Origin of the sequence: Streptomyces chiangmaiensis, assembly GCF_036281785.1 — a bacterium.
GTDB lineage: Bacteria > Actinomycetota > Actinomycetes > Streptomycetales > Streptomycetaceae > Streptomyces > Streptomyces chiangmaiensis.
The window spans coordinates 1-48,444 of sequence record NZ_JAYWVC010000038.1; the positions used below are offsets into that span (position 1 = coordinate 1).

Consider the following 48,444-nt stretch of genomic DNA (forward strand, 5'->3'; position numbering starts at 1 on the left):
CAGCGCTTTCCCGGCTGCGGGTTGTGTGTGCTTGTTCGCGCGGTTCCCGGCCGGCGCTATTCCCGGCCGGCCGACGCGAACGTCATGTCCGGGTAGCGGTCGCCCGCGACCTTCGCGGCGATCGGTTCCAGGAGGGCCAGTTCGTCGGCGGTCAGGACGATACGTGTCGCGCCCACGTTCTCCTCGACGCGCGAGCGCTTGGTCGTGCCCGGGATCGGGACCACCGGCAGCCCGTGCACCGTCGCCTGCTGCTGAACCCAGGCCAGGGCGATCTGCGCGGGCGAGGCGCCGTGGGCCTCGGCGACGGCCCGGATCGGCTCCAGCAGCGCCACGTTGGCGGCCGCGTTCTCACCAGTGAAGCGGGGCATCGTACGGCGGAAGTCCTGGTCCGTGAGGTCGGTGTCGGCGTTGGAGAAGGAGCCGGTGAGAAAACCGCGTCCCAGCGGCGAGTACGGCACCAGGGTCACGCCGAGGGCCTTGGCGGCGGGCACCACGTGCGCCTCGATGTCCCGGCTGAACAGCGACCACTCCGACTGCACCGCGGAGATCGGGTGGACGGCGTGGGCCGCGCGCAGCTCACCGGCCGTGACCTCGCTCAGTCCGAGGTGTTCGACCTTCCCCTCGCGCACCAGCTCCGCCATGGTGCCGACGGTCTCCTCGATCGGCACGCCCATATCGCGGCGGTGCATGTAGTAGAGGTCGATCACCTCCACATCCAGGCGCTTGAGGCTCGCCTCGACGCACTGGCGGATGTACGGCGGGTCGTTGCGGATGATCCGTTTGTACGGCTCCTCCGGCGAGCTCGAGATCCCGAACTTCGTGGCGATGACCACGTCCTCCCGGTGCCGCTTGAAGAACGGCGACAGGAACTTCTCGTTCTCCCCCGCGCCGTAGGCGTCCGCCGTGTCGTAGAGCGTGACGCCGAGTTCCAGAGCCCGCTCCAGGGCGGCGCGCGACTCCCCGGCGTCCGAGGGGCCGTACGCCCAGCTCATGCCCATGCAGCCGAGGCCCTGCACCCCCACCTGCGGGCCGTCGGCGGCGAGCTGCGCCTTCGCGATCCTGCTGTCCGTCATCGGGGCCTCTCCGACGCCAGGGCGCGCCCGGCGTCCGCATAGAAATCGATCTTGCGATTGAGCACCGCGAGCGTGTCCTGCAGCTCCGCGATCCGGGCGAGGACGTCCCGGCGGGTCGCCTCCAGGAGTTCGTAGCGCTCGCCGTATGTGTGATCTCCGGCACGCACCAGCTCCGCGTAGCGGACCATGTCGGCCACGGGCATGCCGGTGAGCCGGAGCTTACCGACGAGATCGAGCCAGTCCAGGTCGGCGTTGCAGTAGCGGCGCTGACCGGTGTGCGAGCGGTCCACGTGGGGCATGAGGCCGATCCGCTCGTACCAGCGCAGGGTGTGTGCCGTCAGCCCGGTGAAGGCGACGACCTCGCTGATGGTGTAACTGTCCTGCCCGGCGGGACGGGGATACCGCTCGGGCGGTACGGAGCAGATGTCGGTCCCGTTTTCGGCCGCCTCGGTCAAGGTCTCCATCACCGTCATGAACCCCACGCTAAAACCTTCGAGTGCACTCCAAGCAAGCGGACAGGGGGAAAATGCCGAGCCCCGTCCGGCGGGAGCAACTAGCGTGCGCCGCATGAGTCTCGTACGCCGGGCCGTACCCGAGGACGCCGAAGAACTGCTGCGACTGCGCCAGGTGATGATCGATTCGGTCTTCTCCACCGATTCCTCCACACAGTGGCACTCGGAGTCCCTGCCCGTCGTACGCCGCCGGCTCGCCGACCCCGAGGGCGGTTTCGTCGCGTTCGTGATCGACCATCCCCAGCGGCCCGGAGCGCTGGCCGCGCTGGTGGCCGGGACCGTCGAGTACCGGATCGGCCGGCTGGGCAATCCGCACGGGCGGGTCGGGCACGTCTTCAGTGTCGCCACCGATCCCGACGCGCGCCGCCGCGGCTACGCCCGCGCCTGCATGGAGACGCTGCTGGACTGGTTCCGCGGGCAGGACGTGAGCCAGGTCGATCTGAACGCGTCCGCCGAGGCCGAGCCCCTCTACGACTCGCTGGGCTTCGTCCGCAAGCCGGACCCCTCGATGCGGCTGCACCTGGGAAGCGCATAGTGTCGGACGCATGTCCCTGCAGAGTCTGGCGCTGATCGAGAACTGGCCCGTCCCCACCGCCGCCGCGGCGGTCGTCCGCGCGGACGGCACCGTGCTCGGCACGCACGGCCCGGTCGACCACCGCTTCCCGCTGGCCTCGGTCACCAAGCCGCTCGCCGCGTACGCGGTGCTCGTTGCGTACGAGGAGGGGGCGATCGAGCTGGACGAGCCCGCGGGGCCGCCCGGCTCCACGGTCCGGCACCTCCTCGCCCACACCTCCGGGCTGGCGTTCGACGAACACCGCGTGACGTCCGCTCCCGGGGAGCGGCGGCTGTACTCGAACGCGGGGTTCGAGGTGCTGGGCGATCATGTGGCGAAGGCGACGGACATCCGGTTCTTCGAGTACGCGCGCCAGGCCGTCCTCGACCCGCTCGGCATGACCTCGACGAGCCTCGAAGGCTCCCCGGCCAAGGACGGCGTCTCGACGGTCGCCGACCTCGTGCGGTTCGCGGCCGAGGTGCAGGCCCCGCGTCTGCTGGACGCGCGGACGATGGCGGAGGCGATGACGGTGCAATACCCGGGCACGAAGGGCGTGTTGCCCGGGTACGGACATCAGAACCCCAACGACTGGGGACTCGGCTTCGAGATCCGGGATTCCAAGTCGCCGCACTGGACGGGCGGTTCGTCGTCGCCGAGGACCTTCGGGCACTTCGGGCAGTCGGGCACGTTCCTGTGGATCGACCCGGACGCGGGGGTGGGGTGCGTGGCGTTGACGGACCGCGCCTTCGGACCATGGGCGGTCGAGGCGTGGACGCCGTTCACGGACGCGGTGCTGGCGGAACTGCGGGGCTGAGGCGCCCGGCTACCCGGTCAACTCCCAGACCAGCAGCTCCGCCTCGGTCAGCCCCACGGCCTCCACGTCCTTCGCGTCCGTGATCCGCGCCGCGTCGCCCGGCCCCAGCTCCGCGCCGTCCAGCCGCACTTCGCCGCGCACCACGTGGACGTAGGTGTACGCCGCGTCCGGTACCGCGGTGCGCTCCCCCTCCGCGAGGCGCCGCACATGGAGCATCGCTCCCGCCTGCGGGACCGCGTACGGTGTGGAGTCCGCGATGCCGTGGACCACCTCGTAGGCCGGATCGCCGCCCGGCTCCAGGGGCGCCAGCCACATCTGGACGAAGACCAGCGGGACGTCGGCGTCGTTGCGCTCCACGTGGCGGACGCCGCCCGCCGCGCTCAGACGCTGGACGTCTCCCGGCCTGATGAGCGACGAACGGCCCGTCGAGTCGCGGTGGGTCAGCCTGCCCTCCACCACCCATGTGACGATCTCGGTGTGGCTGTGCGGGTGCTCGTCGAAGCCCGCCCCAGGTGCGAGCCGCTCCTCGTTGCAGGCGATCACCGCGCCGAAGCGGAGGTTGTCCGGATCGTAGTGGGGGCCGAAGCTGAAGGCGTGCAGGGACTCGATCCCGGCGACCGGGTCCCCTCCCCGGTAGCGCTCGCCGGCGCGCCGTACGTCCATCACAGCAACCACCGTAGCCCCGCTTGTCCCACCCCCCGGGACCCCCGGCACACGCCTCCGGCCCGATAAGGCAGTCTTGTCCCCGTGCCCGAATCCGAAGCCAGCCACGCAGACCATGCAGTGCACTCCGTCCATCCCCACGCCGCGACCCTGAAGCGGCTGGAGAGGTCCTCCGGAAGCCTCGCCGCCCAGGCCATCGCGCGCATGGACGAGACGCTGCCGTGGTATCGGGCGATGCCTCCGGAGAACCGTTCCTGGATCGGTCTCGTGGCCCAGGCGGGCATCGCCGCGTTCACCGAGTGGTTCCGGCATCCGGACGCGCCCCAGGCCATCTCCACCGATGTCTTCGGCACCGCGCCGCGCGAACTGACGCGCGCCATCACCCTCCGGCAGACCGTGGAGATGGTGCGGACCACCATCGAGGTCATGGAGTCCGCCATCGACGAGGTGGCCGCTCCGGGCGACGAGTCCGTGCTGCGCGAGGCGCTCCTTGTCTACGCCCGCGAGATCGCCTTCGCCACCGCCCAGGTCTACGCGCAGGCCGCCGAGGCACGCGGCGCCTGGGACGCCCGGCTCGAGTCGCTGGTCGTGAACGCCGTGCTCAGCGGGGAGGCCGACGAGGGCGCCGTCAGCCGGGCCGCGGCCCTCGGCTGGAACTCGCCAGAACATGTGTGTGTGGTGCTGGGAACGGCGCCCGACGGTGACAGCGAGTTGACGGTCGAGGCCATCCGGCGGGCCGCCCGGCACGCCAAGCTTCAAGTCCTCACGGGGGTGCTCGGGGACCGCCTCGTGGTGATCGCCGGGGGCAGCGACAACCCGCTCGCCGTCGCCAGGTCGCTGATCGGGCCGTTCGCCGCAGGACCCGTGGTCGCCGGTCCCATCGTTCCCGATCTGCTCGCCGCCACCCGCTCCGCGCAGGCCGCCGCCGCAGGCCTCAAGGCGTGTTCTGCCTGGCAGGACGCACCGCGCCCGGTACTGGCGGACGACCTGCTTCCGGAGCGCGCGATCGCGGGTGACCCGAGCGCCCGCGAGGAACTGGTGGAGGAGATCTACAGACCGCTGGAGGAGGCGGGCTCCGCACTCCTGGAAACCCTCAGCGTCTATCTGGAGCAGGCGTCAAGTCTCGAAGGTGCGGCGCGGATGCTTTTCGTTCACCCGAACACCGTGCGCTACCGGCTCCGACGTGTGACTGACGTCACCGGTTGGTCGCCCTCTGATGTACGCTCCGCGTTCACGTTGCGGATCGCACTGATCCTGGGACGGCTCACCGAGGGGGATCCACGGACCTAGTCTTTTGTCGGGGGCCCACAAAACCCCCTGCTGTTCTTCGTCCCTGTCCCCACGGGCGGCCCCGGCCGTCCCCAAGAGAGAGTGTGAGAGTGCTCGTACTCGTCGCTCCCGGCCAGGGCGCCCAGACGCCTGGCTTCCTGACTCCTTGGCTCGAACTCCCCGGTGCCGCCGACCGCATCGCCGCGTGGTCGGACGCCATCGGGCTCGACCTCGCCCACTACGGCACGCAGGCCGACGCCGACGCCATCCGGGACACCGCCGTGGCCCAGCCGCTGCTGGTGGCCGCCGGTCTGCTGTCCGCCGCGGCACTCGGTGACATGGTCCCCGGCGCCGTCGCGGGCCACAGCGTCGGAGAGATCACCGCCGCCGCCTTCGCGGGCGTCCTCGAGGAGACGGCAGCCCTGATGCTCGTCCGCCGACGGGGCCTGGCGATGGCCGAGGCCGCCGCCATCACGGCCACGGGCATGTCGGCACTGCTCGGCGGCGACCCGACGACGACGATCCCGCACCTGGAGGGTCTGGGCCTGACGCCGGCGAACGTGAACGGTGCCGGGCAGATCGTCGCCGCCGGCACCCTGGAGCAGCTCGCCGCCCTGGAGGCCGACAAGCCCGAGGGAGTGCGGCGCGTCGTACCGCTGAAGGTGGCAGGTGCCTTCCACACCCACCACATGGCGCCCGCCGTCGACACCCTCGCCCAGGCCGCAGAGGCGCTGACGCCCGCCATGCCGAAGGTCGCGTACGTCTCGAACAAGGACGGACAGGTCGTCGAGACCGGCTCCGAGGTGCTCCAGCGCCTGGTCGGTCAGGTCGCCAACCCGGTCCGCTGGGACCTGTGCATGGAGACGTTCGAGAAGCTGGGCGTGACCGCGCTGCTCGAGGTGTGCCCCGGTGGCACCCTGACCGGCATCGCCAAGCGCGCGCTGCCCGGTGTCACGACCCTGGCCCTCAAGACCCCCGACGACCTCGATGCGGCGCGCAACCTCGTTTCCGAGCACAGCGCCTGATTAGGAGCCCGAGAACATGTCGAAGATCAAGGCACGGAAGGGCGCTCCGTACGCGCGCATCCTCGGGGTCGGCGGCTACCGCCCCGTCCGGGTGGTGCCCAACGAGGTGATCCTGGAGAAGATCGACTCCTCCGACGAGTGGATCCGCTCCCGCTCCGGCATCGAGACCCGGCACTGGGCGAACGACGATGAGACCGTCGCCGCGATGTCCATCGAGGCGTCCGGCAAGGCGATCGCCGACGCCGGGATCGCCGCCGAGCAGATCGGCGCGGTCATCGTCTCCACCGTCTCGCACTTCACCCAGACCCCGGCCGTCGCGACCGAGATCGCCGACAAACTCGGTACGGACAAGGCCGCAGCCTTCGACATCTCGGCCGGTTGCGCGGGCTTCGGCTACGGCCTCACGCTCGCCAAGGGCATGATCGTCGAGGGGTCCGCCGAGTATGTCCTCGTCATCGGTGTGGAGCGTCTCTCCGACCTGACGGACCTCGAGGACCGGGCGACCGCCTTCCTGTTCGGCGACGGTGCCGGCGCGGTCGTCGTCGGCCCGGCCGAGGAGCCGCACATCGGCCCGACCGTCTGGGGCTCGGAGGGCGACAAGTCCGAGACGATCAAGCAGACCGTGCCGTGGAACGAGTTCAGGCTCGGCGATGTCTCCAAGCTCCCGGTCGACAGCGAGGGCAACGTCAAGTTCCCCGCGATCACCCAGGAGGGCCAGGCGGTGTTCCGCTGGGCCGTGTTCGAGATGTCGAAGGTCGCCCAGCAGGCGCTGGACGCGGCCGGGATCACCCCGGACGACCTGGACGTCTTCATCCCGCACCAGGCCAACGTGCGGATCATCGACTCGATGGTGAAGACTCTCAAGCTGCCGGAGCACGTCACGGTCGCCCGTGACATCCGCACCACCGGCAACACCTCGGCCGCCTCGATCCCGCTCGCGATGGAGCGGCTCCTGGCGACCGGCGAGGCGAAGAGCGGCGACACCGCGCTCGTCATCGGATTCGGGGCGGGTCTCGTGTACGCAGCGACGGTCGTTACCCTCCCCTAGGCACTCCGTGCCGGATCATGCGATCCGTTGCGGGAACTGCACACCCCTGCCGCTGACGCGGCGGGCGCCACACCCTCTGGATACATACGAAGGAGCGCCTGACATGGCCGCCACCCAGGAAGAGATCGTCGCCGGTCTCGCCGAGATCGTGAACGAGATCGCCGGGATCCCCACCGAGGACGTCCAGCTGGACAAGTCCTTCACCGACGACCTGGACGTCGACTCGCTGTCCATGGTCGAGGTCGTCGTCGCCGCCGAGGAGCGCTTCGACGTGAAGATCCCCGACGACGACGTCAAGAACCTCAAGACCGTCGGTGACGCCGCCGAGTACATCCTCAAGCACCAGGCCTGATCGATCGATCACCCGGGCAGACGACAGCCCGATGACGGGCTGCGGCCCGGCCACCGGGCCATTGCCCCGCCACCCGGCGGTGGCGCCGCCGAATCCTCGTATCCGTTGGAGAAAGAATTCCCGTGAGCTCGACCAATCGCACCGTGGTCGTCACCGGTATCGGCGCAACCACACCGCTGGGTGGCGACGCGGCCTCTACTTGGGAGGGCCTGGTCGCCGGCAAGTCCGGCGTCCGTCTCCTCGAGCAGGAGTGGGCCGCCGAGCAGGCGGTCCGCATCGCAGCACAGATCGCCGTGGAGCCGTCCGAGGTCATCCCGCGTCCCCAGGCCCGCCGCCTGGACCGCTCGGCGCAGTTCGCGCTGATCGCCGCCAAGGAGGCCTGGGCGAACGCCGGTTTCACCGACAAGGCCGGCGAGGACTCCGCGGTCGATCCCGACCGTCTCGGCGCGGTCATCGCCTCCGGCATCGGTGGTGTGACGACCCTCCTCGAGCAGTACGACGTGCTGAAGGAGAAGGGCGTCCGCCGGGTCTCCCCGCACACCGTGCCGATGCTGATGCCGAACGGACCGTCCGCCAACGTGGGTCTCGCCGTGGGCGCCCGGGCCGGTGTCCACACCCCGGTCTCCGCCTGTGCGTCGGGCGCCGAGGCCATCGGCTACGCCATCGAGATGATCCGCACCGGCCGTGCCGACGTCGTCGTCGCCGGCGGTACGGAGGCGGCGATCCACCCGCTGCCGATCGCCGCGTTCGGCAACATGATGGCGATGTCCAAGAACAATGACGACCCGCAGGGCGCCTCGCGTCCCTACGACGTCGACCGCGACGGCTTCGTCCTGGGCGAGGGCGCGGGCGTGCTGGTGCTGGAGTCGGCCGAGCACGCCGCCAAGCGCGGTGCCCGCGTCTACGCGGAGGCGGTCGGCCAGGGCATCTCCGCCGACGGTCACGACATCGTCCAGCCGGAGCCCGAGGGCCGCGGAATCTCGCACGCCCTGCAGAACCTGCTCGACAACACCGACCTGGACCCGGCCGAGGTCGTGCACGTGAACGCGCACGCCACCTCCACACCGGCCGGCGACGTGGCCGAGTTGAAGGCGCTGCGCAAGGTCTTCGGCGACGACGCCGACCACATCGCGGTCTCCGCGACCAAGTCGATGACCGGTCACCTCCTCGGTGGCGCGGGCGGCGTGGAGTCGGTGGCGACCGTCCTCGCCCTGTACCACCGGGTGGCCCCGCCGACGATCAACGTCCGCAACCTCGACCCCGAGGCCGAGGCCAGCGCCGACATCGTCCGCGGCGAGGCCCGCAAGCTGCCGGTCGAAGGCCGTATCGCCGCGCTGAACGACTCGTTCGGCTTCGGCGGCCACAACGTCGTCCTGGCGTTCCGCACGGTCTGACGCGGACCGTCCGCCTGACACGGTGAAGGGCCCCCACCCGCTCGGTGGGGGCCCTTCATCTGCTGTCGGGCGGCTGCCTTCAGACGACCTGGTGCAGCCACCTCACCGGTGCGCCCTCTCCCGCGTACCGGAACGGTTCCAGCTCGTCGTCCCACGGCTTGCCCAGCAGTCTGGCGAGCTCGGCCTCGAGTTCCGTCTCGCCGCGCTGGGAGCGCACCAGGGCGGCGCGCAGCCGGTCCTCGGGGATGAGGATGTCGCCGTGGATGCCGGTGACCGCATGGAAGATGCCGAGGTCGGGGGTGCAGCTGTAGCGCTCGCCCTCGGCGGTCGGGCACGGTTCCGCGGTCACCTCGAAGCGAAGCAGCTGCCAGCCACGCAGCGCGGAGGCGAGCTTGGACGCCGTGCCGGCCTCGCCCTGCCAGGAGAACTCGGATCTCCAGGTCCCGGGTGCCGCGGGCTGCCGGATCCAGTCGAGACTGACGCGCGTACCCAGCACGCCTGCGACTGCCCACTCGACGTGCGGGCACAGTGCGCGTGGCGCGGAGTGCACGTACAGGACTCCACGTGTCGTCACCTGAACCTCCGGGCAGACCGCGACATCTTGTAACTTTACGGAACGGGCGTGGCGGGGCGGCCACGGGGCGAGGCTACCGTGCGGCGGCGCAAGGAGTGTGACGTACCGTCGGTCCGGACGGCCTCAAACACCCAGGTTTCACCCAAGGGGACGCGGGACTGACCCAACGTGTTCGAAGCGCTGCCGAACGAGGACGTCCACCGACCGAGCGGTCGTGGACCACGAACGAGGGGACCAGGGATGCGGAAGCGAAGCCACCGTTCGCGCGCCGTCGTGGCGTTCGCGGCGGCCGCCGTCCTGGGGCTCGCGGGGTGCGACGCCACCGGTGGCGAGGAGACCGCTCCGCAGGCCACCACCACACAGCCGATGCGGTCCCCGAGGCCCTCGCCGCTCTGGAACCGCTTCCCCGGCTCGATCGCCGCCGTGGGTGACTCCATCACCCGCGGTTTCGACGCCTGCACCGTGCTGTCCGACTGCCCGGAGGTGTCGTGGGCGACGGGCAGCGACTCCCAGGTCGACAGCCTCGCGGTGCGGCTCCTCGGGGTGACCGGGGTCGCGCTCCACAGCTGGAACTTCGCGGTGACCGGGGCCCGGATGTCGGATCTCGCGGCACAGATGGAACAGGCGGCGCAGCGGAAGCCGGAGCTGGTGACGGTGATGGCCGGCGCCAACGACGCCTGCCGCTCCACCCTCTCCGCGATGACCTCGGCCGCCGATTTCCGCGCCCGGTTCCAGGAGGCGATGGACACGCTGCGCGGGGAACTGCCCCGGACGCAGGTGTACGTCGCCAGCGTGCCGAACCTGAAGCGGCTGTGGTCACAGGGCCGCACCAGCCCGATCGGCAAAGAGGTGTGGAAGCTGGGCGTCTGCCCGTCGATGCTGAACAACGCGGACGCTCTGGACGCCGCGGCCACGAAGCGGCGCGCCACGGTGCAGGCCCGGGTGGAGGCGTACAACCGGGTCCTGAAGGAGGTGTGCGAGAAGGACCGGCGGTGCCGCTTCGACGGCAACGCCGTCTTCGACTACCGCTTCGGCACCGACCAGTTGAGCCAGTGGGACTGGTTCCATCCGAGCAGGAACGGTCAGGCACGACTGGCGGAGATCGCCTACCGCACCGTCACGGCGAAAGACCCGGTGACCTAGGGTTTTCCACATGAGCGAACTTTTCGGCACGCTTCCCGACGGCGCACCGGTCCACCGCTGGACGCTGGAGCGGGACGGGGTGCGGGTCCGCGTCCTGTCGTACGGCGGGATCCTGCAGTCGGTCCGGCTCACTGACCCATGGGGATTCCCCCGCACGAGCGAAGCCGACAGTGGGAAAGGACGTCCGGCGGACCTGGTGCTCGGCTTCGCGGGCCTGGAGGGCTACCTCACCCACCCGGGGCCGTATCTGGGCGCGCTGATCGGGCGGTACGCCAACCGCATCGCACGGGCCCGTTTCGCGCTCGACGGCCGGACCTACCCGCTCGAGCCGAACGACGGGCCGAACTCGCTGCACGGCGGTGTGCGGGGCTTCGACAAGCGCGTATGGGACGTGGAGCCGGTCGAGCACGGCGTGCGGCTGTCCCGGGTCGGCGCGCACGGCGAGGAGGGCTTTCCGGGCCGTCTCAAGGTCTCGGCGACCTACACCCTCGGACCGGGCGGTGCGCTCCGGATCGCGTACGAAGCGGTCACGGATGCGCCGACCGTCGTCAACCTGACCAGCCACTCCTACTGGAATCTGGCCGGTTCGGGGCATGCGGGCGGGCACGAACTGCGGATCGCCGCCTCACGGATCACCCCGGTGGACGGTGACCTGATCCCGACGGGTGAACTTCAGGACGTGGCCGGCACGCGCTTCGACTTCCGGACGGCGCGGAAGGCCGGCTCGGGGTACGACCACAACTTCGTGCTCGACAAGGGCGTGACCGACACCCCCGAGCAGGTGGCCGAGCTGCACGATCCGGCGTCCGGGAGGGTGCTCACCATCGCGACGACCGAACCCGGACTCCAGCTCTACACCGGGGACCACCTCGGCGCCCCGTTCTCCCCCGGCGACGGGATCGCGCTGGAGACGCAGCACTTCCCGGACTCCCCGAACCGCCCCCGGTTCCCGAGCACCGTGCTGCGTCCGGGTGAGCACTACCGCTCGGAGACCGTGTACGGCTTCGGCGCACGCGGCTAGTGCGGCGGTCGACGCCACGAGCCCCGGCCCAGGGGTCAGGTCCCGGACCGGGGCTGCTCGTGGAGGGACTTCTCCCGGGTCAGACGTTAATCGTCACCGTGACACGGCGGTCCGCGATCGAGCGGCCTGCGGCAACCTCGTACGAACCCTTCACAAACGACCACGTGTTCGAGTCATGGTCCCAGATCTCGAAGGCCCGCCACGGCAGTTCCACGACAGCGTCGGCTCTCTCCCGGTGTCGTCTCGACGCCCGCGAAACCGGCGAGCCGGATGCCGGACGTCCGGCATCCGGCTCGGCCGGGCCCAGGCAGACCTGCGCGCGGTGCACGACAGGCTGCCGGGCGGGCATGTCCACACACCGGTCCTGCAGTTCGGGACGGGAACACGGACCCGGCGACCGGGACGGTCGCCGACCCCGAGTGCGTACGGAACCGGCTCGACATCATCGCCCAGGCCCGGGGAATCGTGACGGTGGCGGCGAACACCGTCTCCGGACACTGCGTCAGGCGCGGGTGACCGTCTCCTCCTCCGGTTCCCGCTCCTCGGCCGTCCCCTCGCCCAGCAGGTCGCGGGCCAGCAGTGTGGCGCCCGCGACCGCGCCCGGCATCAGGAAGACCGCGACGAACGGGACGAGGAAGGCGAGGCCGAGGGGCGTGCCGAAGCCCCAGACGAGCAGCTTGCGGGAGCGCAACAGCGTGAGGCGTTCGCGGAGTTCCACACCACGGCGCTGGAGGGCGATGGCGGTGAGTTCCTCGGTGAGGAAGAAGCCGGTGACGAAGAAGCCGGCCACGGGGACGACGGTCTGGCCGACGAGCGGGAGAAAGCCGAGGGCGAAGAGGAGGACGCCCCAGAGCATGGCGCGGACGAGGATGCGGAGGCTGTCGCGGATCGAGATCCACAGTTCACGGTGGAGCGGCAGGCCGGACTGCGGGGCCGTGCCGTCCGGCGATACGTCGCGGTCCACCGTCTCGGAGAGGCTCTCGTAGAACGGCTGGCCGACGACGAGGGTGACGGCGGAAAAGGTGAGGACGGCCAGCAGGAGGGCGAGGGCGAAGAGGACGGCGGTGAGGAAGCCGCGGAAGAGGCCGAGCCAGGGGCTCGGCCACCCGTCGGCGAACGGTGTGGCCCAGGTGACGGCTTCCTCGCCCCACAGGGCCAGGGCGACCAGCGCCGCCGCATACAGAACGAGGGTGATCAGTCCCGGCAGAAGGCCGAGACCGTACTGCCTGCCGTGCCGGGACACCCAACGCTGGCCTGACAGAAGACGACCGAATCCCACCCCGAGATCACGCATGGAAGAAACTTTACCGAGGCGGCCGCATCGCGGTGTCACGGCCACCGTGACCCGCGAAACAGCGGGCAGGGCGCCTTCCTTCGTCGTGGCCGACGCCGTGCGGCCGGTGCGGGCGTCTCCCACGGCGGCCCCGGCCCGCCCGACACGGAGGCCGCACCCCACGTCCAAGGGTGCGGCCTCCGTACTGGTCAACGACCTCGACCGGACGAGCGTCACGCTGCCGCCGCCTCGGTGGCCCTCGAGTAGGGCAGAACTGGTGGGCCTGTTCGAGCGGGCCGCGTGCCGCGGGATCGGCTCGGCCGTCGGGATGCCGTGCCCGGAATGGGCCTCAGAGCTTGACGATCATCTTCCCGATGTTGTCTCCGCGCAGAACGCCGAAGAACGCCTCCAGGTTGTTCTCGATGCCCTCGACCACGGTCTCGCGGTACTTCAGCTCGCCCGAGCGGACCCAGGGGCCGACCTCCTGGACGAACTGGGGCTGCAGGTCGTAGTGGTCGCTGACCAGGAAGCCCTCGATACGGCCACGGGTCTGGATCAGGCGGGCGAGGTTCCTCGGGCCGGGGGAGGGTTCGGTGTCGTTGTAGACGGAGATCATGCCGCAGACGGCGACGCGGCCGCCCCGGTTGAGAGAACCGATGGCGGCTTCCAGGTGCTCGCCGCCGACGTTGTCGAAGTAGACGTCGACACCGTCCGGGGCGGCCTCGCGCAGCTGCCGGCTCACAGGTCCGTTCTTGTAGTTGAAGGCCGCGTCGAAGCCGTACTCCTCGAGCAGGAGCTTGACCTTTTCGTCGGATCCGGCCGAGCCGATGACCCGCGAGGCGCCCTTCAGCTTGGCGATCTGACCCACCTGGCTGCCGACGGCACCGGCCGCGCCCGACACGAAGACGGAGTCGCCCTCCTTGAAGGCGGCGGTCCGCAGCAGACCGGCGTAGGCGGTGAGCCCCGTCATACCCAGCACACCCAGGTACGTCGACAGCGGCGCCGCGTCGGCGTCGACCTTGACGGCCTGCGCGGCGTCCACGACCGCGTACTCACGCCAGCCGAAGAAGTGCAGGACATGGTCGCCGGCCTCGATCCCCTCTGCGTTGGAGACGACGACCTCACCGACCGCGCCGCCCTGCATCGGCTTGTTGAGCTCGTACGGCGCGGCGTACGACTTGGCGGCGCTCATGCGGCCGCGCATGTACGGATCGACGGAGACGTACACGTTCCGCACCAGCACCTGCCCCTCGCCCGGCTGCGGGACCTCCGCCTCGACGAGCGCGAAGTCCTCGGGCTTGGGCCAGCCGACCGGGCGGCTGAGCAGGTGCCATTCACGGCTGACGGCGGGAAGGGTGGGGATGTCGGTCATGGCGCCTTTCCTCACGGCTGCGACTCACATACTTCAGTACCTGAAACAACCATGCCTGAATATTTCAGACTGTCAAGTAAAGAGGTAGCCTGAACGCCATGGCCACGCAGAAGACACCCCGCATAGACCCGCTGACCCTGGAAGTCGTGGAGCTGATCGGCGCGGTCGTGGCCCGCTACCACGAGGAGTACGAGGAGGCGGCCGCCGAGCACGCACTGACCGGCGCACAGGCACGCCTGTTGAGCCTGCTGTCGATGGAGCCGCTGCCGATGCGGCGGCTGGCGCAGAAGCTGAAGTGCGAGCCGTCCAACGTCACCGGGATCGTGGACCGGCTGGAGACACGGGGCCTGGTGGAGCGCCGCCCGGACCCGGCCGACCGCCGCGTGAAGCTGGCGGCGGCGACGGAGGAGGGCTGCCGGGTGGCGCACGGCCTGCGTGACTCGCTGAACTTCGCCCGGGAGCCCCTGGCGGGGCTGTCCGACAACGAACGACTGTCCCTGCGGCACCTGCTACGCCGGATGCTGGAGGCGTAGCCCCCGGCACCGGGCACCGGGAGGGCTCGACCGGCGGTGCCCCTTCGGCCTCGACCCCCTCACCCTCGGACACCGGACCGGCCGAGTGGCCTCCGGCTGCGCGCCTTGCACAAGCCTTACGTGCACCACCACAGGAAACGGTTGCACGATTTCGTCGGCGACGGACGCGGAGTCGGATTCGTCGACGGCGGACGGCTCGACGGAGCCGTGCTCGGCGCGGACGACCGCGTGGTCGTAGGGACCGGGACCGAGCGGCTCGGGAGCCTCGTCGCCGAAGGCGTGGCCTTGTCGGTCTCCTTCTTCTCGTCGTCCTTCTTGTCCCTGGCGGACTCCGACGCCGACGGGGACGCGGAGGCCGATGCCGACGCCGAGGCCGGATCGGAGGCATCTCCGCCGGACGGGGTGGCGCTCTCCTTCGCGGAGGCTTCGCCGTCCACCGTCTCGTCCCCGGCGGCCGCAGTCCTGGGGGTGGTTCCGGGGGACTCGATGCCGAGTTCGGCCAGGCTCAGGGCGCCCGCCGCCAGCAACAGCCCGGCGCCCACGAACAGCACTCGCCTCCGGCGCCGCCGATGGGCCGCGGCCTTGCGATCGCGACGACCAGACCGCCCTCCGGGGCCGCCCTCGGGATCGCCGGTCGGCCCTCGCCTCTTCGCCCGCCGCCGAACGTGCGCGCGCCCGGACTCCAACGGCTCGTCCTCGTCCGGCGGTTCGGCCCCGTCGGAGCCGTCCGTACCGTCGTAGCCCTCGTCGTCGTCCAAGCCGTCGTCGCCGGCGCGCGCGCCGCCCTTGTCCGTGTGGGCGTATGCGCGCAGTTCTTCGACCGGCGTGCCGCACCCCGGGCAGGCGAGGGCGCCGTTGAGGTGCCTTCGGCACGGGTGGCAGTAGTCCATGACGCGGGAAGACTAAGTTCCTCGCAGGTAACGTTCCTAGGGGCAGCTGTGAAAGTTGTGTGCGGAATCGCTCATTACGGTGTGGCGAGTTGAACACGGCATGCAACGCAGTTGTCGAAATCCTTGCCGAAACCGTTATGCGTACGCCCCATTGACACTCCCACCGCCCCCTCTTTACTGTCACGCCAGCATTTCGAACGCGTGACGAAATTTCGAACATGCCGCCTGGGCCGACAAGGCACCGCCGACGCAGCAAGGGGCAACTGCCGTGCGCATCACCGGAATCAGCACACACGTGGTCGGGACGCCATGGCGCAACCTGACCTACGTCCAGGTGCACACCGACGAGGGCATCAGCGGAGTCGGCGAGACCCGGATGCTGGGCCGCACCGACGCGCTGATCGGCTATCTGCGGGAGGCGGAGGCCAACCACATTGCCGGTTCCGATCCGTTCGCCGTGGAAGACCTCGTACGCCGAATGAAGTACGGCGACTACGGACGCGCGGGCGAGATCGTCATGTCCGGCATCGCGGTCGTCGAGATGGCCTGCTGGGACATCAAGGGCAAGGCCCTGGGCGTCCCCGTCTGGCAGCTCCTCGGCGGCAAGGTCACCGACCGGGTCAAGGCCTACGCCAACGGGTGGTACACCACCGAGCGGACCCCGGACGCATACCACAAGGCCGCTCAGGAGGTCGTCGCCCGCGGCTACAAGGCCCTGAAGATCGACCCGTTCGGCACCGGACACCTCGAGCTCGACCACGATCAGACCCTGTACTCCGTCTCCCTCATCGAGGCGGTGCGGGATGCCATCGGGCCCGACGCGGAGCTGATGCTGGAGATGCACGGCCGCTTCTCCCCCTCCACCGCCGTCCGGCTGGCCCACGATCTCGCGCCGTTCAAGCCGGCCTGGCTGGAGGAGCCGGTCCCGCCGGAGAACCTCAAGGCGCTGGAGAAGGTGGCCCAGAAGGTGGACCTGCCGGTCGCCACCGGAGAGCGGATCCACGACCGCATCGAGTTCCGCGAGCTGTTCGAGAGCCAGGCCGTCGACGTCATCCAGCCGGACGTCGGCCACATCGGCGGCATCTGGGAGACCCGGAAGCTGGCCGCGACCGCCGAGGCCCACTACATGCTGGTGGCCCCGCACAACGTGGGCGGATCCGTCCTCACCGCGGCCTGCCTCCAGGTCGGCTTCACCACCCCGAACTTCAAGATCCTCGAGCACTTCAACGACTTCGCGGACGCGGAGATCAAGAAGGTGGTCAAGGGCGCGCCCGAAGTCGTCGACGGCTACTTCCACCTGTCCGACGCCCCCGGCCTCGGTGTCGAGCTGGACACCGACGCGGCGGCCGAATTCCCGCAGCAGCAGGTTCGGTTCGACCTGTGGGCCGAAGGCTGGGAGCAGCGCAAGCCGAAGGGGACGAAGTGAGCGCCGCCGTCGTCGTCGAGGCACCGGGCGTGCACAGCCTGGTCCCCCACGAGCCCGTCGCGCCCGGCCCCGGCGAGGCGCTGGTACGGGTGCACGCCGTCGGCATCTGCGGCAGCGACCGCGAGGTGTACCAGGGCAACCGGCCCGAGGGATACGTCCGTTACCCCCTCACCCCGGGCCACGAGTGGTCCGGCACCGTCCAGTCGGTCGGCGCCGGGGCGCCCGAGGCCCTGGTCGGCTGCGACGTGGTCGGCGAGGGCTTCCGCAACTGCCAGGTCTGCGATCGCTGCCACGCCGGTGACACCACACTGTGCACCGCGGGCTACGAGGAGACCGGCTTCACCCGGCCGGGAGCGATGGCCGCCACGCTCACGCTGCCGGCCCGGCTGCTGCACGTCCTGCCGGACGACGCGGACCTGACGGCGGCGGCCCTCCTGGAGCCCGCCGCCTGCGTCGCCGCCGCGGCGCTGAAGGCGAACGTCCGGCCCGGCGAGCGGGTCGCGGTCGTCGGGACCGGCACGCTCGGCATGTTCGCCGTGCAGTTCCTCAAGGCCGCCTCCCCTGCCGAGCTGCTGGTGGTCGGCACCGGAAACGACCGCGAGGCGCTGTCCCGACGATTCGGCGCCACCGGCTTCCGCACCAAGGACCAGGAACTTCCTGCCGACTTCGACGTCGTCGTCGAGACCGCCGGGTCCGCGTCCGCCGCGCGCGCGGCGGCCTCCCTGCTCAGACGCGGTGGACGCCTCGTCCTCACGGGTATCCCGGCGCCGGGCGCCGAGGGCCTCGACCCCACCGATCTCGTCGTGCGGCAGCTGGAGGTGCACACCGTGTTCGGGGCGCCGCCGCGCGCCTGGGCGCACACGGTACGGGTCTTCGGCGCCGGACTGCTCGATCCGTTGCCGCTGATCACACACGAGTTGCCCCTCGCCGAGTTCTGGCAGGCCATCGAACTGGTGGGATCCGGCGATCCGAAGGTCGGCAAGGTCCTGCTGCGACCGTGACATCCCCCGGACGTGTGCGCCGGTACGGAGCCAGCTGACGAGCTCCGTACCGGCGTACCACCACAGTCTCTGCACAGCCAGAGTCGCGAACCTTGTGCGAAATACCGAACATGAAGGACGCCTTGTGACCCACCCCGCTACAGCAGCCCGCAGGCCCGGTGAGCAGGCGCTCACCGCGCTCGGCCTGGGCGCGCCCGCTCCCTCCCCCGCCGACGCCTCTCCTCACACCTTCCCCGGAGGCGGCCGCTGGCGCACCGAGATCCCCTCGTGCGAGGGCCCCGAGGCGCTGGCGGTGGTACTCAAGGAGTCCTCCCGGCTCGACGTCCCCATCCACCGCATCAGCCAGGGCAGCGGCATCTGGATGCTGACGGACTCCGAGATCACCGAGATGGTCGAGGCCACCGGTGAACGCGACATCGAACTGTGCCTGTTCACGGGGCCGCGCGGCACCTGGGACATCGGCGCCTCCGTACGCTCGGACTCGCGCGGGGCCGGACTGCGCGCCCGCGGCCACGACGCCGTCGCCGGCTGTGTCGAGGACGCCGTACGGGCCACCGAACTCGGCGTCACATGCCTGCTCGTCGCCGACGAGGGCGTTTTGTGGACGCTGCACCGGGCGCGTGAGGCGGGAATCATCCCGGTCGACACCACCCTCAAGGTGTCCGCGCTCATCGGGCCGGTCAACCCGGCGTCGTACTCCGTCTTCGAGCACCTCGGCGCCGACTCCGTCAACGTGCCGAGTGATCTGACGCTCCATCACCTCACCGAGATCCGGCGGGTCTCCGCCGCCCCCATGGACATGTACATCGAGGCACCCGACGACCTCGGGGGCTATGTGCGGATGTACGAGGTCGCCGAGCTCATCCGGCGCGGCGCACCGCTGTATCTAAAGTTCGGTCTGTCCAAGGCGCCCGGGATCTACCCGTACGGCACCCATCTGCGGGACCTGACCCTGGACACCGCCCGGGAGCGGGTGCGGCGCGGCCGGCTCGCCCTCGACCTGCTCGCCCGGCACGGCGCGGACGGCGACATGGCGCCGCTCGGCTCCCGGCTGCCCGGCCCGCTGCACCGCTTCCCCACCGGCGCCCGACCGCCGGCCGCCCCTCTCAACGACGAGAAGAACAAGGACTGATCACCATGCGCACTCGCAGAGCAGCTCTCGCCGCAATGGCCTCGGCCGCCTCACTCGCCCTGACCCTGTCCGCCTGCGGCCAGAACAGCGAGGGCGGAAGCAAGGAGGACAAGGGGAACGCCAAGGGCGGCACCATCGGCATCGCGATGCCGACCAAGTCCTCCGAACGCTGGATCTCCGACGGCGACAACGTCGTCAAGAACCTCAAGGCCAAGGGCTACAAGACCAAGCTCGTCTACGGCGAGGACGACCCGGACACCCAGGTCTCGCAGATCGAGAATCTGATCACCCAGGGCGTCAAGGGCCTGATCATCGCGGCCATCGACAACAAGTCGCTGAACAACGTGCTCCAGGAGGCCGCGGACGCCGGCATCCCGGTCGTCGCCTACGACCGTCTGATCCTCGGTACCAAGAACGTCGGCTACTACGCCTCCTTCGACAACACGAAGGTCGGCGAGCTCCAGGCCAACTACATCGTGGACAAGCTCGGTCTGAAGGACGGCAAGGGCCCCTTCAACATCGAGCTGTTCGCGGGCTCGAACGACGACAACAACACCAAGTACTTCTTCAACGGAGCGATGAGCGTCCTGAAGCCGTACATGGACAGCAAGAAGCTGGTCGTCCGGTCCGGGCAGACCGCGCTCAACAAGGTCACCACCCTGCGCTGGGACGGCGCCACCGCGCAGAAGCGCATGGACGACATCCTCACGTCCTCGTACAAGAGCCAGAAGGTCGACGCCGTCCTGTCGCCGTACGACGGCATCTCCATCGGCGTGCTGTCCTCGCTGAAGTCGGACGGTTACGGCAGCAAGAGCAAGGCGCTCCCGGTCATCACCGGCCAGGACGCCGAGCTCGCCTCGGTGAAGTCGATCATCGCCGGTCAGCAGACGCAGACCGTCTACAAGGACACCCGCAAACTCGCCGAGGTCGCCTCCGCGATGGTCGACGATGTGCTGAGCGGCAAGAAGCCCGAGGTCAACGACACCAAGACCTACGACAACGGCATGAAGGTCGTCCCCTCCTACCTGCTGCAACCGGTGAGCGTCGACAAGACCAACTACGAGGAGATCCTCGTCAAGGGCGGCTACTACACCGACGCCGAGCTGAAGTGACCCCACGGCCGTCTCCGACCTCACACTGATTGGAAGGCACGACCATGGCGGGACCCGTCCTGGAAATGCGCTCGATCGTCAAGACCTTTCCCGGCGTCAAGGCGCTGTCGGATGTCACGCTGACCGTCCGTCAGGGCGAGGTCCACGCCATCTGCGGCGAGAACGGCGCCGGGAAGTCCACGTTGATGAAGGTGCTCTCCGGCGTCCATCCGGACGGCACCTACGAGGGCGAGATCCTCTTCGAATCGGAGGTCTGCCACTTCAAGGACATCCGGGCGAGCGAACAACACGGCATCGTCATCATCCACCAGGAACTGGCACTGGTGCCGTTCCTCTCCATCGCCGAGAACATCTTCCTCGGCAACGAGCACGCCACGCGCGGCTTCATCAACTGGAACAACACCCTCAAGCACGCCACCGAACTGCTGCGCCGCGTCGGCCTCGACGAGCACCCGGAGACCCGCGTCGCCGACATCGGCGTCGGCAAACAGCAGCTCGTGGAGATCGCCAAGGCCCTGTCGAAATCCGTGAAGCTGCTCATCCTCGACGAGCCGACGGCCGCCCTGAACGACGAGGACAGCGGCAAACTCCTCGATCTAATCCTGGAGTTGAAGAACCAGGGCATCACCTCGATCATCATCTCCCACAAGCTGAACGAGATCCGCAGGGTCGCCGACTCGGTCACGATCCTGCGCGACGGTCGCACCATCGAGACACTCGACGTGAAGGCGGCGGGGACCACCGAGGAGCGGATCATCGCCGGCATGGTCGGCCGCGACCTCGACCACCGCTTCCCCGAGCGCACCCCGCACGAGGCGCAGGAGGGGGCGGCCCCAGCCCTCGAGATCCGCAACTGGACCGTGTTCCACCCGATCGACCAGCAGCGCAAGGTCGTCGACGACGTGTCGATCCAGGTGCGGCGCGGGGAGATCGTGGGCATCGCGGGGCTGATGGGCGCCGGGCGCACCGAGCTCGCGATGAACGTCTTCGGCCGCACCTACGGCCGGTACGCGGGCGGCACGGTCCTCAAGGACGGAACGGAGATCCGGACGAAGACCGTCGCCGAGGCGGTCGGACACGGCATCGCCTACGTGACCGAGGACCGCAAGCACTACGGGCTCAACCTCATCGACACCATCAACCGCAACATCTCCCTGTCCGCCCTGAAGAAGGTGTCCAGGCGGGGTGTGGTCGACGAGCACGAGGAGCGGCAGGTCGCCGAGGGCTACCGGACGTCCATGAACATCAAGGCACCGACCGTCTTCGAGCCGGTGGGCAAGCTGTCCGGCGGCAACCAGCAGAAGGTCGTGCTCAGCAAGTGGATCTTCGCGGGCCCGGACGTGCTGATCCTGGACGAGCCCACGCGCGGTATCGACGTGGGCGCCAAGTACGAGATCTACACGGTCATCGACCGGCTGGCCGCCCAGGGCAAGGCGGTCGTCTTCATCTCCTCCGAACTGCCGGAGCTGCTCGGCATGTGCGACCGCATCTACACGATGGCCGCAGGACGGCTGACCGGTGAGGTACCACGGGCCGAGGCCACGCAGGAAGTGCTGATGCGCCATATGACGAAGGACAAAGAGGTAACGCGATGAGCACGGATGTGACCGCCAGGACCCCGGCCCCCGCGCCGCCGGGCAGGAGTGGATCGGCCACGGGCGGGGGCCTGCTCCAGCGGGTGCTGAACGGCCTGCGCCGCAACATGCGGCAGTACGGCATGCTGATCGCGCTCGGCCTGATCGTCGTCCTCTTCGAGATCTGGACCGGCGGGGACCTGCTGCTGCCGCGCAACGTCTCCAATCTGGTGCTGCAGAACAGCTACATCCTGATCCTCGCGATCGGCATGATGCTGGTGATCATCGCCGGGCACATCGATCTGTCGGTCGGCTCCCTCACGGCGTTCGTGGGCGCGTTCGCGGCCGTGCTCACGGTGCAGCACGGCATGGCGTGGCCTCTCGCCCTGGTGCTGTGCCTGCTGGTGGGCGCGGTGGCCGGCTCGGTGCAAGGGTTCCTGATCGCGTATCTCGGCATACCGTCGTTCATCGTCACCCTCGCCGGGATGCTGCTCTTCCGAGGTCTGACGGAGATCCTGCTCAAGGGGCAGACCCTCGGCCCGTTCCCGAACGGGCTGCAGAAGATCGGCAACGGCTTCCTGCCCGAGGTCGGCCCGAACACCAATTACCACAACCTCACGCTGCTCCTCGGCCTCGTCCTGATCGCCGCCGTGGTGTGGCAGGAGACGCGGGACCGGCGCCGCCAGCGGGAGTTCGCCCTCGATGTGCTGCCGGGGAGGCTGTTCGCCCTCAAGCTCGTCGCCCTGGTCGCCGCGATACTCGTGCTGACGCTGCTGCTCGCCAGCTACAAGGGCGCCCCGATCGTGCTCATCATCCTCGGTGTCCTGGTGGTCGGCTACGGCTACGTGATGCGCAACGCCGTCTTCGGCCGCCACATCTACGCGATCGGCGGCAACCTGCCGGCGGCGAAGCTGTCCGGCGTCAAGGACAAGAGGGTCACCTTCCAGGTCTTCCTGAACATGGGCGTGCTCGCGGCCCTGGCGGGTCTGGTGGTGGCCGCCCGCCTGAACGCGGCCTCGCCGAAGGCGGGTGTGAACTTCGAACTCGAGGCCATCGCCTCGTCGTTCATCGGCGGCGCGTCGATGAGCGGCGGTGTGGGCACCGTCCTCGGCGCGATCATCGGTGGACTCGTTCTCGGTGTGCTGAACAACGGCATGAACCTCCTCAGCGTCGGCACCGACTGGCAGCAGGTCATCAAGGGCCTGGCCCTTCTGGTGGCAGTCGGCTTCGACGTGTGGAACAAGCGCAAGTCCGGTTCGTAGGTCAGCTCGGGCCCGGCCGGACGTACCGGACGACGACCATCCACACGTTCGGCGGGTGACCCGTCACCGGAGGGGGTCCGCCCCGGAACTCGCACCGGTCGCACACGAGTTGAACACCACCCCTTCCGTGTCCGTATGACCGGGTGGCCCGTGCTCCCCCGCGCGGGCCAGCGGACGACGGGCCCGCCGTCCCCACCGGGCCCGCCTCATACGGAGGTTCCATGGGCGACAACGTCACCTCGCTGTTCTGCGGCACCGGGGCGCACAGTCCCTCGATGGCGACGCTGACGCGGCAGGGCGGCGAGGGAACGGGACCCGTGGACTTCTGCATCCCCTGCAACCCCTACTTCCCCACCCCCGCCATGTTCGACGAGCTGGCGAGCCGGCTGCACGAGATCATCACCTACTACCCGAGCAGCGCCGACACGATCACGGCCGAGCTGTGCACCCTGCTCCAGCTGCCGCCCCAGTGCGTGGCGATGGGCAACGGCTCGACCGAGCTGATCACCTGGATCGACCACCTGCTGGTCCGCGAGTCCCTCGCCGTCCCCGTCCCCACCTTCGGCCGCTGGACCGACCAGCCCATGGAGACCGGCAAGCGCGTCGACATGTTCCCGCTCCAGGAGTCCGGCGGTTTCGCCCTGGACCTCGCCCGGTACGCCGAGTTCATCCGCAAGCGCAGCACCCGCGTCGCCGCCGTCTGCAACCCGAACAACCCCGACGGCGGGTTTGTGCCCCGTCAGGCGCTGGTGCAGTTCATGGACGCGATGGCGGACCTGGACCTGGTGGTGATCGACGAGTCGTTCCTGGAGTTCGCCGACGCCGAGAACGAACCCAGCGTCGTCCAGGACGCCGTGATGCGGCCCAACGTCATCGTGCTGCGCAGCCTCGGCAAGAACTTCGGCCTGCACGGCATACGCTTCGGCTATCTGGTCGCCAATCCCTCGCTCGCGGGCCGGGTCCGCTCGGCGCTGCCGAAGTGGAACCTCAACTCCTTCGCCGAGCACGTGGTGTTCATGCTGAAGGAGCACGGCGCCGAGTACATGGAGAGCCTGCACCAGGTCCGCCGCGACCGCCTGGAGATGTCCCGGCAGCTCTCGCAGCTCCCCGGTCTGACGGTCTACCCGTCGCAGGGCAACTTCCTCTTCGTACGCCTGCCCGTGGGTGCCGAGGGCACCGTCGTCCGTGATCGGCTGCTCACCGAGCACCGGATCCTGGTCCGCGAGTGCGGCAACAAGATCGGTTCATCCAGCCGCTTCCTGCGGCTCGTGGTGCGCCCCGAGGTGGACGTGCGTCGCCTGGTGTCCGCCATGGAGCAGGTGCTCTACGGGACCAGGAGGGGAGCCGCCGTGCCCGAGTCGAGCACAGGGACCAGCTACAGCTCGGGCACGGCGGCGGTGGACCGGCTCGTCAGCCAGACCAACGGCGCGGGCGTCATGGGGCTCGCCGCCCAGGCATCGGCGATGCCACTGGCCCCCGGCTCGGCCCCCGCACCGGCCCCGATGCCCGCGGCGGCCCCGATGCCCGCGCCGACTCCGCTGCCGACGGCGCCCGTCCCCGCCCCCTTGCCGGCACCGGCGGCTGCCGCGGCCCCCGCTCCTCAGATGCCCGGGATGCCGCCGGGGGTCGCCCCGGCCCCCGCCGCCGGTCTGCAACCCGTCCCGCAGACCTGTCTGCCCGGACTCGCGGCGGCCGCGCAGAACCGGCGCGGCATGCCCGCCGCGGGCGGGCTCACGGCCGCCCAGGTCCGCGGCCGCACCCAGCCGGAGCCGGTCCCCGAACCCACGGGCTGGCCGGCCGCCGGCGCGATGTACAACCAGGTCGGCTGAGCCGGCGCGACGGGGACCGCGGGGCGTCCTCGGGGTCCCGGCAGGCCACGCAACCCCGGCTCCGGCACGCGCACCACTGAGTTCGCGTACACCTACGGTGAGCCGCCCGCGGACTCCCTGGCCGCCGGCTTTCTGCGCTACCAGGCCAACGAGGTCGGCAAGGACATCATCCGCTCCCACGGCGACCGGCAATGGTCCGAGCCGACCAAGCCGTTGCTCTGCCGCCCGAGTCAGAGGCGGCCCCTGTCCCACGACGGGGCCGCAGGCCGGTGGCCGCCGCGCCGGCCGTGGAGGCTGCCGCGGCACAGATCGCCGAGGATCCCCTCCCGGAACGTGCGCGGGAGACCTCCAGCCGGCTCCGGTGCCGCCCGTACCGCGTAATCCGCCCGTGCCGAGACCTCATGGGCCCGTTGTGATGCCGGTCACCGGTGACAATGACGGCACCCGCGCCCTTGAGGAGACTGTCGTGGTGTTGAGCAGACGCACCTTCAGCGCGATCGTCGGTACCGCCGCGCTCGGCCTGTCGCTCGGCGGAAGCGCCGAGATGTGCGCCGCCTCCACCGTGCCGACCGGGCCCGCCCCCGGGCCGCCGCGTGCGGACGGGCGGCGGCACACGGTGGACTTCGACAGGTACTCGATGATCGTCGACGGCGGACGGATCGTGCTGTGGTCCGGCGAGGTCCACCCCTTCCGGCTGCCGAGCCCGTCGCTGTGGCGGGACGTCCTGCAGAAACTGCGCGCCCACGGCTACAACACGGTCAGCGCCTACGTCTCCTGGAACTACCACTCCCCCGCCCCCGGCGCGTACGACTTCACCGGCGTCCGCGATCTCGGCCTGTTTCTGCGCACGGCCGCCGAGGTGGGCCTCTACGTGATCCTGCGCCCGGGCCCGTACATCAACGCCGAGGTGGACGCGGGCGGCTTCCCCGGCTGGCTGACCGCCACCCAGGGCACGGCCCGCACCTCCGACCCGACGTATCTGAAGTACGTGGACGAGTGGCTGACGGCCGTGAACCGGATCGCGGTGCGGCACCTGTACACCGCGGGAACCGGCACGATCGTGCTGTACCAGCTGGAGAACGAGTACGCCGACCACGCCACCGAGGCGGCGGGCCGCGACTACATGGCCCACCTGTACCGCAAGGTCCGTGCCGACGGCGTCGATGTGCCGCTCTTCCACAACGACAAGGGCAGGAACGGTCACTGGGCGCCCAGCACCTTCGACACGGGCGGTGAGCACGGGCGCTGGCTCTACGGCTTCGACGGCTATCCCTCCCCGTTCCGGACCCCGCCGGACTGGGGGTACTTCGGCCCCGGCGGGACGAAGGGCGGGTCGACCGCGAGCCCCGGCACCCCGGGATTCCTGGCCGAGTTCGGGGGCGGCTGGTTCGATCCATGGGGCGGCGCCGAGTTCGACGGCAAGGGGTACGCCGAGTCGCGCCGCACCCGGGACGCGGCGTACGAGCGGCGCTTCTACCTGACCAACCTCGCCAACGGCATCAGGATCCACAACGTCTACATGACCTTCGGCGGCACCTCCTGGGGCTGGCTGCCCGCGCCGGTCGTCTACACGTCGTACGACTACGGGGCCGCCCTCGACGAGGCCCGGCAGCCGACCGCGAAGCTGGTCCCGATGCACCAGCTCGGGCACCTGCTGCACAGCGTGCCCGAGTTGGCCGAGCTGGACCGCGCGGAGGGCCTCGACGTCGGCGGCGGTCCGGGGCTCCGGGCGTACCACCTCGTCAACCCGACGTCGCAGGCGCACGTCCACGTCCTGCGCAACGACACCGCCGAAGAACGTGTCGCCGCCGTCCCGCTCGCCGGGACGACCCTCCGGGTACCCGTCCCCGGCCTCGACGCCCGGCTGCTGGCCACCGGGATCTCCCTGGGACAGCGCACGCTGCGTCACTCCACCGCCCAGCCGATGCTGCGCCTCGCCGCCGGCCGCCAGGACGTCGCGGCGTTCACGGGCCGCACGGGCGAAACGACGGAGACCGCGTTGGAGTGCCCGGGCAAGCCTGCCGTCACCGTGCTCGAGGGACAGGCCGAGTGCGAGTACCGGGGCGGCGCACTGCATGTGCACGCCCGGCTCGGCGGGCTCATCCGGGTCCTGGTGGACGGCGGAGGCGTGCAGCGACCGCTGCTGCTCCTCCTCGCCGACGACGAGACATCGGTACGGCTGTGGCGCCACGACGCCCCGTCGGGCACCGTCCTGGTGTACGGACCCGCGCTGCTGCGCACCGCCGTCCTGCGCGACACAGCCGCGCATCTCAGCGGCGACACGGTCGAGGAGGCGGACCTGGAGGCATGGGTGCCGCGCGGCGTGACGGAGGTCGTCTGGAACGGGCAGCGGGTGCCCACCCACGTCACCCGCTCCGGCAGTCTGCGTGCCGCACATCGGCTGTCCGGTGCGGGACCGGTCCGGCTGCCCGCGCTGACCGGGTGGCGCCGCAGCGCCGAGAACCCGGAGTCGGCCCCCGACTTCGACGACTCGGCGTGGCGGACGGCCGACCGGGCGGCCTCCTCCAGTACGACCCCCGTGCCCGCCGGAGGACCCGTCCTCTTCGCCGACGACTACGGCTTCCACTACGGGGACGTCTGGTACCGGGGCCGCTTCGAGGGCGCGGCCGACGCCGAAACGGTCTCGTTCTCGTATGTCACGGGCACCCAGGGGCTGTTGATGGCATGGCTGGACGGCAGGCCCCTGGGGACGCACCGGATGCCCGTGCCGGACAAGAAGTCGGTCCGGCAGGGGACGTGGTCGGCGACGGCGGCGTTCCCGGTCGCACCGGGGAAGGGGTCCCATGTGCTCTCCGTCCTCGTCCGCCGGATGCAGCACGACCAGGACGGACGGGCCGAGGACGCGCACAAGGCGGGGCGCGGGCTCGCCTCGGTGACCTTCAAAGGTGCGTCACCACGGGTGAGCTGGCGGATCCAGGGCGAGGGGGCGCCCGATCCCGTGCGCGGACCGCTCAACAACGGCGGGCTCTACGGGGAGCGGAACGGCTGGCATCTGCCCGGCTTCGCGGACGGCGGCTGGGAGCCCGTCGCCCTGCCGCGGGACGAGCGGGGGCAGGGCGTGGTCTGGTACCGCACCGCCTTCCGGCTGGCCGTCGATCCGGGAACGGACGCGTCGATCGGGCTGACCCTCACCGACGACCCGGCCCGTGCCTACCGGGCACAGATCTTCCTCAACGGCTGGAACATGGGCCAGTACATCAACGACGTTGGCCCGCAGCACACCTTCGTCCTGCCGAACGGGGTACTCGACACCCATGGCGAGAACACGCTGGCCCTGGCCGTCCTCTCCGACGGGAGCACGCCGTCGGGACCCGGGAAAGTGCGGTTGACGCTGCTCGGCAAGGCGGCCGGAGGAGTCCCGGTGACGCTCGTGGACTCTCCCCGAGCGGCGACCTGACGGAGAGGGCCCCGGCCCGACGGGTGGGGCCCTCCAGGAGGGGTCAGCCGGCGAACGCGGGCTGTGGCAGGCCCTTGCCGGCGTCCGGCACGACGAGCACCGAGCCGGAGAGCGGATGCGGCGCCGCCAGCCCCGTACGGGCCGTGGTGATGTACAGGTCGGCCAGGTCCGACCCGCCGAAGACGCACGCGGTGGGGCGGCGCACGGGCAGCTCGAGGACGCGGTCCAGTGCGCCGGAGGGGGTGTAGCGGTGCACCGCGCCACCGTCCCACAGGGCGACCCAGACACAGCCGTCGGCGTCGACGGCGAGCCCGTCGGGAAAGCCGCGATCGACGTGAACCAGCGGGCGCCGGCCGGCCGGGAGCCCGTCGTCCCGCACCTCGAAGACGTCGACCCGCCGGGTCGGCGAGTCGATGTAGTACATGAGCCGGCCGTCGGGACTCCAGCCCGTGCCGTTGCTGACGGCGACGTCGTCCAGCACCGTCCGGACCGCTCCGTCGGGCGTGATGCGGGACAGCGTGCCACCGCCCGGCGCCTCGTCGTACCGCATCGTGCCCGCCCACAGCGCGCCGTCCGCGGCGACGGCCGCGTCGTTGCCGCGACGCCCGGGGACGGGCTCGCGGTGCAGCCAGCGGAAGTCGCTGCCGCCGGGCCCGTACAGGCCCACGCCGTCCCGGAGGTTGACCACCAGGCCACCCCCGGTGCGCGGCTTGGCGGCGCCCACGTGCTGTTCCGTGACCATGACCGTGCGGCGGCCGGAGGCGGGATCGTAGGTGTGCACCCGAGAGCCCAGGATGTCGACCCACATCAGCCGCTGCGCTCCGGTGTCCCAGGTCGGTCCTTCGCCGAGGACCGCCTCTTCCCGCACGGCGAGCTCGTACCCCGTCATGCGGCACCCCGGTGGCCGAGCCGCTCGGAGAGCTCCGCTGCGCCCTTCACGGCGAGCTGCTCGAGCTCGGCGCGGCGCTCGTCGCTCCAGCGGATCATCGGTACCGAAATGGAGAGCGCGGCGACGACCCGCCCGGTGCGGTCGCGCACGGGGGCGGCGACGCAACTGACGTCGGGGTTGGACTCGCGGGTCTCCACGGCGATGCCGCGGCCGCGGATCTTGCCCAGCGCCGCGCGCAGGGCCGTCGGATCGGTGATGCTGTTGGGGGTCATCGCGACGAGCTCCGCGCCGTCGGGGAGGCGGACGGCCAGTTCCTCCGCGGGAAGGGACGCGAGGAGCATCTTGCCGACGGAGGTGCAGTGGGCCGGCAGCCGGCGTCCGGCCGCCGACACCATGCGCACGGCGTGCGTGGAGTCGACCTTGGCGATGTAGATGACGTCGGTGCCCTCGAGGATCGCCACGTGCACCGTCTCGTCGCAGGTCTCGGCGACGGAGCGGGCGACCTGCCGGCCCTCGGCTGCGAGGTCCAGCTGCTCGGCGTAGCGGCTGCCGAGCTGGTAGGGGCGCACGCCGAGCCGGTAGCGTCCCGGTTGCTCCGGCACCTGGACGATGTAGGAGCGTGCGGCGAGCGTGGTGACCAGCTCGTGCACGGTGGTGCGCGGCAACTGGAGCTTGCGCACGATGTCGGGGGCGGAGAGCGTCCCGTCCCCGTCCAGGAAGAGCTCCAGTATGTCGAGAGCCCGGGTCACGGCAGGTACGAGGCGTCCCACGACCGGCCCCCTCCCTTGCGTTCGAGATTTCAACCGGCGATCGGCATGGCGAACACAGGCTAGTCACAGTGGGCTTGGCCCGGCAATGGCCGGGGTACGACGACGTCGCACCACGGCTCGGCCGAGGACGGCGAACGTCCGCGTCGTCCGGGCCGCCGCCTCCGCCCCCCGGGGAACCGGCCGGGGCGTGTCCTCCCCGGTCGGCGGGGACCTCCGCATCCGCGCCCGTGGAGGTCACTGGGTCACCGCCGGAGCCGTGGGCCAGGATGGTGTGCATGCCGTCCGCGAAGCGCCCCACCGGCCCGTTCACGCCCCTCGACTTCCAACTGGTCCTGCTGCGCCGCATGGCCGACCACAACCCGGATCTCGTCGAGGACGCCCGCCGTGAACTGGGGGTCTCGATCGCCGGCATGCGCGAGGCGAACCGGCGCTGGCAGGCCATGCTGCACGCCCCCCGCGCCCGCGCCGCCGCCTCCCGGTACCGCTCCGTCCTCGGCGAACCCGAGTCGACGCAGCCCCGCCGGATCGGCGACCTGGACTGCCAGGCGGTGCTGTGGCCGGTCCCGCTCTGGCCGGAGCTGCGCTTCGAGATCCTGGTGGCGCCGAACGGGGTGGTGTGGAACGAGTGGCTGGTACGGGCGCCGGGCGCGCCCGGCCCGAAGCTGGAGACCCTGGAGGACCTCACCCCCTGGTCCTGCACGGTCGACGAGGTGGCGCGCGCCTTCGCCCCCGCCCGGCCTCTGGAGGGCACGGCCCCCACCCGCTGGGGGCTGGCCTTCACCGCACCGGACGCCTCGGGCGAGCGGCGCGACGTCGCCGCGGAGTTCACCTGGGGGCTGTTGCAGCGGACGGGCGTCAGCGGGCGGCCGTGAGGACGGCCTCCACGACCGCGGGCACCGACGCCGTGTGCACGTGGAGGAAGAGGTTCGGCTCGACCAGCTCCAGCTCCATCACGCACGGACCGCCGTCCGCGCCGTCGACGAGGTCGACCCGGGCGTAGAGGAGCTCCGGAGAACCCGGAACCGCCGCGAGGGCCCGCTCGGCGACGGCGAGTTCGTCCGGGGTCGGGGTCCAGGCCTCCAGGCGGGGGTGAGCCACCTTCTTCTCGTCGTACGGCGTTCCTGGCGCGAGGACGGCGCCCTTCCGGCTGGCGTGCAGGAATCGGCCGCCGAAGAACTGCAGCGCCCGCTCCCCGGTGACGTCGATGCCCTTCACGTAGGGCTGCACCATCGCGGTGAAACCCTCCGAGTGCATCCGCGCGAGCTGCCGCTCGGCGGTGGCCCGCTCCGCGGGGGTGTACCGGGCGGCGAACCGGGCGCCCGCGCCCGAGGTGGGCTTGACGACGTACTCGTGGTCACCGGGCAGGTCGACGGGCTCACCGGAAGCGATGTACCGCGTAGGAACGACGGGGACGCCCGCCGCGGCCAGGTCTCCGAGGTACCGCTTGTCGGTGTTCCAGCGCACGACCTCCACCGGATTGGCCAGCCGCGTGAGCTTCGCGCACCGCTCGGCCCACGCCATGAACTCCGCCGCCCGCCAGCTGTAGTCCCAGGTGGAGCGGATCAGGGCCAGGTCGTACTCGGCCCAGTCGACGTCGGGATCGTCCCAGTGCACGGCGTCGGCGACGGCCCCGGCCGCCCTCGACTCCGCGACCAGGCCCGGCAGATCGCGGTCGACCGAGATCTCCGGCCGGGGACGGCAGGTGACCAGCGCGACTCGGGCGGCGGAGCGGGGCACGTCTGCACTCCTGTTCGTACGGCGGCTGCTGCGCGCAGGGTAACAACGGGCGCGGGAACCGCGACAACCCTGTTGACCTTCACCTTCGGTGAAGCCACAGCATCGGTGGACGGAACGAGGAACGGCCGGAAGGGCGGAGCGCAAGCGATGGAGATGCTGACGATCGGGGCCTTCGCCAAGGCGTGCAGACTGTCGCCGAAGGCGCTGCGGCTCTACGACGAGCTGCGGTGTGGACGGGCTCCCGGCTCGCCCTCGTCCACATAGGCGACTCCCGCGCGTATCTGCTGCGCGACGGCGAGCTGTTCCGGATCACGCACGACCACACCGTTGTCCAGTCGATGATCGACGAGGGCCGGCTGTCGAACGGGCCGTGGCGGCCGCGCCGCCACGGCCTCCCCCACTCCTGGCGCCCCGGACAGGGCCCTCCGCCGCGCTCGTCGGCGAGACGGGCACGGGGTACGGCGTGGGCCTGGCGGATCTGAGCACGGTCGTGGGCGTACGCAAGGCCGCGTCGGCCGGGGCGGGTGAGGTCTGCGTCACCGCGGAGAAGGGTTTTCGCCTGCTGTGATGTAGGAACGGTCCTTGAGTCCGTACGTCCGCTTCGACCCTAGGAGTACCCCGCGTGTCCTCCCTCTTTCCGGCCCTGAACGAGCCTTCGGCCGGGCGGCGGCCCGCCCTGTGCTTCGGTGAGCGTGCCCTGACGTACGCGGAACTGGCCGCGGCGGCCGGGGCGCTCGCCGGGCGGATCGGTGGCGCGGAGAGGGTGGCCGTGTGGGCCACGCCCTCCTTGGAGACCGCCGTCGCGGTCGTGGCGGCGCTGACCGCCGGAGTGCCTGTCGTCCCGCTCAACCCGAAGTCCGGGGAGGGAGAGCTCGGGCACATCCTGTCCGACAGTGGTCCGTCGCTGGTGCTGGCCGCCCCGGGCGACGAACTCCCAGCCCCGGTGGGCGTGTTCGAGCGCGTGGAGGTGGACGTGCACGGCACCGGGGCGTTCACGCCCGCCGAGGTGGGCGAGGAGAGCCCAGCCCTCGTCGTGTACACCTCCGGGACCACCGGCCCGCCCAAGGGCGCCGTCATCCCCCGCCGTGCCGTGGCCGCCACCCTCGACGCACTCGCGGACGCCTGGAAGTGGACCGGCGACGACGTTCTGGTGCAGGGGCTGCCACTGTTCCATGTGCACGGTCTGGTGCTGGGTGTCCTCGGCCCGCTGCGGCGCGGCGGATCCGTGCGGCACCTGGGGCGCTTCAGTACCGCCGGGGTGGCACGCGAGCTGGGCGCCGGGGCGACCATGCTGTTCGGGGTGCCGACGATGTACCACCGGATCGCGGAGGCGCTGGCCGGCGACCCCGAACTGGCCAAGGCCCTGGGCCGGGCCCGGCTGCTGGTCTCCGGGTCCGCCGCGCTGCCGGTGCACGACCACGAGCGGATCGCCGCCGCGACCGGCCGCAGGGTCATCGAGCGGTACGGGATGACCGAGACGCTGATGAACACGAGCGTGCGCGCCGGCGGGGAGGCGCGTCCGGGCACGGTCGGCGTGCCGCTCCCCGGCGTGGAGCTGCGTCTCGTCGAGGAGGACGGCTCGCCGATCACGGCGTACGACGGGGAGACGGTGGGCGAGATCCAGGTCCGCGGCCCGAACCTGTTCACCGAGTACCTCAACCGGCCCGACGCCACCACCGCCGCCTTCACCGCCGACGGCTGGTTCCGCACCGGCGACATGGCGGTCCGTGAGGCCGACGGGTATGTGCGCATCGTGGGCCGCAAGGCCACCGACCTCATCAAGAGCGGCGGCTACAAGATCGGGGCGGGTGAGATCGAGAACGCGCTGCTCGAACACCCGGGGGTGCGGGAGGCGGCTGTGACTGGGGAGCCCGACGAGGACCTGGGCGAGCGGATCGTCGCGTGGGTGGTACCGGTGGACGCCGGGGACCCGCCCGGCGCCGACGCGTTGGCCGACCATGTGGCGCGACGGCTCGCCCCGCACAAGCGCCCACGCGTCGTGCGCTACCTCGACGCCCTGCCCCGCAACGACATGGGGAAGATCATGAAGCGGGCGCTGGGCGATGCCTGAACGCCCGACCGCACGGGAGGCCCTCGCCCTCCTCACCGACGACTTCTCCGAACTCCCCCCTCCGGCACGCAAGTCCGGGTCCGAGGGCCCGCTGGAGTGGGCCGGCTACGGAGCCTCGCGTGCCCGCGCCACCGCGCGCACCGGCGAGGAGGAGTCCGTGGTCTGCGGGCACGCGACCGTCGGCGGCACCCCGGCCGTGCTGATCGCATTCGAGTTCGGCTTCCTCGGCGGCTCCCTCGGCGAGCGCACCGGCGACCGGCTGGAGGCGGCACACCTGTACGCCCGTGAGCACCGGCTCCCGGTCGTCTCGCTCGTCGCGACCGGCGGCAGCCGGATGCAGGAGGGCATGCTCGCACTCACCCAGCTCCAGCGCGTGGCCCGGCAGTCGGCGCTCACCCGCGCCGCCGGGCTGGCGCAGCTCTCCCTCCTGCGCGACCCGACGACCGGCGGCGGCTGGGCCACGCTGGGCGCGGGCGCCGACGTGGTGCTCGCCCTGCCCGGCGTCCAGGTGGGATTCGCCGGCTCCCGGGTGCGTCCGCCGGACGCGGACCCGGCGGCGTACACGGCGGAGGCACAGGTGGCGGCGGGCACGGTCGACGCGGTCGTACGCCCCGAGGAACTGCGGGAGACGGTGAGTCTGTGGCTCGGGTTGCTGACCGCTCCGTCGTCCGAGCCCGCTCCGGTACCAGGAGCGCTCGGCCCGGTGGACCTCCCGGCGACCGGCTGGGACGCCGTCCGCCGCGCCCGCGATCCCCTCCGTCCACGGGCCGGGGCCTACCTGGACGCGTACTTCGCCCGTCGCACGGACCTCGGCGGCGACCGCTGCGGCGGCAGGGACGAGGGCATGATGTGCGGTTTCGGCACCCACGACGGCCGCACCATCGCGTACGCCGCCCAGACCGGCACCGCGACCCGCCCCGCGGGATACCGCACGGCCGCCCGTCTGATCCGCCTGGCGGACGCCCTGTCGATCCCTGTGCTGACGCTGGTGGACACGCCGGGCGCCGCCAACGACGCGGAGGCCGAGCGGCAGGGCGCGGGTGCCGCGATCGCAGACCTGTTCACGACGGTCGCCACCGCCTGTACACCGCTCACCACACTGGTGATCGGCGAGGGCGGCTCCGGCGGGGCTCTTGCCCTGGCCGCGCCCGGCAACACCTGGGTCACCCCGGACAGCTACTTCTCCGTCATCGCGCCCGAGCTCGCCGCCGCGATACTCAAGCGCCCCGAGCACGAGGTGCGGGCGACTGCGGACCAGCTCCGCCTGCGCCCCCAGGACCTGGTGGCCCTGGGGGTCGTACGGGGGATCGTCGGCGGAGCCGCCGCACCGCCCGGATGATCTCCCGGGTGCGGCCCGCCCCGGCCCCGGGCGCCGCACGCGCCCCAGGAGACCTCACGGCCGTGACACAAGCTTTCCGTGCGCCGACGCGCCCGAAATCACCCACCCGGAGCCGCCCCGCGCGGCCCACCTCGAGAGGCGCCGTCCCTGCCCGCGGCACACGATGGGGAAGGAGAGGCCCGCCGACCGGCGGCCACCCGCGGCCTGTTTCGGAAGGTACCGCCATGACCGTGAGTCTGGACCAGCTGCGCCGTTGCCACTTCGCCGTCGACCTGGGGGCGGCCCGGACCCGTGTGTACGTCAAGGGCGCCGGGCTGGTGGTGGATCAGCCCAGCGCTGCCGCCGTGAACACGCGGAACGGCGCACTGATAGCGGTCGGTGAGCTCGCCGAGAAGATGAAGGGGCGCACGCCTTCGTACATCCGGGTGGTACGGCCGGTCTCCGGCGGCACGGTCGTGGACATCGAGATGGCCCAGCGCATGCTGCGCCATCTGCTCGGCGAGAAGCTGCGCCGCAAACTGCGCCGCAAGCCCCGGCTGCGGGCCGCCGCCTGTACCCCGCACGACGCGGATCCGCTGGCCCAGCGCGCGGCCATCGAGACCCTCGTCGGGCTCGGGGCCCGGAGGGTGGAACTCGTCGACACGCTCGTGGCCGCCGCCGTCGGGTGCGGGCTGCCCGTCGAGCAGCCCGAGGCTTCCATGATCATGGTGTGCGGGGCGGCCGCCACCCAGATCGCCGTCCTGTCGCTCGGGAACATCGTGACCGCCGAGCGGGTCCCGGTGGGCGGCGAGGCCGTCGACCACGCGATCGTGCAACATCTGCGGCACGAACACGCGTTGATGCTGCCGAGCCAGTCGGTACGGCCCCTGCAGCTCGCCCTCTCCGGCAATGGGCTGACCCCGCACGGGCCCGCGGCCACCGAGATCCTCGGACGGGACGTGGCGACCGGCCTCGCGCGTTCCGTGCTGGTCGACACGGCCGCCGTACGGAACGCCATCCAGACCCCGCTGACCGCCGTCCTCGACGGCATCGGCAAGGTGCTGCGGGACTGCCCGCCCGACCTGGTGGCCGACCTTGTCGACCGGGGGATCATGATGGTCGGCGGCAGCGCCCTGCTCCCGGGCCTCGACCAGATGCTGCGCCAGGCGACCGGCATGCCCGTGCACATCGCCGAGCGCCCCGACATCTGCGCGGTCCAGGGCCTGGGCGCGATGCTGGAGGGCAGGATCCGGCCGCTGGTCCTGAATCGCCTGGCCGCATGACCCCACCGCGGAGGAAGTCCGTGCCGGCCGCCGCGGGCCGGCACGGACGGGCACGCCGTGCCCGCGCTCGGCGAGGTGCCCACGGCTCGCTCACGGCCGCCATTAGGCTGAACGAGTCGACCACGTCCGGAGGGGGTTGCCGTGTCTCACATCGGTGTCACCGGCCACCGTCACCTCCCGGCCGCCGTCCTCCCGGCCGTCCGTCACGGCATGACCGTGGAACTCAGCGCCGTCACGACCGCCGGGGCACTCAGCAGCCTGGCCGCCGGCGCCGACCAGCTCTTCGCCGGCATCGCCCTGGACCGCGGCGTCCCCTTGACCGCGGTGATCCCCGGCATGGACTACGAGGCCCATCTCGGGGACGAGGACGCCCAGACGTCGTACCGTCGACTGCTCAAATGCTGTGCGGCACGCATCGATCTGCCGAGGGAACCCACGCACGAGGAGGCGTACTACGCGGCCGGCCGCTGGATCGTCGACCACGCGGACCGTCTGATCGCCGTCTGGGACGGCTGTCCCGCTCGCGGCCCGGGCGGCACCGCCGACGTGGTGGCGTACGCCCGCAGCACGGGGGTGCCGGTGACGGTGCTGTGGAGCCCCGGCGTCCTTCGGTGCTGACGCTGCCGCACCAGGCGGCCGGCCTCAGGATCCGAACCGCACGAGCCAGTCCGTGTGCTGCGGACTGACCAGCCGCTCCGCTTCGGCGACCGCCTCGGCCCAGCCCTCCTCGGTGACCGTCGTGCCCATCGCTACCCGCAGGGTGTCGAGGTCCTGCTCGATGAGCGAATGGGCATACGTCAGCGGACGGTGCCGCCGCACCTCCTGCCAGGCGACACCGGCCGCGGCCCCCGCGCTGAGCAGACCCGCGAAGTCCCAGCTCCCGATCACCCCGAAGGCCCTGAGCGTGGCCGCGAGCAGCGCGAGGGACGTCAGCGCGGCCGTGACGGAGGACCAGCGCACCGAGGCGCGGTGCGCCCGAGAAGCCCGGTTGCCGTACCAGATCAGCTGTTCCAGAACCCGGTCCCGCAGATAGATGTCCCGTCGCGCCTCGAACGATTTGGCGCGCACCGCGCGCATCCGTGGCGTGATCTGCCCGGCGCCCATGGTGTCGGTTCCGCCCCGGGAGTCCTGCCAGCCCATCTTCCTGAGCTCCCGCAGCCGCTCCTCCAGGCGGTCGGCGAACAGCGCCTCGGGATTGGCGACCCGGGAGTGGAAGGGGCCGCCATGGACCATGTACTGCCAGGCGAGCGACTTGAGGGTCTCGGCCACCGCCCGGTGCGCCTGCCAGTGGGCACGCGCGCGGCGGCGCGAGGTGTGCACCCCGATGACTGTCGTCAGGGCGTACAGCACAGCGGCACATGCCGAGGCGATATGACTGCGCAGGTGTTCTGCCAGCGCTGCCGCCGCCGTGGCGAGCAGCAGAACGACCAACTGGGTGCGGACGGCGCGGATCGATTCACTCTGACGGGCCAATGCGCGTCGGTCGCTGTCCAGATAGAGCGGGGGCAAGTCCGCGTCACCTATGGTCGTGCTCGGTCCCGTACCTCTCACGATGGCACCTCGGGTGGTCGACGGCCTCCATCTTGGCGGCACCGACCGGGGGAGTTCCAGGTCCGCGAATGGACTTCTGAAGAGCCGATTCACCGTGCCTGGTGTATGTTTCGGCTAACAGACCCTCAGCTGGGGTCAGGCTGTCTCAAGTCCCAAAAGTCGAACTCATGCGCAGCAACCACTGTGGCAGCGACCTCTGTGACGGGAGGCCGCCGGTTCACCTCCCGCCAGTTCGACGAACAGAACAGAACGAGGCCGTCATGATCCTTCAGGTAAAAACGAGCGGTACTGCCGTCTCCCGCAGGCAGTCGAAGCAGCACACGCCGCTGTCTGCCACCGCGCACCGCGAGGCCGTCACCCGATCGGCGGACCGTCAGGACGCGGTCACTCCGGCGAAGGCCGCGACCTTCAACTCGTCGATCTGAACCTACGCAGCCGATGGGCTGGGTGCGCCCACACGTCCTCCGTGCGCGGGGGTACGCCCGCACCACCAAGAGGGTGACCAACGCGCCTCTCATACTGGCGGGTTGGCTCGGCCCAGCCCTTCGAACCGACTAAAGTGCGGGCAGTGACGACCGCGCCCGCATTACAGCAACTGGTCCTCAAGGTGCATTCCAGATGTGACCTGGCGTGCGACCATTGCTATGTCTACGAACATGCCGACCAGAGCTGGAGCCGGCGCCCCAAGATCATCTCCCAGGACACCGTCGAGCAGGTCGCACACAGGCTGGCGACGTACACCAAGGAACGCGAGCTGCCCACCGTCTCGGTGATCCTGCACGGCGGCGAGCCACTCCTCGCCGGCCCCCTCCGGCTGCGTCACATCTGCGAGGCGCTCACCACGGCCCTCGCTCCGGTGACCGCGCTCGATCTGCGCATCCACACCAACGGCGTGCAACTGGGCCCGCGTCATCTCGAGGTCTTCCGGGAGTTCGACGTCAAGGTCGGCATCTCCCTGGACGGCGACCGCGCCGCGAACGACCGCCATCGCCTCGACCACAGGGGTCGCAGCAGTTACGACCGGGTACTGCGGGCGATCGAGCAGCTGCGCGACCAGCAGAACCGGCACCTGTTCGCCGGGCTGCTGTGCACCGTGGACGTCGAGAACGACCCGGTCGCCGTACACGACGCCCTGACCGCGCTGAATCCCCCGCGCATCGACTATCTCCTCCCCCATTCCACCTGGGACACCCCGCCTCCGCGACCGGGCGGATCACCGACGCCCTACGCCGACTGGCTGCTGGCCGTCTTCGACCGCTGGGAACAGCAGGGCCGCACGGTGCCGGTGCGGATCTTCGAGTCGGTGCTCAGCACCCTGGACGGCGGCCCCAGCTTGACCGAGGCCCTGGGGCTCGCCCCGTCCGATCTCGCGGTGGTGGAAACCGACGGCACGTTCGAACAGGCGGACTCCCTCAAGACGGCGTACGACGGTGCCGCGGGCACCGGCTACGACGTCTTCCGACACAGCTTCACGGAACTGGCGGAGCATCCCGGCGTACGGAGCCGCCAGCTCGGCATCGACGGGGTGAGCGACACCTGCCGGACCTGTCCGGTCGTCGAGTCCTGCGGCGGCGGGCTCTACGCGCACCGCTACAGCAGCAGCCGCGGGTTCGACAACCCGTCGGTGTTCTGCGCGGACCTGCGCACCTTCATCGAGGGGGTGACCGAACGGGTCGCGCGCCGGGCACCCGCCTCGCTGATGCGCGACGAGCTGCGGTTCTCGTACGTCGAGTTGAGCAGACGGCTGATCACCGGTCAGATCGACCGGCTCGTCGTCCGGCCTGGCGGCGACAAGGCATGGCATCTGCTGGCCCGGCTGGACGCCGACGAGCGGACCCGCCCACACGTCAACGCGGTACTCGGCTATCCCTATCTGCTGCCCGTGCTGAGCAGCCTATGGCTTCTTCCCGGTGGCGCCGCCCTGTTCATGGCGATCACGGTGGCCACGGCCGTACGAGCCGGAACGGCCGCGACCCTGTCCTGGGACCATCCGCACCGCGAACTGCACCTGCCCACCCTCGGCACCGTGGTGCTCCCGGAGCGCGGGCGCGTCGAGGTCACGGTCACCGAGGAAGGGTTCCGGATCCGCAGCGGAGCGGACACGGAGCCCGGCACATGGCGCCCCCTGGAGAGCATCGATCTCGGCGACGGCACATCCGTACTCGTGGACGACGCCGATCCATTGCGCCGCGACTCCTACCCCGTGCCCGTCGCTCCTGCGCTGGCACCCGCCGAGCTCGACGTGTTCCGCGAACGGCTGCGGGCGGCCTACGGCCTGCTGGACGCCCGTAAGCCCGGCTGGCGCGACGACGGCGACATGCTGGACGTCACGACGGTCACCCCGCTCGCGCCGGGCGCCGGGCTGTGGCTCGGCAGCCATGGCTATGCGGCGCTGGGTCTGGCCGCCGACTTCTCCCCGGAGGAGTTCGTACGCGAACTGCCCCGCATGGGGCGGAGGATCCCGCTTGCCGCCCCTGATCGGACGACCGGCCCCAAAAGAGAGACGGTCGATCATGGCTGAGGCCGACGAACTCGCGCGCCTGTTCACTCAGTTGGGAGTGCGGCGTGGTGGTGTGCTCATGGTGCACTCCTCCCTGCACGGAAGCGGACTGCGCGATGACGAAGTCCGGGACGCACTGCGCGAGGTGCTCGGACCGCACGGCACGCTCATCGTGCCCGCCTTCACCCCCGAGAACTCCGACACCTCAACTGCCCACCAGGCGCTCGTCGCCGGCATGACGGACCGCGAAATCGTGGCTTTCCGGGAGTTCATGCCTCCCTTCGAACCGAACACCACCCCCTGTCCGTCGATGGGCATGCTCGCCGAGTGCGTTCGGACGACACCGGGCGCCGTACGCAGCGCACACCCGCAGACCTCCTTCGCGGCGCTCGGCGCCCGTGCCCGCGAACTGTTGGCGGGCCACCACCCCCACTGTCACCTCGGCGAACGCTCGCCGCTGGCCCGGCTGTACGAGGCGGACGCCCAAGTGCTGCTGTTCCGGGTGGGGTTCGGCGTGTGCAGCGCCTTCCATCTGGCCGAGTACCGGATGGTCCCGCCACCGCCGCCGCGCCTTTACCGCTGTGTGATGGAGGACAAGGGCAACTGGATCGCCTATGAGGACCTCACCCTGAACGACGCGGACTTCGCCGAGGTCGGCGCCGCCCTCCCGCGTGAAGTGCTCTCCGTCGGCAAGGTGGCGGAGAAGCCCGTCGTGGTGTTCGGAATGAGGGTGGCGGTCGACCACGCGCGACGCGCGTTGACCGAAATTCGGCGATGAATGGCCCGAAAGATGCCCCGCTTATCAGGGCGTCGTCGGGCACATTTGATTACTCCTGGCGGGGCGGTGGGAGCAACACCCGCTGGAGGGACGACGTGCCGTCGGTGCGCTAACCGGTCGGCGGGCGGGGGGCCGTGTGGATTACTCGGGCCGGGGCTGGCTGTCCGACACCAGACCCTACTTCTTCCTGAGTTATGCCCACACACCGGCCTGGGGCCCGAGCCGGGGCGACCCCGACCACTGGGTGTACGTCCTGTACAAGGACCTGTGCGACAACATCATGCACCTCACCGATCTGCCCGCCGGCGCCTCGGCGGGCTTCATGGACCGGGAGATGCACTCAGGCGACGGCTGGCCCGAGAAGCTCGCCGAACACCTCGCGCTCTGCCGGGTCTTCGTACCGCTGTTCTCCCCGCGGTACTTCACGAGCGAGATGTGCGGCCGCGAGTGGTACGCCTTCAACGAGCGGATCCTGCGCGCCCGGGCTGCCGGCGCCGGCAGCCTCCCCGCCATCGTCCCGGCCCTGTGGGCGCATGTGGACTACGACCAGCTTCCGGAATCCGTCCGGCACATCCACGTCGACCACGCCGCCTTCGGGGCACGCTACGCGGACGAGGGGATCTACAGCCTCATCAAGCTGAACCGGCTGCGCGACGAGTACGAGGAGACCGTGATGCAGCTGGCACGGCGCATCGTCCAGGTCGCCCACGACTCCCCGCTGCCGCCCGGTCAGCCACGTCGCTACGAGAACACGCCCAGCGCGTTCAAACCGCGCGGCGAGGGCCCTCGGAGCATCCACCTCACGGTCGCCGCGCCCACACTCCACACCATTCCGGACCACCGCGACCCCCGCCCCTACGGTGAGCACGCCCACGACTGGAACCCCTATCCGGAGGAATCCGCCCGAGCCCTGCCGGAGCTGGCCGAGGAACTCATCCGCTCCCTGGACTACCGGGTCACCGTGGCCTCCTTCGACGACGAGGACACCGGACCCGGGCCCCTCGCCTCGCCCGAGGACGACAAGCCGCCGGGCCGGCCCGGCATCCTCCTGGTCGACCCCTGGGCGCTCGACGACGAGGAGCGGTGCCACCGGCTCGCCGTCTTCGACACCAACACACGCCCCTGGGTCAACGCCGTCGTGCCGTGGGACCGCACCGACCGGCAGTGCCAGAGCGACGAGGGCAAGCGGCTCACCGACAAGCTGGAGCGGACCCTGCCGCTGACCCTGGACCGCGGCCGCCGTACCGACTGCCGGATCGCCGTCAACGGTGTGCCCACGCTCACCGCCTTCACCGATGTGCTGCCCAGGGTCGTGGCACACGCCACGAAACAGTTCTTCAAACACGCGACACCGCACCCGGTTGCCGGGCCGCACGTCCCGAGGCCCCGTCTGACGGGACCGACGCCCTCGACACTCCCGCAGGCGCGGGACACCACGATGGAGGAGAAGCATGGCCGCGGCTCCTGACGGACGCATCATCACCTTCTACTCGTACAAGGGTGGGACCGGACGGACCATGGCGCTGGCCAACACGGCCTGGATCCTCGCCGCGAACGGCAAGCGCGTGCTCGCCGTCGACTGGGACCTGGAGGCACCCGGCCTCCACCGCTTCTTCCACCCGTTCCTGGACCCGGACGTGCTGGCCTCCACCACCGGTGTCATCGACATCATCACCGAGTTCCACTGGGCCGCCACGACCGGAGCGCCGCGCACCGGCGAGTGGCACCGCAGCTACGCGCGCGTCCAGCAGCACGCCGTCTCGCTCCACCCCGAGCGGCTCGGCTGGATCTTCCCGGACGGCGGCAGCCTCGACTTCCTCTCCGCCGGACGCCAGGACCGGGCGTACTCGGCGACCGTCTCCTCCTTCGAGTGGGACAACTTCTACGAGCGCCTGGGCGGGGGACAGTTCCTCGACGCGCTGCGCGACGACATGAAGGCCAACTACGACTATGTCCTGATCGACAGCCGCACGGGTCTGTCGGACAGCGCGGACATCTGCACCATGCAGATGCCCGACGTCCTCGTCGACTGCTTCACCCTCAGCGACCAGTCGCTGGAGGGGGCCGCCGCTGTCGCCCGCAGCGTCGAGGAGGGATACCACCCGCACGACGTTCGGGTGCTGCCCGTTCCCATGCGCATCGACGAGGGCGAGAAGGAGAAGGTCGACGCCGGCCGCGCACTGGCCCGGCTCAAGTTCGACGGACTGCCCAAGGGGCTCAGCGGCGAGGAGCTCACCAGGTACTGGGGCGCAGTCGAGATCCCGTACCGGCCCTACTACGCCTACGAGGAGACCCTCGCCACCGTCAGTGACGAGAAGGGCCTCGCCAACTCCCTGCTGTCCGCCTTCGAGCGGCTCACCGGAGTGATATCGGAAGGCGAGATCAGCTCGCTGCCCTCCGTGCCCGAACCGGTGCGGCTGCGCTGCAAGGAAGCCTATATACGGCGCCGGCCGCTCGCGAAGGTGGCCGAAGTCGACATCGCCTATGTCGCGGAGAACCGGATGTGGGCCGAGTGGACGGAATCCGCCCTTGTCCGCTCCGGCTGCAGCGTCACACTGCGCGATGTGTCGACCGCACCCCTCGAGCGCCCCGACGGCGGCATCCGCACCCTCGTTCTGCTCTCCACCCCGTTCCTCAACTCCCGCCATGCGCAGGAGTCCTGGCGGGCGCTCACCGACACCTCGGCGACCGGGACGTCCGCCCTGTTCGTGCCGCTGCGCGTCGACGACGCCCGGCTGCACTCCTCCCATCTGGAGTACAACCCGGTCGACCTGCACCGCCTCGACGAGGCGCACTGCGTCGCCAGCCTGCTGCGCGCCCTCGAACTGCCCGCTCAGCAGCTCGACGCCGGTCCGGCAGGGCCTCGCTTCCCGGGCAGCGTGCCGCGGATCTGGAACGCGCCCCAGCGCAACGTCACCTTCACCGGCCGCAGCATGGTCCTGGAGAAGCTGCGCGACCAGCTGGGCGGCGGCAGCATGTCCGTCGTGCTGCCGCTGCCGCAGTCGCAGGCGCTTTTCGGGCTCGGCGGAGTCGGCAAGACGCAGCTGGCCAACGAGTATGTGCACCGCTTCATGGCGGACTACGACCTGGTGTGGTGGATATCGGCCGAACACAACGACAATGTGGTGTCCTCCCTCGCCGAACTCGCCGTCCGGCTGGGTGCGCCCGCCGGCGACGACATGTCCATGGCCTGTCAGGAGGCGCTCCAGCGTCTCGGCCGCGGCACTCCGGGCCGCTGGATCCTCGTCTTCGACAACGCCGACGACCCCGAGGACCTCAAGCCGTACTTCCCCGAAGGGGGCGGCGGGCACATCCTGATCACCTCCCGGAACCAGGCCTGGGCCCAGCAGGGACCCTCGCTGCCCATCGACGTGTTCCTGCGCGAGGAGAGCGTCGAGCACCTGATGCGCCGGGCCAAGAGCCTCACCCCCGAAGACGCCGACCGGGTCGCGACGGCCGTCGGGGACCTGCCGCTGGCCGTCGCCCAGGCCGCCGCGTGGCTGGCCGAGACCGCGATGCCCATCGACGACTACCTGGAGCAGCTCGACCACCAGACGGCCGACGTCCTCGCCCTCAACCAGCCCGCCGACTACCCCCAGCCCGTCGCCGCGACGTGGAACATCTCCATCGCCCGCCTGCGGGAGAGGTCGCCTGCCTCGGTCCGTCTCCTGGAGCTGTGCGCCTTCATGGCCCCCGAGCCGATCGCGGCCCAGCTGCTCTACAGCAAGGAGATGATCGACGCTCTCAAGCCGTACGACCCCGCGCTCCAGGAGAAGCTCGTCCTCGGGCGCGTCATCCGGGAGATCGGACGGTTCGCACTGGCCAAGATCGACTCGATGGGCACCAGCATCCAGGTGCACCGGCTCGTCCAGGCCGTCATCCGCTCCCAGCTCACCGAGGAGCAGCAGGAGGACACGCGCCGGGTGGTGCACACCGTGCTCGCCGGCGCCCGTCCCGACGAGGACGAACCGATCGACGACCCGGCGACCTGGCCCCGGTTCGACCTCATCTGGCCCCACCTGGACGCCTCGGACGCCCGCAACAGCGCCGAGCCGGAGACCAGGCGGCTGATGATCGACCGGGTCCGCTACCGCTGGAAGCGCGGTGACTTCGCCCGCGCCCTGCAGCTCGCCGAGGAGTTGCTGGCGGACTGGAAGGACCTGCTGGGCGAGGACGACGTGCAGTACCTGTACCTGCGCTGCCAGCTCGCCAACATCCAGCGGTCGCAGGGTCGTTACGTCGAGGCGCGGGAGATCGACGAGGAGCTGCTGGAGCGGCAGCGTTCCGTGCTCGGCGAGGACCATCCGCACACCTACGTCACCACGTCCAGCCTCGCCAGCGACCTGGCCGCGCTGGGCGACTACCGGGACGCCGTGGAGCTGGCTCGCAATGCGCACGACGGCTTCAGCCAGATCTTCCACGAATCCCATCCGCGCACGCTCAGCGCCGCCAACAACCTCGCCCTCGCCCTGCGCATGGTCGGTCGCTACGGCGAGGCCCGCGCCCTCGACCAGGACGTCCTCGACCGCCGTATGGAGGTCCTGGGGCCCGACCACATCTACACGCTCGCCTCGGCCGCGTCACTCGGCCGTGACCTGCGCGAGGTCGGCCGCTACGACGAGTCGGTCTCGCTGCTGTCGCGGACGTACGAGGCGCACAAGCGGATCCTGGGCAAGAGCTTCCCCGGGACGCTGGCCTGTGCCAAGTCGCTTGCCGTGTCACTGCGTCGCGCGGGCCAGTTCGAGGACGCGCGCCGGCTCACCTCGGCGACCCGGGCGCAGTACCGGGCCCAGTTCGAGGCGCCGAACCCGGACTCGCTGGCCTGCGACCTCAACATGGCCGCCGACCTCTACGCCGCCGACGACCGGGAGGCGGCGCGCAACGTGGCCCGGGAAGCGCTGGTGGAGTACATGAAGGTGCCGGGCGAGGCCCATCCATACACCCAGGCCGCGCTCAACAACCTCGGCATCTTCCACTGGGGCTGCGGTGACGCGCAGGCGGCCGAGGCCGTGTTCCTCCAGGTGCTGCCGCGGATGACGGAGGTGCTCGGCGAACAGCATCCGCACACGCTGTTCTCGGGCATCAACTACGCCAATGTCCTGGCCGACATGGGCCGGCCGGAGCAGGCGCGGGAACTGGAGGAGAGGGCCGTCACCGCGCTGCGTACGGTCCTGGGACCACACCACCCGGAGACACTGGCCGTGGTCACCAACTTCGCGCTCACACTGGGCGCCCTGGGGCGCGAGGAGGAGGCGCAGACCCTGCACGAAGAGGCGCTGAGGGAGCTGCGTCTGCTGCTCGGCGACGACAACGGGATCACACGGCTGGCAAGCCGGGACCGCCGGGTCTACCGGGACCTGGAGCCCCTGGCGGTGTGAGGTCACACCGGGGGCGCCCCGCTGGGTCCGGAGTCCGCCAGCAGCCACTGGAGCACCGTCGGCAGCGCGCTCAGTGCCGCGAAGTGGGCCGCCTCCGGATCGAGGACCGCGGTGGCGCGGGGGATGCGGGCCGCCAGCCAGGAGGAGTGGGAGGCCGGCGAGAAGACGTCCTGTTCGCCGTGCCACAGCAGTACCGGCACCCGGATGTCGGCCGGGTCGAACCCCCAGGGCCGGCACAGGGCGAGGGCGTCGTCGATCCACCCGTAGGGCGAAGCCCGCAGCGCTTCACGGTAGTTGTGCAGCAGCATGGTGCGGATTCCCTTGTCCGAGACAATCAGCCGGTCGGCGTCGGGCAGCTCGCTGCGCAGCTCGTCGAGCAGGCGCGCGGGGTCGCTGCGGATGGCTGCCGAACGCGGAATGAGCCGGGCGGCGAAGCGCTCGGGATCACGGCCGGCGGTGCGGTACTCGGTGACGTTCGACGGCGCCATCCCCTCGAACCAGTCGAGCCCCTCCGCGTCCCGCGGGGCGAGCGCCACGAGCGCGGCGGCGCGCGTCACCCGGTCCGGCAGCAGCGCGGCGCAGGCGAGCGCGTGCGGAGCGCCACCGGAGCGGCCCGCAACCGCGAAGCGGTCCAGGGCGAGGGCGTCGGCGACGTCGGCCACATCCTGGACGACATCGACGACACGGCGGCCGGGCCTGCGGTCGGAGCCGCCGTAACCGGGCCGGTCGTAGCTGATGAGCCAGGCGCCGCGCTGGTAGAGGAACAGCGACCGGGGCCGGGGACCGACCCGGCTGCCTGGCGTGCCGTGCAGGAGGAACACCGGGCGGCCTCGGGGATCCCCCGCACACTCGACCCGTAACAGCCTCCCGTCGGCCGTCCGCACGTGTTCGAGCGTGCGTACCTGTCCCCGCATGGCGCCCCCTCCCTCGGTCCGCGGACCGGGACCACGCTGCCGGAAGATTGCCCCAAGTCTCAGGCCACAAAACGAATCGCCAGGTCAGCAAGGCTCGGTTCGGCCATTCCCCGGACGCCCGGAGGGCGATGGCCCAGGACGCCCGTCCGATCGGCTGTGCGCGGGTTCCTCCGACCGGGGAACGGGCCCTCGCCGGGAAGTGACCGAAGAGTGCGAGATCGGCGGCGGCGTCCCCAAGCAGGACCCAATCTTCCACGGCCCCACCTATTGCTCCGGGGGCAGGTACAACATGTACTACATCAGCGACTGAGGGACTACGCCCTCGGTGAAGGCACGGGCCGCCCGCCACCGGGAGAAGCGGGCGGCCTGAGCACCTGGTACCGGGCGGCGTCTTCGTGTTCTCCCAGCCGCCGGCCATCCCCGGCGCCTACGGCCCGCAGGGCATGTACAGCTACCGGCCCGCCGTGTGGGAGCGGCTCCTCACCCGGGCCGGCTTCTCCACCGCCCAGGCCGAGGTGATCGAGGCTCCGAAGGCGGACCACATCGGCACGCTCATCGTCTCCGCCCGCGCCTGAGCCAGAAGCCCCAGCCGGAACCTCCGCACCGGCTGGGGCTTCTTCATGTCTTGATCGTCCGCCGTTCTGGCCGGCAGGGGGCCGGCTAACGATCTCCGACGTGTCGTTACGGCCGTCCGTGGCACAGAGGGTGCATAGTCGACGCTGGTGAAAACGTTCCTGCACCGAGGGGCTTAGGTGGGGCGGGTGGGACTCGAACCCACGGCCGACGGATTATGAGTCCGCTGCTCTAACCGGCTGAGCTACCGCCCCGTTACGGCGCGTCGCGTACATGTGTGCGCGCCGTCTGCCGCAGCATAGCCGCTCATACGATCTCCTGCTTCGGATGGTCGGCTACACATGACCTTGAGGACTCCACCGAGGGGGCGGCGGTTCCGGCGGACATGAAAAAGGACCCCTGCGGGGTCCTCGTTCAGC

The 48,444-nt window shown here is 70.7% G+C and carries 40 protein-coding genes, 1 tRNA gene and 4 pseudogenes; 31 read left to right on the forward strand and 14 right to left on the reverse strand.

Annotated features, from left to right (window positions below):
- Nucleotides 1–56: 56 nt before the first annotated feature.
- Together VXC91_RS14530 and VXC91_RS14535 are read right to left on the reverse strand one after the other, a co-directional pair.
- A complete protein-coding gene (locus VXC91_RS14530) occupies nucleotides 57–1,073 on the reverse strand; it encodes an aldo/keto reductase (RefSeq protein ID WP_329507603.1) in 1,017 nt (338 codons plus the stop codon).
- Nucleotides 1,070–1,546, reverse strand: a complete 477-nt coding sequence (locus VXC91_RS14535; protein ID WP_329507605.1) for a MerR family transcriptional regulator — start codon at nucleotides 1,544–1,546, stop codon at nucleotides 1,070–1,072. Before VXC91_RS14535 ends, VXC91_RS14530 begins: the two co-directional genes overlap by 4 nt.
- Nucleotides 1,547–1,640: 94 nt before the next feature.
- On the opposite strand from VXC91_RS14535, the gene VXC91_RS14540 reads away from it, so the two are divergent.
- Nucleotides 1,641–2,120 (forward strand): GNAT family N-acetyltransferase, encoded by a 480-nt coding sequence (locus tag VXC91_RS14540; protein WP_329507607.1) that lies wholly within the window; start codon nucleotides 1,641–1,643, stop codon nucleotides 2,118–2,120.
- Between the two features lie 10 nt (nucleotides 2,121–2,130).
- Entirely contained in the window at nucleotides 2,131–2,952 is an 822-nt protein-coding gene (locus VXC91_RS14545) for a serine hydrolase domain-containing protein (protein WP_329507609.1), read from the forward strand.
- Between the two features lie 9 nt (nucleotides 2,953–2,961).
- On the opposite strand, the gene VXC91_RS14550 is transcribed toward VXC91_RS14545, so the two are convergent.
- A complete protein-coding gene (locus VXC91_RS14550) occupies nucleotides 2,962–3,618 on the reverse strand; it encodes a pirin family protein (protein ID WP_408057386.1) in 657 nt (218 codons plus the stop codon).
- Between the two features lie 81 nt (nucleotides 3,619–3,699).
- On the opposite strand from VXC91_RS14550, the gene VXC91_RS14555 reads away from it, so the two are divergent.
- The 5 genes from VXC91_RS14555 (at nucleotide 3,700) to fabF (ending at nucleotide 8,703) form a co-directional block, all read left to right on the forward strand.
- Nucleotides 3,700–4,905 (forward strand): PucR family transcriptional regulator, encoded by a 1,206-nt coding sequence (locus VXC91_RS14555; protein ID WP_329507611.1) that lies wholly within the window; start codon nucleotides 3,700–3,702, stop codon nucleotides 4,903–4,905.
- A gap of 89 nt (nucleotides 4,906–4,994) precedes the next feature.
- Nucleotides 4,995–5,909: an ACP S-malonyltransferase gene (locus tag VXC91_RS14560; RefSeq protein ID WP_329507613.1), complete on the forward strand. Its 915-nt coding sequence runs from the start codon at nucleotides 4,995–4,997 to the stop codon at nucleotides 5,907–5,909.
- A 16-nt stretch (nucleotides 5,910–5,925) separates the two neighbouring features.
- The gene (locus VXC91_RS14565; protein WP_329507615.1) at nucleotides 5,926–6,957 is read left to right on the forward strand and encodes a ketoacyl-ACP synthase III; all 1,032 of its coding nucleotides are present in this window, start codon (nucleotides 5,926–5,928) and stop codon (nucleotides 6,955–6,957) included.
- A 103-nt stretch (nucleotides 6,958–7,060) separates the two neighbouring features.
- Complete coding sequence (locus VXC91_RS14570) at nucleotides 7,061–7,309, forward strand: acyl carrier protein (RefSeq protein ID WP_043440034.1); 249 nt, start codon at nucleotides 7,061–7,063, stop codon at nucleotides 7,307–7,309.
- 122 nt (nucleotides 7,310–7,431) lie between these two features.
- Nucleotides 7,432–8,703 (forward strand): beta-ketoacyl-ACP synthase II, encoded by a 1,272-nt coding sequence (fabF, locus tag VXC91_RS14575; RefSeq protein WP_329507622.1) that lies wholly within the window; start codon nucleotides 7,432–7,434, stop codon nucleotides 8,701–8,703.
- Between the two features lie 79 nt (nucleotides 8,704–8,782).
- On the opposite strand, the gene VXC91_RS14580 is transcribed toward fabF, so the two are convergent.
- Nucleotides 8,783–9,277 carry a DUF3145 domain-containing protein gene (locus VXC91_RS14580; RefSeq protein ID WP_329507624.1) on the reverse strand — a complete coding sequence of 165 codons (495 nt, stop codon included), beginning with the start codon at nucleotides 9,275–9,277 and terminating at the stop codon, nucleotides 8,783–8,785.
- 240 nt (nucleotides 9,278–9,517) lie between these two features.
- On the opposite strand from VXC91_RS14580, the gene VXC91_RS14585 reads away from it, so the two are divergent.
- Both VXC91_RS14585 and VXC91_RS14590 read left to right on the forward strand, forming a co-directional pair.
- Nucleotides 9,518–10,420, forward strand: coding sequence for an SGNH/GDSL hydrolase family protein (locus VXC91_RS14585; RefSeq protein ID WP_329507626.1), 903 nt, complete (start codon nucleotides 9,518–9,520; stop codon nucleotides 10,418–10,420).
- A 10-nt stretch (nucleotides 10,421–10,430) separates the two neighbouring features.
- On the forward strand, nucleotides 10,431–11,441 hold the full coding sequence (locus VXC91_RS14590; RefSeq protein ID WP_329507628.1) for an aldose epimerase family protein: 1,011 nt from the start codon (nucleotides 10,431–10,433) through the stop codon (nucleotides 11,439–11,441).
- A gap of 79 nt (nucleotides 11,442–11,520) precedes the next feature.
- Here VXC91_RS14590 and VXC91_RS14595 read toward each other — a convergent pair.
- A pseudogene (locus VXC91_RS14595) lies at nucleotides 11,521–11,757 on the reverse strand (fibronectin type III-like domain-contianing protein); the annotation flags it as partial.
- 9 nt (nucleotides 11,758–11,766) lie between these two features.
- On the opposite strand from VXC91_RS14595, the pseudogene VXC91_RS14600 reads away from it, so the two are divergent.
- Nucleotides 11,767–11,957: pseudogene (locus VXC91_RS14600) on the forward strand (pyroglutamyl peptidase); the annotation flags it as partial.
- On the opposite strand, the gene VXC91_RS14605 reads toward VXC91_RS14600, so the two are convergent.
- Together VXC91_RS14605 and VXC91_RS14610 are read right to left on the reverse strand one after the other, a co-directional pair.
- Entirely contained in the window at nucleotides 11,944–12,735 is a 792-nt protein-coding gene (locus tag VXC91_RS14605; RefSeq protein WP_329507632.1) for an EI24 domain-containing protein, read from the reverse strand. The pseudogene VXC91_RS14600 and the gene VXC91_RS14605 overlap by 14 nt on opposite strands.
- A gap of 328 nt (nucleotides 12,736–13,063) precedes the next feature.
- On the reverse strand, nucleotides 13,064–14,086 hold the full coding sequence (locus VXC91_RS14610) for an NADP-dependent oxidoreductase (protein ID WP_329507634.1): 1,023 nt from the start codon (nucleotides 14,084–14,086) through the stop codon (nucleotides 13,064–13,066).
- A gap of 98 nt (nucleotides 14,087–14,184) precedes the next feature.
- Between VXC91_RS14610 and VXC91_RS14615 the strand changes: the two genes are divergently transcribed.
- Complete coding sequence (locus tag VXC91_RS14615) at nucleotides 14,185–14,619, forward strand: MarR family winged helix-turn-helix transcriptional regulator (protein ID WP_329507636.1); 435 nt, start codon at nucleotides 14,185–14,187, stop codon at nucleotides 14,617–14,619.
- A 116-nt stretch (nucleotides 14,620–14,735) separates the two neighbouring features.
- On the opposite strand, the gene VXC91_RS14620 is transcribed toward VXC91_RS14615, so the two are convergent.
- A complete protein-coding gene (locus VXC91_RS14620) occupies nucleotides 14,736–15,509 on the reverse strand; it encodes an SCO2400 family protein (RefSeq protein ID WP_329507638.1) in 774 nt (257 codons plus the stop codon).
- Between the two features lie 268 nt (nucleotides 15,510–15,777).
- Here VXC91_RS14620 and VXC91_RS14625 point away from each other — a divergent pair, with 268 nt between their 5' ends.
- The 8 genes from VXC91_RS14625 to VXC91_RS14660 all read left to right on the forward strand — a co-directional run bounded on the left by VXC91_RS14625 (nucleotide 15,778) and on the right by VXC91_RS14660 (nucleotide 28,263).
- On the forward strand, nucleotides 15,778–16,935 hold the full coding sequence (locus VXC91_RS14625) for a mandelate racemase/muconate lactonizing enzyme family protein (protein WP_329507640.1): 1,158 nt from the start codon (nucleotides 15,778–15,780) through the stop codon (nucleotides 16,933–16,935).
- Entirely contained in the window at nucleotides 16,932–17,936 is a 1,005-nt protein-coding gene (locus tag VXC91_RS14630; protein WP_329507642.1) for a zinc-dependent alcohol dehydrogenase, read from the forward strand. The genes VXC91_RS14625 and VXC91_RS14630 overlap by 4 nt, the downstream gene beginning before the upstream one ends.
- Before the next feature lie 124 nt (nucleotides 17,937–18,060).
- The gene (locus VXC91_RS14635; protein WP_329507644.1) at nucleotides 18,061–19,068 is read left to right on the forward strand and encodes a hypothetical protein; all 1,008 of its coding nucleotides are present in this window, start codon (nucleotides 18,061–18,063) and stop codon (nucleotides 19,066–19,068) included.
- 5 nt (nucleotides 19,069–19,073) lie between these two features.
- On the forward strand, nucleotides 19,074–20,180 hold the full coding sequence (chvE, locus tag VXC91_RS14640) for a multiple monosaccharide ABC transporter substrate-binding protein (RefSeq protein WP_329507646.1): 1,107 nt from the start codon (nucleotides 19,074–19,076) through the stop codon (nucleotides 20,178–20,180).
- Between the two features lie 44 nt (nucleotides 20,181–20,224).
- Nucleotides 20,225–21,775, forward strand: a complete 1,551-nt coding sequence (mmsA, locus tag VXC91_RS14645) for a multiple monosaccharide ABC transporter ATP-binding protein (protein WP_329507648.1) — start codon at nucleotides 20,225–20,227, stop codon at nucleotides 21,773–21,775.
- Nucleotides 21,772–23,016, forward strand: a complete 1,245-nt coding sequence (gene mmsB / locus VXC91_RS14650) for a multiple monosaccharide ABC transporter permease (protein ID WP_329507650.1) — start codon at nucleotides 21,772–21,774, stop codon at nucleotides 23,014–23,016. Before mmsA ends, mmsB begins: the two co-directional genes overlap by 4 nt.
- Nucleotides 23,017–23,237: 221 nt before the next feature.
- On the forward strand, nucleotides 23,238–24,845 hold the full coding sequence (locus VXC91_RS14655) for a pyridoxal phosphate-dependent aminotransferase (RefSeq protein ID WP_329507652.1): 1,608 nt from the start codon (nucleotides 23,238–23,240) through the stop codon (nucleotides 24,843–24,845).
- Between the two features lie 466 nt (nucleotides 24,846–25,311).
- Entirely contained in the window at nucleotides 25,312–28,263 is a 2,952-nt protein-coding gene (locus tag VXC91_RS14660; RefSeq protein ID WP_329507654.1) for a beta-galactosidase, read from the forward strand.
- A 43-nt stretch (nucleotides 28,264–28,306) separates the two neighbouring features.
- Here VXC91_RS14660 and VXC91_RS14665 read toward each other — a convergent pair whose 3' ends face one another.
- Nucleotides 28,307–29,152 carry an SMP-30/gluconolactonase/LRE family protein gene (locus VXC91_RS14665; RefSeq protein WP_329507656.1) on the reverse strand — a complete coding sequence of 282 codons (846 nt, stop codon included), beginning with the start codon at nucleotides 29,150–29,152 and terminating at the stop codon, nucleotides 28,307–28,309.
- Nucleotides 29,149–29,922, reverse strand: a complete 774-nt coding sequence (locus tag VXC91_RS14670) for an IclR family transcriptional regulator (RefSeq protein WP_329507658.1) — start codon at nucleotides 29,920–29,922, stop codon at nucleotides 29,149–29,151. The genes VXC91_RS14665 and VXC91_RS14670 overlap by 4 nt, the downstream gene beginning before the upstream one ends.
- Before the next feature lie 275 nt (nucleotides 29,923–30,197).
- On the opposite strand from VXC91_RS14670, the gene VXC91_RS14675 reads away from it, so the two are divergent.
- On the forward strand, nucleotides 30,198–30,794 hold the full coding sequence (locus VXC91_RS14675; protein ID WP_408057387.1) for a hypothetical protein: 597 nt from the start codon (nucleotides 30,198–30,200) through the stop codon (nucleotides 30,792–30,794).
- On the opposite strand, the gene VXC91_RS14680 is transcribed toward VXC91_RS14675, so the two are convergent.
- Nucleotides 30,778–31,659, reverse strand: coding sequence for an ATP-grasp domain-containing protein (locus VXC91_RS14680; RefSeq protein WP_329507662.1), 882 nt, complete (start codon nucleotides 31,657–31,659; stop codon nucleotides 30,778–30,780). The genes VXC91_RS14675 and VXC91_RS14680 overlap by 17 nt on opposite strands.
- 221 nt (nucleotides 31,660–31,880) lie before the next feature.
- Here VXC91_RS14680 and VXC91_RS46985 point away from each other — a divergent pair.
- The 5 genes and pseudogenes from VXC91_RS46985 to VXC91_RS14705 form a co-directional block, all read left to right on the forward strand.
- Nucleotides 31,881–32,021: pseudogene (locus VXC91_RS46985) on the forward strand (PP2C family protein-serine/threonine phosphatase); the annotation flags it as partial.
- Between the two features lie 260 nt (nucleotides 32,022–32,281).
- A complete protein-coding gene (locus tag VXC91_RS14690; protein ID WP_329507665.1) occupies nucleotides 32,282–33,730 on the forward strand; it encodes an acyl-CoA synthetase in 1,449 nt (482 codons plus the stop codon).
- Nucleotides 33,723–35,069 carry a carboxyl transferase domain-containing protein gene (locus VXC91_RS14695; RefSeq protein WP_329507667.1) on the forward strand — a complete coding sequence of 449 codons (1,347 nt, stop codon included), beginning with the start codon at nucleotides 33,723–33,725 and terminating at the stop codon, nucleotides 35,067–35,069. Before VXC91_RS14690 ends, VXC91_RS14695 begins: the two co-directional genes overlap by 8 nt.
- 224 nt (nucleotides 35,070–35,293) lie before the next feature.
- Entirely contained in the window at nucleotides 35,294–36,331 is a 1,038-nt protein-coding gene (locus VXC91_RS14700; RefSeq protein WP_329507669.1) for a rod shape-determining protein, read from the forward strand.
- Nucleotides 36,332–36,472: 141 nt separating this feature from the next.
- On the forward strand, nucleotides 36,473–36,949 hold the full coding sequence (locus tag VXC91_RS14705) for a hypothetical protein (protein WP_329507671.1): 477 nt from the start codon (nucleotides 36,473–36,475) through the stop codon (nucleotides 36,947–36,949).
- A gap of 24 nt (nucleotides 36,950–36,973) precedes the next feature.
- Here VXC91_RS14705 and VXC91_RS14710 read toward each other — a convergent pair whose 3' ends face one another.
- On the reverse strand, nucleotides 36,974–37,885 hold the full coding sequence (locus VXC91_RS14710; protein ID WP_329507688.1) for a DUF4231 domain-containing protein: 912 nt from the start codon (nucleotides 37,883–37,885) through the stop codon (nucleotides 36,974–36,976).
- A 257-nt stretch (nucleotides 37,886–38,142) separates the two neighbouring features.
- Between VXC91_RS14710 and VXC91_RS14715 the strand changes: the two genes are divergently transcribed.
- From VXC91_RS14715 to fxsT, 5 genes are all read left to right on the forward strand, one after another.
- Nucleotides 38,143–38,307: a hypothetical protein gene (locus VXC91_RS14715; RefSeq protein ID WP_329507673.1), complete on the forward strand. Its 165-nt coding sequence runs from the start codon at nucleotides 38,143–38,145 to the stop codon at nucleotides 38,305–38,307.
- 143 nt (nucleotides 38,308–38,450) lie between these two features.
- Nucleotides 38,451–40,403, forward strand: a complete 1,953-nt coding sequence (locus VXC91_RS14720; protein ID WP_329507675.1) for an FxsB family cyclophane-forming radical SAM/SPASM peptide maturase — start codon at nucleotides 38,451–38,453, stop codon at nucleotides 40,401–40,403.
- Nucleotides 40,396–41,160 (forward strand): AAC(3) family N-acetyltransferase, encoded by a 765-nt coding sequence (locus tag VXC91_RS14725; RefSeq protein ID WP_329507677.1) that lies wholly within the window; start codon nucleotides 40,396–40,398, stop codon nucleotides 41,158–41,160. Before VXC91_RS14720 ends, VXC91_RS14725 begins: the two co-directional genes overlap by 8 nt.
- Before the next feature lie 136 nt (nucleotides 41,161–41,296).
- Nucleotides 41,297–42,628: a TIR-like protein FxsC gene (locus VXC91_RS14730; RefSeq protein ID WP_329507679.1), complete on the forward strand. Its 1,332-nt coding sequence runs from the start codon at nucleotides 41,297–41,299 to the stop codon at nucleotides 42,626–42,628.
- Nucleotides 42,612–46,538: an FxSxx-COOH system tetratricopeptide repeat protein gene (gene fxsT, locus VXC91_RS14735; RefSeq protein WP_329507681.1), complete on the forward strand. Its 3,927-nt coding sequence runs from the start codon at nucleotides 42,612–42,614 to the stop codon at nucleotides 46,536–46,538. Before VXC91_RS14730 ends, fxsT begins: the two co-directional genes overlap by 17 nt.
- Nucleotides 46,539–46,540: 2 nt before the next feature.
- Here the strand turns inward: fxsT and VXC91_RS14740 are convergent, their stop codons facing one another.
- Complete coding sequence (locus tag VXC91_RS14740) at nucleotides 46,541–47,452, reverse strand: alpha/beta fold hydrolase (protein ID WP_329507683.1); 912 nt, start codon at nucleotides 47,450–47,452, stop codon at nucleotides 46,541–46,543.
- A 368-nt stretch (nucleotides 47,453–47,820) separates the two neighbouring features.
- Here VXC91_RS14740 and VXC91_RS14745 point away from each other — a divergent pair.
- A pseudogene (locus VXC91_RS14745) lies at nucleotides 47,821–48,027 on the forward strand (SAM-dependent methyltransferase); the annotation flags it as partial.
- Nucleotides 48,028–48,205: 178 nt separating this feature from the next.
- Here the strand turns inward: VXC91_RS14745 and VXC91_RS14750 are convergent.
- Nucleotides 48,206–48,279: transfer RNA gene (locus tag VXC91_RS14750), tRNA-Ile, on the reverse strand.
- Nucleotides 48,280–48,444: the final 165 nt, after the last annotated feature.

Excerpts from the sequence above, each read along its gene's own strand:
- VXC91_RS14530 (WP_329507603.1), bottom strand. The coding sequence starts at position 1,073 with ATGACGGACAGCAGGATCGCGAAGGCGCAGCTCGCCGCCGACGGCCCG.
- VXC91_RS14535 (WP_329507605.1), bottom strand. The coding sequence starts at position 1,546 with ATGACGGTGATGGAGACCTTGACCGAGGCGGCCGAAAACGGGACCGAC.
- VXC91_RS14540 (WP_329507607.1), top strand. The coding sequence starts at position 1,641 with ATGAGTCTCGTACGCCGGGCCGTACCCGAGGACGCCGAAGAACTGCTG.
- VXC91_RS14545 (WP_329507609.1), top strand. The coding sequence starts at position 2,131 with ATGTCCCTGCAGAGTCTGGCGCTGATCGAGAACTGGCCCGTCCCCACC.
- VXC91_RS14565 (WP_329507615.1), top strand. The coding sequence starts at position 5,926 with ATGTCGAAGATCAAGGCACGGAAGGGCGCTCCGTACGCGCGCATCCTC.
- VXC91_RS14570 (WP_043440034.1), top strand. The coding sequence starts at position 7,061 with ATGGCCGCCACCCAGGAAGAGATCGTCGCCGGTCTCGCCGAGATCGTG.
- VXC91_RS14585 (WP_329507626.1), top strand. The coding sequence starts at position 9,518 with ATGCGGAAGCGAAGCCACCGTTCGCGCGCCGTCGTGGCGTTCGCGGCG.
- VXC91_RS14590 (WP_329507628.1), top strand. The coding sequence starts at position 10,431 with ATGAGCGAACTTTTCGGCACGCTTCCCGACGGCGCACCGGTCCACCGC.
- VXC91_RS14605 (WP_329507632.1), bottom strand. The coding sequence starts at position 12,735 with ATGCGTGATCTCGGGGTGGGATTCGGTCGTCTTCTGTCAGGCCAGCGT.
- VXC91_RS14610 (WP_329507634.1), bottom strand. The coding sequence starts at position 14,086 with ATGACCGACATCCCCACCCTTCCCGCCGTCAGCCGTGAATGGCACCTG.
- VXC91_RS14615 (WP_329507636.1), top strand. The coding sequence starts at position 14,185 with ATGGCCACGCAGAAGACACCCCGCATAGACCCGCTGACCCTGGAAGTC.
- VXC91_RS14620 (WP_329507638.1), bottom strand. The coding sequence starts at position 15,509 with ATGGACTACTGCCACCCGTGCCGAAGGCACCTCAACGGCGCCCTCGCC.
- chvE (WP_329507646.1), top strand. The coding sequence starts at position 19,074 with ATGCGCACTCGCAGAGCAGCTCTCGCCGCAATGGCCTCGGCCGCCTCA.
- mmsA (WP_329507648.1), top strand. The coding sequence starts at position 20,225 with ATGGCGGGACCCGTCCTGGAAATGCGCTCGATCGTCAAGACCTTTCCC.
- mmsB (WP_329507650.1), top strand. The coding sequence starts at position 21,772 with ATGAGCACGGATGTGACCGCCAGGACCCCGGCCCCCGCGCCGCCGGGC.
- VXC91_RS14655 (WP_329507652.1), top strand. The coding sequence starts at position 23,238 with ATGGGCGACAACGTCACCTCGCTGTTCTGCGGCACCGGGGCGCACAGT.
- VXC91_RS14665 (WP_329507656.1), bottom strand. The coding sequence starts at position 29,152 with ATGACGGGGTACGAGCTCGCCGTGCGGGAAGAGGCGGTCCTCGGCGAA.
- VXC91_RS14675 (WP_408057387.1), top strand. The coding sequence starts at position 30,198 with ATGCCGTCCGCGAAGCGCCCCACCGGCCCGTTCACGCCCCTCGACTTC.
- VXC91_RS14695 (WP_329507667.1), top strand. The coding sequence starts at position 33,723 with ATGCCTGAACGCCCGACCGCACGGGAGGCCCTCGCCCTCCTCACCGAC.
- VXC91_RS14700 (WP_329507669.1), top strand. The coding sequence starts at position 35,294 with ATGACCGTGAGTCTGGACCAGCTGCGCCGTTGCCACTTCGCCGTCGAC.
- VXC91_RS14715 (WP_329507673.1), top strand. The coding sequence starts at position 38,143 with ATGATCCTTCAGGTAAAAACGAGCGGTACTGCCGTCTCCCGCAGGCAG.
- VXC91_RS14725 (WP_329507677.1), top strand. The coding sequence starts at position 40,396 with ATGGCTGAGGCCGACGAACTCGCGCGCCTGTTCACTCAGTTGGGAGTG.
- fxsT (WP_329507681.1), top strand. The coding sequence starts at position 42,612 with ATGGCCGCGGCTCCTGACGGACGCATCATCACCTTCTACTCGTACAAG.
- VXC91_RS14740 (WP_329507683.1), bottom strand. The coding sequence starts at position 47,452 with ATGCGGGGACAGGTACGCACGCTCGAACACGTGCGGACGGCCGACGGG.